Origin of the sequence: Streptomyces thermodiastaticus, assembly GCF_014656135.1 — a bacterium.
Taxonomy (GTDB): domain Bacteria; phylum Actinomycetota; class Actinomycetes; order Streptomycetales; family Streptomycetaceae; genus Streptomyces; species Streptomyces thermodiastaticus.
In genome coordinates this window covers 1-56,971 of the sequence record NZ_BNBV01000017.1, presented here as the reverse complement: position 1 = coordinate 56,971, position 56,971 = coordinate 1, and the positions used below count along the sequence as shown (strand labels likewise).

The 56,971-nt window shown below is 72.2% G+C and carries 50 protein-coding genes and 1 pseudogene (1 of these 51 cut by a window edge); 29 read left to right on the top strand and 22 right to left on the bottom strand.

Annotated features, from left to right (window positions below; translation table 11 throughout):
- Positions 1–669, top strand: a pseudogene (locus tag IE286_RS27915) (alpha/beta hydrolase); it begins 129 nt to the left of the window's first position.
- Between the two features lie 611 nt (positions 670–1,280).
- Here the strand turns inward: IE286_RS27915 and IE286_RS16705 are convergent.
- Entirely contained in the window at positions 1,281–2,135 is an 855-nt protein-coding gene (locus IE286_RS16705; protein ID WP_189797542.1) for an alpha/beta fold hydrolase, read from the bottom strand.
- A gap of 257 nt (positions 2,136–2,392) precedes the next feature.
- Between IE286_RS16705 and IE286_RS27910 the strand changes: the two genes are divergently transcribed.
- Complete coding sequence (locus IE286_RS27910; RefSeq protein ID WP_372462559.1) at positions 2,393–3,106, top strand: hemerythrin domain-containing protein; 714 nt, start codon at positions 2,393–2,395, stop codon at positions 3,104–3,106.
- Here IE286_RS27910 and IE286_RS16695 read toward each other — a convergent pair.
- Positions 3,082–4,197 (bottom strand): sialidase family protein, encoded by a 1,116-nt coding sequence (locus tag IE286_RS16695; RefSeq protein WP_229862952.1) that lies wholly within the window; start codon positions 4,195–4,197, stop codon positions 3,082–3,084. The two genes, IE286_RS27910 and IE286_RS16695, sit on opposite strands and share 25 nt — an antisense overlap.
- Positions 4,198–4,884: 687 nt before the next feature.
- Here IE286_RS16695 and IE286_RS16690 point away from each other — a divergent pair.
- The 4 genes from IE286_RS16690 to secY all read left to right on the top strand — a co-directional run bounded on the left by IE286_RS16690 (position 4,885) and on the right by secY (position 10,744).
- Positions 4,885–6,420 (top strand): MDR family MFS transporter, encoded by a 1,536-nt coding sequence (locus tag IE286_RS16690; RefSeq protein WP_372462561.1) that lies wholly within the window; start codon positions 4,885–4,887, stop codon positions 6,418–6,420.
- A gap of 462 nt (positions 6,421–6,882) precedes the next feature.
- The gene (locus tag IE286_RS16685) at positions 6,883–8,256 is read left to right on the top strand and encodes an FAD-binding oxidoreductase (RefSeq protein WP_189797538.1); all 1,374 of its coding nucleotides are present in this window, start codon (positions 6,883–6,885) and stop codon (positions 8,254–8,256) included.
- Between the two features lie 44 nt (positions 8,257–8,300).
- Positions 8,301–8,945, top strand: coding sequence for a chorismate mutase (locus IE286_RS16680; RefSeq protein WP_229862947.1), 645 nt, complete (start codon positions 8,301–8,303; stop codon positions 8,943–8,945).
- 497 nt (positions 8,946–9,442) lie between these two features.
- Positions 9,443–10,744: a preprotein translocase subunit SecY gene (secY, locus tag IE286_RS16675; protein ID WP_189797618.1), complete on the top strand. Its 1,302-nt coding sequence runs from the start codon at positions 9,443–9,445 to the stop codon at positions 10,742–10,744.
- Here secY and IE286_RS16670 read toward each other — a convergent pair.
- Together IE286_RS16670 and IE286_RS16665 are read right to left on the bottom strand one after the other, a co-directional pair.
- Complete coding sequence (locus IE286_RS16670; RefSeq protein ID WP_372462558.1) at positions 10,723–10,839, bottom strand: hypothetical protein; 117 nt, start codon at positions 10,837–10,839, stop codon at positions 10,723–10,725. The genes secY and IE286_RS16670 overlap by 22 nt on opposite strands.
- A 434-nt stretch (positions 10,840–11,273) precedes the next feature.
- Complete coding sequence (locus IE286_RS16665) at positions 11,274–12,587, bottom strand: SGNH/GDSL hydrolase family protein (RefSeq protein ID WP_229862935.1); 1,314 nt, start codon at positions 12,585–12,587, stop codon at positions 11,274–11,276.
- A 537-nt stretch (positions 12,588–13,124) separates the two neighbouring features.
- Here IE286_RS16665 and IE286_RS16660 point away from each other — a divergent pair.
- Positions 13,125–14,357 carry an FAD-dependent oxidoreductase gene (locus IE286_RS16660; protein WP_189797536.1) on the top strand — a complete coding sequence of 411 codons (1,233 nt, stop codon included), beginning with the start codon at positions 13,125–13,127 and terminating at the stop codon, positions 14,355–14,357.
- Between the two features lie 180 nt (positions 14,358–14,537).
- Here IE286_RS16660 and IE286_RS16655 read toward each other — a convergent pair whose 3' ends face one another.
- The 3 genes from IE286_RS16655 to IE286_RS16645 are packed head-to-tail and all read right to left on the bottom strand — an operon-like array spanning position 14,538 to position 17,385.
- Entirely contained in the window at positions 14,538–15,173 is a 636-nt protein-coding gene (locus IE286_RS16655) for a LutC/YkgG family protein (RefSeq protein ID WP_189797535.1), read from the bottom strand.
- A complete protein-coding gene (locus IE286_RS16650) occupies positions 15,170–16,609 on the bottom strand; it encodes a LutB/LldF family L-lactate oxidation iron-sulfur protein (RefSeq protein ID WP_189797534.1) in 1,440 nt (479 codons plus the stop codon). Before IE286_RS16650 ends, IE286_RS16655 begins: the two co-directional genes overlap by 4 nt.
- Positions 16,606–17,385 carry a (Fe-S)-binding protein gene (locus tag IE286_RS16645; protein ID WP_189797533.1) on the bottom strand — a complete coding sequence of 260 codons (780 nt, stop codon included), beginning with the start codon at positions 17,383–17,385 and terminating at the stop codon, positions 16,606–16,608. Before IE286_RS16645 ends, IE286_RS16650 begins: the two co-directional genes overlap by 4 nt.
- A gap of 164 nt (positions 17,386–17,549) precedes the next feature.
- Here IE286_RS16645 and IE286_RS16640 point away from each other — a divergent pair, with 164 nt between their 5' ends.
- Positions 17,550–18,230 (top strand): GntR family transcriptional regulator, encoded by a 681-nt coding sequence (locus IE286_RS16640; protein ID WP_189797532.1) that lies wholly within the window; start codon positions 17,550–17,552, stop codon positions 18,228–18,230.
- A gap of 639 nt (positions 18,231–18,869) precedes the next feature.
- Here the strand turns inward: IE286_RS16640 and IE286_RS16635 are convergent.
- Both IE286_RS16635 and IE286_RS16630 read right to left on the bottom strand, forming a co-directional pair.
- Positions 18,870–20,843, bottom strand: coding sequence for a lamin tail domain-containing protein (locus tag IE286_RS16635; RefSeq protein ID WP_229862933.1), 1,974 nt, complete (start codon positions 20,841–20,843; stop codon positions 18,870–18,872).
- 675 nt (positions 20,844–21,518) lie between these two features.
- Positions 21,519–22,097, bottom strand: coding sequence for a TetR/AcrR family transcriptional regulator (locus IE286_RS16630; RefSeq protein WP_189797531.1), 579 nt, complete (start codon positions 22,095–22,097; stop codon positions 21,519–21,521).
- Between the two features lie 302 nt (positions 22,098–22,399).
- On the opposite strand from IE286_RS16630, the gene IE286_RS16625 reads away from it, so the two are divergent.
- From IE286_RS16625 to IE286_RS16580, 10 genes are all read left to right on the top strand, one after another.
- Positions 22,400–23,839, top strand: coding sequence for an MFS transporter (locus tag IE286_RS16625; RefSeq protein ID WP_189797530.1), 1,440 nt, complete (start codon positions 22,400–22,402; stop codon positions 23,837–23,839).
- Between the two features lie 140 nt (positions 23,840–23,979).
- Positions 23,980–24,687, top strand: coding sequence for a B3/B4 domain-containing protein (locus IE286_RS16620; RefSeq protein WP_189797529.1), 708 nt, complete (start codon positions 23,980–23,982; stop codon positions 24,685–24,687).
- Between the two features lie 108 nt (positions 24,688–24,795).
- The gene (locus tag IE286_RS16615) at positions 24,796–25,905 is read left to right on the top strand and encodes a substrate-binding domain-containing protein (RefSeq protein ID WP_189797528.1); all 1,110 of its coding nucleotides are present in this window, start codon (positions 24,796–24,798) and stop codon (positions 25,903–25,905) included.
- Between the two features lie 131 nt (positions 25,906–26,036).
- Positions 26,037–27,389, top strand: a complete 1,353-nt coding sequence (locus IE286_RS16610; protein ID WP_189797527.1) for an ABC transporter substrate-binding protein — start codon at positions 26,037–26,039, stop codon at positions 27,387–27,389.
- A 31-nt stretch (positions 27,390–27,420) separates the two neighbouring features.
- Complete coding sequence (locus tag IE286_RS16605) at positions 27,421–28,404, top strand: carbohydrate ABC transporter permease (protein WP_189797526.1); 984 nt, start codon at positions 27,421–27,423, stop codon at positions 28,402–28,404.
- On the top strand, positions 28,401–29,264 hold the full coding sequence (locus tag IE286_RS16600; protein WP_189797525.1) for a carbohydrate ABC transporter permease: 864 nt from the start codon (positions 28,401–28,403) through the stop codon (positions 29,262–29,264). The genes IE286_RS16605 and IE286_RS16600 overlap by 4 nt, the downstream gene beginning before the upstream one ends.
- Positions 29,265–29,287: 23 nt before the next feature.
- Entirely contained in the window at positions 29,288–30,268 is a 981-nt protein-coding gene (locus IE286_RS16595) for a hydroxyacid dehydrogenase (RefSeq protein ID WP_189797524.1), read from the top strand.
- Positions 30,265–32,160: a DUF2264 domain-containing protein gene (locus tag IE286_RS16590; RefSeq protein WP_189797523.1), complete on the top strand. Its 1,896-nt coding sequence runs from the start codon at positions 30,265–30,267 to the stop codon at positions 32,158–32,160. The genes IE286_RS16595 and IE286_RS16590 overlap by 4 nt, the downstream gene beginning before the upstream one ends.
- 244 nt (positions 32,161–32,404) lie before the next feature.
- Positions 32,405–32,947 (top strand): hypothetical protein, encoded by a 543-nt coding sequence (locus IE286_RS16585; protein ID WP_189797522.1) that lies wholly within the window; start codon positions 32,405–32,407, stop codon positions 32,945–32,947.
- A gap of 113 nt (positions 32,948–33,060) precedes the next feature.
- The gene (locus IE286_RS16580; protein ID WP_189797521.1) at positions 33,061–34,005 is read left to right on the top strand and encodes an NAD-dependent protein deacetylase; all 945 of its coding nucleotides are present in this window, start codon (positions 33,061–33,063) and stop codon (positions 34,003–34,005) included.
- Between the two features lie 72 nt (positions 34,006–34,077).
- On the opposite strand, the gene rpsN is transcribed toward IE286_RS16580, so the two are convergent.
- Positions 34,078–34,383 (bottom strand): 30S ribosomal protein S14, encoded by a 306-nt coding sequence (gene rpsN / locus IE286_RS16575; RefSeq protein WP_189797520.1) that lies wholly within the window; start codon positions 34,381–34,383, stop codon positions 34,078–34,080.
- Positions 34,383–34,619, bottom strand: a complete 237-nt coding sequence (rpmB, locus tag IE286_RS16570; protein ID WP_189797519.1) for a 50S ribosomal protein L28 — start codon at positions 34,617–34,619, stop codon at positions 34,383–34,385. The genes rpsN and rpmB overlap by 1 nt, the downstream gene beginning before the upstream one ends.
- Positions 34,620–34,692: 73 nt before the next feature.
- Here rpmB and rpmG point away from each other — a divergent pair, with 73 nt between their 5' ends.
- The 5 genes from rpmG to IE286_RS16545 all read left to right on the top strand — a co-directional run bounded on the left by rpmG (position 34,693) and on the right by IE286_RS16545 (position 37,612).
- Positions 34,693–34,857 carry a 50S ribosomal protein L33 gene (rpmG, locus tag IE286_RS16565; protein WP_125500810.1) on the top strand — a complete coding sequence of 55 codons (165 nt, stop codon included), beginning with the start codon at positions 34,693–34,695 and terminating at the stop codon, positions 34,855–34,857.
- Positions 34,858–34,862: 5 nt separating this feature from the next.
- Positions 34,863–35,120, top strand: a complete 258-nt coding sequence (locus tag IE286_RS16560) for a type B 50S ribosomal protein L31 (protein WP_189797518.1) — start codon at positions 34,863–34,865, stop codon at positions 35,118–35,120.
- Entirely contained in the window at positions 35,117–36,271 is a 1,155-nt protein-coding gene (locus IE286_RS16555; protein WP_189797517.1) for a GTP-binding protein, read from the top strand. The genes IE286_RS16560 and IE286_RS16555 overlap by 4 nt, the downstream gene beginning before the upstream one ends.
- A gap of 71 nt (positions 36,272–36,342) precedes the next feature.
- The gene (gene rpsR, locus IE286_RS16550; RefSeq protein ID WP_189797516.1) at positions 36,343–36,585 is read left to right on the top strand and encodes a 30S ribosomal protein S18; all 243 of its coding nucleotides are present in this window, start codon (positions 36,343–36,345) and stop codon (positions 36,583–36,585) included.
- Between the two features lie 214 nt (positions 36,586–36,799).
- Positions 36,800–37,612, top strand: coding sequence for an alpha/beta fold hydrolase (locus tag IE286_RS16545; RefSeq protein WP_189797515.1), 813 nt, complete (start codon positions 36,800–36,802; stop codon positions 37,610–37,612).
- A gap of 30 nt (positions 37,613–37,642) precedes the next feature.
- Here the strand turns inward: IE286_RS16545 and IE286_RS16540 are convergent, their stop codons facing one another.
- The gene (locus IE286_RS16540; RefSeq protein WP_189797514.1) at positions 37,643–37,918 is read right to left on the bottom strand and encodes a hypothetical protein; all 276 of its coding nucleotides are present in this window, start codon (positions 37,916–37,918) and stop codon (positions 37,643–37,645) included.
- A 308-nt stretch (positions 37,919–38,226) separates the two neighbouring features.
- Positions 38,227–40,344: an ATP-binding SpoIIE family protein phosphatase gene (locus tag IE286_RS16535; RefSeq protein ID WP_189797513.1), complete on the bottom strand. Its 2,118-nt coding sequence runs from the start codon at positions 40,342–40,344 to the stop codon at positions 38,227–38,229.
- Between the two features lie 241 nt (positions 40,345–40,585).
- On the opposite strand from IE286_RS16535, the gene IE286_RS16530 reads away from it, so the two are divergent.
- Both IE286_RS16530 and IE286_RS16525 read left to right on the top strand, forming a co-directional pair.
- Positions 40,586–41,992, top strand: a complete 1,407-nt coding sequence (locus IE286_RS16530; RefSeq protein ID WP_189797512.1) for an FAD-binding oxidoreductase — start codon at positions 40,586–40,588, stop codon at positions 41,990–41,992.
- A gap of 244 nt (positions 41,993–42,236) precedes the next feature.
- A complete protein-coding gene (locus tag IE286_RS16525) occupies positions 42,237–42,881 on the top strand; it encodes a carbonic anhydrase (protein WP_189797511.1) in 645 nt (214 codons plus the stop codon).
- Between the two features lie 146 nt (positions 42,882–43,027).
- Here the strand turns inward: IE286_RS16525 and IE286_RS16520 are convergent, their stop codons facing one another.
- Positions 43,028–43,168, bottom strand: coding sequence for a hypothetical protein (locus tag IE286_RS16520; protein WP_189797510.1), 141 nt, complete (start codon positions 43,166–43,168; stop codon positions 43,028–43,030).
- A 118-nt stretch (positions 43,169–43,286) separates the two neighbouring features.
- Here IE286_RS16520 and IE286_RS16515 point away from each other — a divergent pair, with 118 nt between their 5' ends.
- Positions 43,287–43,997, top strand: coding sequence for a methyltransferase domain-containing protein (locus tag IE286_RS16515; RefSeq protein ID WP_189797616.1), 711 nt, complete (start codon positions 43,287–43,289; stop codon positions 43,995–43,997).
- A 166-nt stretch (positions 43,998–44,163) separates the two neighbouring features.
- Here the strand turns inward: IE286_RS16515 and IE286_RS16510 are convergent, their stop codons facing one another.
- A complete protein-coding gene (locus tag IE286_RS16510) occupies positions 44,164–45,444 on the bottom strand; it encodes a YeeE/YedE family protein (protein WP_189797509.1) in 1,281 nt (426 codons plus the stop codon).
- 598 nt (positions 45,445–46,042) lie between these two features.
- Between IE286_RS16510 and IE286_RS16505 the strand changes: the two genes are divergently transcribed.
- The gene (locus tag IE286_RS16505; protein ID WP_229862912.1) at positions 46,043–46,360 is read left to right on the top strand and encodes an alpha-amylase inhibitor; all 318 of its coding nucleotides are present in this window, start codon (positions 46,043–46,045) and stop codon (positions 46,358–46,360) included.
- 112 nt (positions 46,361–46,472) lie between these two features.
- Here the strand turns inward: IE286_RS16505 and gap are convergent, their stop codons facing one another.
- On the bottom strand, positions 46,473–47,477 hold the full coding sequence (gene gap, locus IE286_RS16500; protein ID WP_189797507.1) for a type I glyceraldehyde-3-phosphate dehydrogenase: 1,005 nt from the start codon (positions 47,475–47,477) through the stop codon (positions 46,473–46,475).
- Between the two features lie 166 nt (positions 47,478–47,643).
- Positions 47,644–48,603, bottom strand: coding sequence for a GlxA family transcriptional regulator (locus IE286_RS16495; protein WP_189797506.1), 960 nt, complete (start codon positions 48,601–48,603; stop codon positions 47,644–47,646).
- Between the two features lie 190 nt (positions 48,604–48,793).
- Between IE286_RS16495 and IE286_RS16490 the strand changes: the two genes are divergently transcribed.
- Positions 48,794–49,177, top strand: a complete 384-nt coding sequence (locus IE286_RS16490) for a DUF488 domain-containing protein (protein ID WP_189797505.1) — start codon at positions 48,794–48,796, stop codon at positions 49,175–49,177.
- A gap of 152 nt (positions 49,178–49,329) precedes the next feature.
- Here IE286_RS16490 and IE286_RS16485 read toward each other — a convergent pair whose 3' ends face one another.
- The 4 genes from IE286_RS16485 to IE286_RS16470 all read right to left on the bottom strand — a co-directional run bounded on the left by IE286_RS16485 (position 49,330) and on the right by IE286_RS16470 (position 54,242).
- The gene (locus IE286_RS16485; RefSeq protein WP_189797504.1) at positions 49,330–51,654 is read right to left on the bottom strand and encodes an FdhF/YdeP family oxidoreductase; all 2,325 of its coding nucleotides are present in this window, start codon (positions 51,652–51,654) and stop codon (positions 49,330–49,332) included.
- A 20-nt stretch (positions 51,655–51,674) separates the two neighbouring features.
- The gene (locus IE286_RS16480) at positions 51,675–52,196 is read right to left on the bottom strand and encodes an SRPBCC family protein (RefSeq protein ID WP_189797503.1); all 522 of its coding nucleotides are present in this window, start codon (positions 52,194–52,196) and stop codon (positions 51,675–51,677) included.
- A gap of 253 nt (positions 52,197–52,449) precedes the next feature.
- A complete protein-coding gene (locus IE286_RS16475; RefSeq protein WP_189797502.1) occupies positions 52,450–52,950 on the bottom strand; it encodes a transglycosylase SLT domain-containing protein in 501 nt (166 codons plus the stop codon).
- A gap of 437 nt (positions 52,951–53,387) precedes the next feature.
- Positions 53,388–54,242, bottom strand: a complete 855-nt coding sequence (locus IE286_RS16470) for a DMT family transporter (RefSeq protein ID WP_189797501.1) — start codon at positions 54,240–54,242, stop codon at positions 53,388–53,390.
- 155 nt (positions 54,243–54,397) lie between these two features.
- Here IE286_RS16470 and IE286_RS16465 point away from each other — a divergent pair, with 155 nt between their 5' ends.
- The gene (locus tag IE286_RS16465; RefSeq protein WP_189797500.1) at positions 54,398–55,876 is read left to right on the top strand and encodes a glutamate-cysteine ligase family protein; all 1,479 of its coding nucleotides are present in this window, start codon (positions 54,398–54,400) and stop codon (positions 55,874–55,876) included.
- Positions 55,877–55,924: 48 nt separating this feature from the next.
- Here IE286_RS16465 and IE286_RS16460 read toward each other — a convergent pair whose 3' ends face one another.
- Positions 55,925–56,644 carry a TetR/AcrR family transcriptional regulator gene (locus tag IE286_RS16460; RefSeq protein ID WP_189797499.1) on the bottom strand — a complete coding sequence of 240 codons (720 nt, stop codon included), beginning with the start codon at positions 56,642–56,644 and terminating at the stop codon, positions 55,925–55,927.
- Between the last annotated feature and the right edge of the window lie 327 nt (positions 56,645–56,971).

Below are 56,971 nucleotides of genomic sequence, written 5' to 3'. Positions count from 1 at the left end.
CTCGTCCACGGGGCATGGGCGGATTCCTCCAGCTGGTCGTCGGTGATGGAGCGCCTGCGCACGGACGGCTATCCGGTCCGCGCCATCGCCAACCCGCTCCAGGGGCTCACCAGCGACACCGCCTACGTCTCCAGCTACCTGTCCAGCATCCACGGCCCGGTGGTGCTCGTGGGACACTCCTACGGCGGTGCCGTGATCACCAACACCGCGGCTTCCGACCCCGACGTCAAGGCGCTGGTCTAGGTCGCGGGCTTCATCCCCGCCAAGGGTGAGTCGGTGGGCGACCTGGCCGCGCAGTCCACGCCGCCCATCCCGCTCGTCTCCACCCAGGTTCCGGGCGGTACGGAGGTCTCCATCGACCCGGACCACTTCCGGGAGACCTTCGCCGGTGACGTCGACAAGACCACGGCCGCCGACATGGCGGCGGCGCAGCGGCCCGCCAACACCAAGGCGGTGTCCGACGCCAGCGTCGAGGAGGCCTACCGCACCATCCCGTCCTGGAGCCTGATCACCCGTCAGGATCACGCGATCGCTCCCGCGCTGCAGCTCTCGATGTCCAAGCGGGCCCACGCACACATCGAGGAGGTCGACTCCTCGCACGCCGTGATGGTCAGCCACCCCGGTGCGGTGACGAAGGTGATCGAGGACGCCGCCTGCGGCACGCGTTGACGAACCGGTCCGGCTCCGCCGCGGCGCGGGGCCGGACCGTGTCACACCCCGGGAGCCTGGGCGATGCGGTCCACGCTCCCGTCGTCGCGTCGGCGCGCGTGGGCGTGGCCGTATGGGGCAGCGGTGAGTTGCGTGGATGTACGGAGCGCGGTGAGTCGTACCACTCGCCGCACGCCGGCGGCCGAGTACGACGTGGCGACCGCGCACGCCGTCACGCCCCCGGCCCGCACGAACAGGCCGTTCCTCCCGCGACCGCGAAGGCACCTGGAGGAACGGCCTGTTGGCGCATCACATGGCCGGCCACTGGGGGCACTGGGACTCGCCGTCCGCCGGCACACCGGCGTCAGGGCGGCGCGGTGTGCCGACGGACGACAGCGAGACGCCCGCGACACCTCGGCGAGACACCCGCAAAACACCCGCTGCAGGCGGGCTCGGGCCCCGGCCGACTGGAGGCCCGCGCGGGGACACGGAGGCGACAGCATGCCGCGCCGGGGTGCTGACACCTCGGCGCGGCATGCTGTCGTCCGCGCGTTCGCTCGCCCGGCCGACTCCGGTCCCGGCGACGGATCCCGAACCGGACCCGTGGTCAGCCGTCGGCGGTCAGGGGCGGGTCAGCCGTTCTCGCGGGCGGCTTCCTCGATCAGACGGGTGACCGCTCCGGGGTGGCTGACCATGACGGCGTGCGAGGAATGGATCTCCTCGGCGTGCGCCTTGGCCGGCTTCGCGAAGCAGCGCTCCTTCTCCGGCTCGATGATCTGGTCCTTCGCGGCGGTCAGGTAGTAGCTCGGAATGTCGTGCCAGGCGGCGGCGGTGGTCGTACTCTGATTCGCACGGGCGTCGAGCGGCCGCTGCGTGACCGCCATCGCCGCGGCGGTCACCGGGTCGACGCAGGCGGCGAACCGCTTCGCGAACTGCTCCTGCTTGATGCAGGTGTCCACACTCTTGGTGCCGTCCGCGGCCACGGTCGTGACCTGGGCGCCCGGCAGCGGCGGCAGCGGGTGCTCGACGGGGATGTCGGACGGGCCGGACGCGGGCTCGCCCTTGTCGGGGACCAGTGCCGCCAGGTACACGAGTGCCTTGACGTCGGGGTTACCGGCCGCCGCCTCGGTGGCGACCGCTCCGCCGCAGGAGTGGCCCACCAGCACGATGGGGCCGTCGATGCTGCGCAGCACGTCCTTGGCGGCGGCCGCGTCGGTGGGCAGACCTCGCAGGGGGTTCGCCACCGCGCGCACCGGATAGCCGTCGTGCGTGAGCCGCTTGATCACTCCGTTCCAGCTGGAGGAGTCGGCGAGCGCTCCATGCACCAGCACCACGGTCGGCTTCTCCTGGTGCGTCTGCCCGACATGCGTCGTGACCGCGCCGGCGGACGGGTTCGGAGCAGCCGCGGCCGGAACGGCAACCGCGGCACCGGCTGCGACCAGCGCAGCCGCACCGACGGAGAGCAGGCCCTTCGATGGACGGGACATGGGGAACGACCTCCAGGTGTAATGAACGTCCTGTCTCGTGAACCCTCGGCCACGACTCGCGCACACCTCGCTCCCGCACTCGCATCCGGCAGACGACACCCACGACAGGAGTACCGAACGTTCTCCCTCGTACGGTAGCGTGTGAGGCGATGGGTGCGCCCGCCTTCATGCGGCACGTCACGCCGCGCGCGCCGGAAAGACACCCCGGGGTCTCGCCGCTCTAGCCGACTGCTCGTGGGTGGCCCCTTGCCGAGGAGATGCTCATGTCCGAGACCGCAAGAAGAGCGGACAGCAGGGAGATGATCGCTGTCCACGACATGTTCCGCCGCGAGTTCTCCGCCATGCCGGACCTCGCGGAGAACGTGACGCCGGGGGATGCGCACCACGCGACCATGGTTGCCGAACACGTCGGTTTCGTCGCCGGGCTGCTGCACGCTCACCACGCAGCCGAGGACGCGCTGCTGTGGCCGATACTGCGGGAACGAGCCGCCGGCGATGTCGCCCCGCTGCTCGGCACCATGCAGTCCCAGCACGACGAGATCGACAGGCGGTCGTCCCCCGCCTGCGCGGTCACGGCACGACCCGGTTTCTCCCGGTCGAGACGCTCCGCAACGGCCGGCAGGCGGCGCTCGCGCTCGGCATCGTCCGACAGCAGTCGCCCACGAGGTGGGTCCACAACTCCCGCACGCAGCAAACCAGTTGATGCTGCATGTCGCGTCGTGTACGTGGGCCCCCACCCGTGCGACGGTGGTTCCGTCGCGGCGGGTGAGGGCCCACGCGAGGTGTCGTCCCCGAGTCAGGGGCTTCGGAGGTTTCGGGGTGTGAGGTGGAGCGGGGCGTGGCGCGCGGCCTGCCGTCGGCGCCCTCCTCCGCCCCACCACGCCCCGCTCGGGCCGGCCGGGGACATGCGTCTCTCAGCCGGCTCGATCCGGATGCCGGATGCGGCCTACGGCAGCGGGCCCGTCGCGTAGTACGTCCGGCACACCGAGCCGTCGAAGTCGGTGGCCAGTTCGAGGACCTGCGTGCCGTCCTCCGACGGCAGGAGAGGCGAGCTGTAGTTCTGGCAGTAGTTCACGTCGGGGTTCGGCACGTTGACCGGTGCGTCGATCGCGGTCCACGGTCCCTCACCGTTGTTCGAGTTGGTGAGGATGGTGCGGCCGCTGCCGTCGGCGACCGAGCCGTCCCGGTTGAGCAGGCGCTGGCCGATCAGCAGGATGCGGCCGTTCGGCCCGCCGCCCGGCGCCCAGGCGATGGTGGGCGTGGCGCGGAAGTACCGTCCGTCGGCCGTCTCGGGCCGGATGCCGAGGTAGGTGGGGTCACCCCAGTTCCAGCCGTCGGGGGAGGTCCGGTAGTGCACGACGCACTGGTACTGCCCGCCCGGGTTGCAGATCTCGTAGGTCATGAAGTACGTGCCGTTCGGCAGCCGGCGCACCACCGGCATGCCGGGGCGGTCGGGCTGCCAGCTGCTGGCCACGACGTCGTGACGGTCCTGCCAGTGGATCCCGTCGTACGAGCGCACCGCGACGAGCTTCTGGCTGTGCGCGGGGTCCGTCTCGTCGGAGTATTGGCAGACCAGGGCGCCGTCGGCGGCCACGGAGAACTCCGGTTCCCACAGGCCACCGGTGTTTTCCGCGACGGCACACGACGACAGGTAGGACCAGGTGCGGCCCACGTCGTTGCTCCGCCAGATGCGCAGCGCCATGCGGCGGTCCTGCTCGTCCTGGCCCGCGGAGGAGGCCCACAGCAGGGTGCCCGCCGGCATGTCGCCGACCTGGCGGGGCAGCTCGAACAGGGTGGTGCAGCACAGCCCCTGGCCGGCCGCGGACTCGGGGTCGGCGATGGTGCCGACCCGGTGGAAGGTCGCTCCGCCGTCGGTGCTCTCGTGGATCGCACCGATGCCGTTGTTGCCGTCGAAGGTGACGACGCTGGCCAGGATGCGCCCGTTGGAATCCCCGTTGTGCGCAAGGCGGATGACCCGTGGGTACAGGGCCGTTCCGTCCTGCAACGGTGTGCCGGTGGCCGCGGCGGCGGTGGTGCTGGAGGCCGCCGTTTCAGTGATCAAGGGGGATGTCGCGGCTGGGGTGGTCGCAAGCAGTCCCAGGGCGCCGCTCAGTGCGAGCACGAGAAGCGGACGCCGTCTCAGGGCATGCCGAACTCGCCGGATCACCATAGGTGTTCCTTCCGATTGGTGGGACGCGCGCAAGGCTAGAGCCGAATGCACATCGATGTAAACGCGTCTTGCTCCAGTACCCCGCGATGCGTCGAATGTGCGTGATCTGCGGTTTGCGAGAAGCGGGGTTCCGTCCGCTGCGGTCGCCTGCGAAGACAGGCAGTGGGGTACCGAACGTTCTATCTCATCCTCTGGTGACCTGACTGACTGAGGCCCACTTCGCGTCCCGGTCGCGGCCTCGCAGCACCCCCCCCTGTCCGTCACCATCAACCGCACCACCGGGCGCGCCGGAGGCCGCGGGAAGTCCGACTGCTCCGGGTGTCGCCGAGCAACGCACCGCTGCAGATGCGACGAGGAACGTGTGCCGGCCGGTCACGACGCCCGCCCCTGTCGCGCGCCTGCTTCTGCCACCGACCGTGCAGTTCACGGGCGGTCGTCGAGGCACCTGTCCCCTGACCTTTCGTCACCACCGAGACACCTGTCACCACGAAGACAAAGGAAACGTCGTCCATGACCACCACACCCAGTGCCGGTGCGGCATCGCCCACCGTGCCGGCAGAGGGGACGGCCCCCACCGCGATGACCCATGCCCAGGTCATGCGTGCCCTGTCGGGGCTGCTGCTCGGGTTCTTCTGCGCCGTCCTGTCCTCGACCGTCGTCACCAACGCGCTGCCACGGATCATCGGCGAACTCGGCGGCGGCCAGAGCGCCTACACCTGGGTCGTCACCTCGGCGCTCCTCACGGTGACCGCCTCGACACCCCTGTGGGGCAAACTCGCCGACCAGTTCAGCAAGAAGCTCCTGGTCCAGGCGGCACTGGTGATCTTCGTCGCCGGTTCTCTGCTGGCCGGTCTCGCGCAGAACCCCGCCACGCTGATCACCGCACGGGTCGTGCAGGGACTCGGCGGCGGCGGACTGTCCGCGCTGGGACAGATCGTGCTCGCCGCGATGATCTCCCCGCGTGAACGCGGCCGTTACTCCGGCTACCTGGGCGCCACGTTCGCGGTCGCCACGGTCGGCGGCCCCCTGCTCGGCGGTGTCATCACCGACACCAGCTGGCTCGGCTGGCGCTGGTGCCTGTTCGTGGGCATCCCCTTCGCCGTCGTCGCGCTGGTCGTGCTGCAGCGCACGCTGAACCTGCCGCCGGCCAAGCGTCAGGTGAAGGTCGACTGGGCCGGTGCCTTCTTCGTCACCGCCGCCGTGTGCACGCTGCTGATCTGGGTCACCTTCGCCGGCGACAAGTACGCCTGGCTGTCCTGGCAGACCGGCACGCTGATCGGCGTCGCCGTCGTCCTGACGCTGGCCTTCCTCTTCGCCGAGACGAAGGCCGACGAACCGGTCATCCCGCTGCGGCTGTTCCGCAATCCCACCATCACCCTGGCGTCCGCCGCCTCCCTCTTCGTGGGCACCGCCCTGTTCGCCGGGACCGTGTTCTTCAGCCAGTACTTCCAGGTGGCGCGCGGCGCGTCCCCCACCAGGTCGGGCATCCTGACGATTCCGCTGATCATCGGCCTGTTCGTGTCCTCCACGGTCTCCGGCCGCATCATCACCCGCACCGGCAAGTGGAAGGGCTGGCTGGTGACCGGCGCCGCGCTGATGGCCGCAGGGCTGGGCCTGCTCGGCACGCTCCGCCACGACACCCCGTATGCACTCATCGCCGCCTTCATGGCACTGGTGGGACTCGGTGTCGGCATGACCCTGCAGAACCTCGTGCTGTGCACGCAGAACCAGGTCTCTCCCGACGACCTCGGGGCCGCGTCCTCCACCGTGACCTTCTTCCGCTCGCTCGGCGGCGCGGTGGGCGTCTCGGTCCTCGGCTCGGTCCTCACCGGCCGCATCAGCCATCACGCCCGTGCGACGATCGCCCAGCTCACCCCCGAGGACCAGGTCACCGCCGCCAAGGCGTCCGGTGGCCGGCTGCCCGACGTCGCGACTCTGCCGGCCGGTGTGCGCACCTGGCTCGAGGGCGCCTACGGCCACGGCTTCGGCGACATCTTCCTGTACGCCGCCCCGCTCGCCCTGGTCGCCTTCCTGATCACCTTGTTCATCAAGGAAGTCCCGCTGCGCTCCACCAGCGGCCTGGCCCAGGCCGCGGAGGCGGACCCGGCGTCCTGACGGCACCGCCCGCCCGGCCGTGGAACCCGTTGCCGGACCGGTGCGCCGGGCAGGCGGAGAACGGTCTGTCTTGACAGCTGCGAACGGAGCTTGCCAGGATGCTCACGGCAGAACGGTCGTTCCACCACGAGTGGTGTCCGTCCGAGGACATGTGCGCCGGCACCGGCGGCGAGACCACCGTCGCACCATCGGTGCACAGCACTGCGGTCCGCAGCGCGTCGTGGCGCTCCCCTTCCCCGCACGGACGCCTGGCCTGCTGCCACACGTATGTGACGACCGTCAGGACAACGGGGATCGCCGAGCGAGGACGCCGCTCGCACCACCGGGTGCCGCGTTTCCTCACGCAACCACGGCGTCGCGGGGCTTCCCGAGCGGATCTCCCCGAGGGCCGCCCCGAGGCGAGAGCTCAGCAGCCCGCGCTCCTTGTTCCCTCAGCGTTTCCTCAGCAGAGAAAGAGGCCCCATGTCCCCCACCGCCCCACAGCGACTTTCCCGCCTCACCGACACCCTGCGACGGACCATGCGGGCGGAACGGGTGGTCACCACCGGACCGGACTACGACGCCGGCCGGACCATCTGGAACGGCGCCGTGTCCGCCCGGCCCGGTGTCGTCGTCCGATGCGCCGGCCCGGCCGACGTCCAGGCCGCCGTACGGGCCGCGCGTACGCACGACGTGCCGTTGACGGTCCGTGCGGGCGGCCACGACTGGGCCGGGAGGGCGCTGAGCGACGGCGGGCTGACCATCGATCTGTCCGGCATGCGCCAGGTGACGGTCGACCCCGTGGCCCAGATCGCCGAGGTGTCCGGGGGCGCCACCGCCGCCGATGTGGTGGCCGGCGCCCAGCTCCACGGTCTGACGGCGGCGACGGGTTCGGCGGGTTCCGTGGGCATGGCGGGCCTGACCCTGGGCAGGGGATACGGACCGCTCAGCGGCCGCTTCAAACTCGCCGTGGACAACCTGCTGTCCGCCGACGTGGTCCTCGCCGACGGGTCGGTCGTCACCACCGACCACGAACGGGAACCGGAGCTGTTCTGGGCCCTGCGCGGTGCCGGCGGGAACTTCGGGGTGGTCACCTCGATGCGGGTGCGCCTGCACCGGGTGCCCGCGCTGCTGTCCGGGCTGCTGCTGTTCCCGTGGGAGCAGGCGCAGACCGTGCTGACCGGGCTGGCGGACCTCCTGGACGAGAGTCCGGACGAGCTGACCGTCCAGTACGGTGTCCTGCCCGGCCCCGACGGCACACCCGCGGTGTTCCTCTCTCCCACCTGGAGCGGCGACGACCGCGCGGCGGGAGAACGCGCGCTGGCACGCCTCGGCACTCTCGGTGCCCCTGCCGTTTCCCAGGTGGGTCCCACCACCACCTCCGACATGCTGGCCGGCATCGACGCGCTCTTCCCCTTCGGACGGCACGTCGAGATCCGCACGCGCTCCGTGCCGTCGCTGACGCCGGGTGTGCGCACGGCGCTCGGCCTCGCGGGTGACGCGCTGACCTCGCCCTACTCGGCGGTCTCGGTGCACAGCCTGCACGGTGCCGCGGCGCGCGTGCCCGCCACGGACACGGCGTTCGCCCACCGCGTCCCGCACCTGATGACCGAGATCATCGCCCTGTGGGACCCGGACGACACCCGCGCCGCAGACCATCGCGCCTGGGCCGACACGGTGGCCCAGGCCCTGGACGCCGAGGCTCTGCCGGGCGGGTACGCCAACCTGCTGGGACCGGACGAGACCGCCCGGATCGCGCACGCCTACGGGCCCAACACCGCGCGGCTGCTCGAAGTCAAACGCCGCTTCGACCCTGACCACGTCTTCCAGGCCATCCCCCTGCCGCCCGCCTCCTGAGAAGCCGGGCGACCATCCACCAGAGAACGAAACGAGGACGATCCTTGACTCTCCGACACCGGACGACCCGCTGCGCGGCGACCCTCGGCCTGCTGCTGGCCACCTCGGCGCTGACGGTTCCTCAGGCCATGGCCGCGGACACGCAGGTGCCCACCGGATCCGTGACCGGTACGACGGTCGAGCCGCTCGGCAAGCTCGGCCCGCTCGCGAGCCTCATCATCGAGCGCCTCCAGGTGAGCGACGACGTGGCGGCGTCCAAGTTCGGCACCGACTCACCCATCGAGGACCCGGCCCGCGAGCAGCAGGTGCTGGACTCGGTCCGTGAGCAGGCCGAGGCCGCCGGGATCGACGCGGACGCGGCCGTGGCGTTCTTCCGGGACCAGATCACGGCGAGCAAGATCGTGCAGCAGGGGCTGTTCGACCGCTGGACCGCTCACCCCGAGCAGGCCCCGACGACGCGCCCCGATCTCGGCGAGATCCGCACCAGGCTCGACCAGCTGACCACGGCTCTGCTCGCCGAGCTCAAGAACACGGAGCACGTGCGCGACGAGCCCGTCGCCTGTCGGGTGCAGCTCGCGCTCGCCGGTGTGTCCGGCGCGGTGGTGGAACACCTGGACGCTCTCCACCGGCAGGCCTTCCGGGCGGCGACCGGCTCCGTGTGCCGCTCCGCCGAACCGGCCGGCCGGTAACGACGGAGGCGGAAGCAGCGCCGCACGGCACTGCAGGGGCCGTTGAGGGAGGTCGATCCCGCGGCGCGCGTGCCGTCGGCCTGCATGCGGCGCGAGGGCCGCCATCGGGGCGCACTACCGGTGGCAGCCCTCGCGCAGATCCCGAAGTGCCTTGTCCTGAAGTGCTCTTCAAGGCTCTATGAGGCACCCCGTCTCGCACGAATGAGCAGCGACCGGCGACCACCACCCCTGAAGGAGAACGTTCGGTCTTGACAGTGCCGACGGGGTGGCGCACGATGATGCGAGACAGAACGGTTGGTCGCACGGAGGGTCCCGCGCTCACCACCCCCCCACGGCCAGGTCCAGGCATGCAGCGAGGAGCGCCGTCACCGCCTCCGTATGACTGGTTCCGGCACCGAGGCGGCAGTCCCCACCGAGGTGCCGTCGTCCATCGACAGGCACTGACCCCCCACGACGGCGCCGCTCGGAGGGTCGTGGGAGGCACCGTGTTCGTGGCGATGGCCCACGCGTTCAAGACGCCCGACCTGCGCAGGAAACTGCTCTTCACGCTCGGCGTCATCGTGGTGTACCGGATCGGCACCCACATCCCGCTCCCCGGCGTGAGCTACCGGGCGATCCAGGAGTGTGTCGACCAGTCCTCCGGCAGCCAGGGGTTGTTCGGGCTGGTCAACCTCTTCAGCGGAGGCGCCCTGCTGCAGGTCACCGTGTTCGCGCTCGGCATCCTCCCCTACATCACCGCGAGCATCATCCTGCAGCTGCTGACCGTGGTGGTGCCGCGTCTGGAAGCGCTCAAGCACGAGGGGCAGTCGGGCACGACGACGATCACCCAGTACACCCGGTATCTGACCGTGGGACTCGCCGTCCTCCAGGGCACCGGCCTGGTGGCCACCGCCCGCAGCGGCGCCCTCTTCACCGGCTGCACCGTCGCCTCGAGCATCGTTCCGGACAAGTCGGTCCTGACCACCGCGACGATGGTCGTCACCATGACCGCCGGCACCTGCCTGGTGATGTGGCTCGGCGAACTGATCACCGACCGCGGCATCGGCAACGGCATGTCGATCCTGATGTTCGTCTCGATCGCCGCCACGGTTCCGTCCGCCCTGTGGGCGATCAAGAAGCAGGGGCACCTCGCCCGCGGGTGGATCGAGTTCGGCGGTGTGCTGCTCGTCGCCCTGGCCATCGTCGGCCTCGTGGTGTTCATGGAGCAGGCCCAGCGCCGCATTCCGGTGCAGTACGCCAAGCGCATGGCGGGCCGCCGCTCCTACGGCGGCACGTCCACCTACATTCCGCTGAAGCTGAATCAGGCGGGCGTGATCCCCGTCATCTTCGCCTCGTCGCTGCTGGCCATTCCGACGCTGATCGCGCAGTTCTCCGACACCGACGCGGGCTGGACGACGTGGATCGGCCAGAATTTCACCCGAAGCGACCACCCGGTCTACATCGCCGCCTACTCCGTGCTGATCGTGTTCTTCGCGTTCTTCTACGTGTCGATCACCGTCAACGCGGACGACATCGCGGAGAACATGAGACAGTTCGGGGGCTTCATCCCGGGCATCCGCGCCGGGCGGCCGACCGCCGAGTATCTGCGTTACGTGCTCAACCGCATCACCTGGCCCGGCGCGCTGTACCTGGGGCTGATCGCGCTCTTCCCCACCATCGTGCTGGCCGTGACCGGAGCCGGCCAGAACATCCCGTTCGGCGGGACCAGCATCCTCATCATCGTCGGTGTGGGCCTGGAGACCGTGCGGCAGATCGAGAGCCAGCTGCAGCAGCGGCACTACGAAGGTTTCCTGCGCTGAGAGGCACCCCGCGCCCTCAGGTTCGCCACCGCGATGTGGGCCGCCGTGTCCCGGTCGGCGTAGAACTCCTGCGCATACGGGTCGAGGAAGATCATCCGCAGCAGGTTGTCAAGATCCGTCCGGTGCCTTCCGGCGTGGATGCGGTGCACCCACCCGCGTACCCGCGCGCCCGGCGCCCCATGCCGCATCCGGTCAGGCGGACGTCCGGTGCCCGGCGTGCAGCGGGAAGAAACGGGCGACGGTCTCGACGGTGTCGAAGGTCATGTCGGCGCGGCCCATGAAGAACGGTGCCTTCCGGGTCCGGGGAATCGTGTGGCAACCGCCGTCGACGGTGTACAGGCAGCGATCCGGGGCCGGCCGCCCTGTGACCGGGCGCCGCCGGTGCCCGGGCCGGCGCCGGGGCCAGGCGCGGTGTGCCCCGGTGCGGCCCGGGGTCCGCGGCGGCCGGGGGCTGTCGCGGGCGGCGGACAGCACACAGGAGGCGCTCGAAGGAGAGCGCCTCCTGTGCGTTGCGATGCCGCGGGTCAGATCAGACGGTCGGGGTCCACCGCTGGGCGTCCGCGCCGTTGCAGTCCCAGATCTGCAGCTGCGTGCCGTCCTGGGTGGTGCTCGCCGGGTCGTCCAGGCAGCGGCCGGACTGCGGGTTCACGAGCGAGCCGTTGGGGCCCGGCACCCACAGCTGCGCGCCGCCGCCGTTGCACGGCCAGAGCTGGACCTTGGACCCGTTGGCGGTGCCGTTGGCGGTCACGTCGAGGCACTTGCCGAAGGCCCGCAGCGTGCCGCCCGCGTCCGGAACGTACGTCCACCGCTGGGCGTCCGTGCCGTTGCAGGTCCACAGCTGCACGATCGTGCCGTCGGCGGTTCCGGAGTTCCTTACATCGATGCACTTGCCCTCGATGGCCGAACGGAAGGTCGCCGTCCGGGTCTCACCGGCAGCCGCGAGAGCGGACTCCACCAGGTCGGCCGCCGCTCTCATCCCCGCCTCGTTGGGGTGGTAGGTGGCACGGCCCGCCGGCGGGCGGTACGACTCCACCCAGGGGCTGGCGGAGCACGCGTCGTGGCCGCGGCTGGCGCCGGCCAGGTCGACCAGCGTCGCACCCGTGGAGGACGCCGCGGCCGCGGTGGCGCCGGCCAGGCGCGAGGCGATGCTGCGCTCGTACGAGGCCTGCTCGTCGGTCAGCGGCACGTTCGGGCACACCCCGGCGTCCGGCAGGATGGTGAAGTAGCTGACCAGGTAGACGTGCGCCTGCGGCGCCCGCTGGTGCACGGCGTTGACGACGTTCGCGATGCGGCCCTGCAGTTCCGTGAAGGCCTGCTCGATCTTGTTGCGGTCCACCGAGCCGCAGTTGGTGCCGCCGCTGGTCTGGCAGGAGTAGACGTTGATGCTGCCCAGGTAGTTGACGTCGTTGCCGCCGATGGTGACGGTGACCGTGCGGGTGTCCGGGCCCACGGCCTCCACCTGCGGCGGCAGGCCCGCCTGGCTGGTCGTCAGCACGTTGGCGGTGGTGGCGCCGCTGCACGTGACGTCCGTCAGATTGGCCCCGAGGTCACGGGCGACGATGCTCGGGTAGTTGTTGACCGACCGCGAGCACGCCGAGGCGCCGGGGCTGGTCTGCACCGGCGGGATGCCCGGGCCTGCCGCGAAGGAGCTGCCCATCGCGACGTAGTTGAGCCCACCGCCGGCGGCCTGCACACGGGGCTGAGCCTGCTTCTGCGCCGGTTCTGCCGCCGCGGCGTTCGCCGCCGTGCCGGCGGCGGCCGCGACGAACGCCACGGCTACGGCACACGCCGCGCGGACGGCCAGCCGCGCGCGTGGGCGCTTCGTGGAGTTCGGAGTTGTCACGGATTCTTCCTTCCCAGGGGCCGGGAGCACGGCAGTGCCTCGTGCTCGCATCCGGCCAAGCAACACTGGTTGGTCTGGACCTTAGCGGGTGTGCGGACCACGGCCAAGCCCGCAGGAACACCTTCCACAAATGCCTTACGGCACTCAAGTGTTGTTGCCCCGGCAACCTTTGATCCGCAGCAAATGGCTTGAAAACAAAGGACAGTTGACGGATCCGGCCCCGGTTGCTTCGCAGATGCGACCGTATGCGAGGGCGGCAGGACCGTCGGTGTGCGCGGCGATCGGGCGACGCGTCGGCACGGCGGAGTGCGTCGTCCGGCAGGCGAACACGTGCCCGCTCGTGCCGGTCACATGTCCCACCTGCGCCGGGGCGACGACGACCGGCACATGTCGTGCGGCGCCCGCCGCGGCCGGTGCCCGCCACGGCGGTGCCGTCCCGCCGGCGGTGCGGCGCACGAACCGCCTGTTTCGGGCATCGTTGTGGTGTGCACATGCACAGGACGGGTGCGGGTGTGCCGTGCGAGAGAAGGGGTGGTCATGGAGCGGACGACATGCTGTGTGGTGGGTGGCGGGCCGGCCGGGATGGTGCTCGGGCTGCTGCTCGCCCGGGCCGGCGTCGAGGTGACGGTGCTGGAGAAGCACGGTGACTTCCTGCGCGACTTCCGGGGCGACACCGTGCACCCCTCCACGCTGGCGCTGCTGGACGACCTGGGCCTGGCGGAGCGGTTCGCACGCCTGCCGCAGCGCCGGGTCACCTCCGTGCAGCTCCCGCTCGGACCGGACGGGTCCCTGGTCACCGTCTCCGATCTCGGCACGCTGCCCGGGCCGTACAACTACGTGGCGATGGTGCCGCAGTGGGATCTGCTGGATCTGCTGGCCGACGAGGCATGCCGGGAGTCCGCCTTCTCCTTGCGGATGAACACCGAGGCGACGTCGTTCGTGATCGAGCACGGTCGGGTCACCGGGGTGCGCTACCGCACCTCGGACGGGCGCACCGGCGAGCTGCGGGCCACGCTCACGGTGGCCTGCGACGGCCGGGGCTCCCTGGCCCGGTCCCGGCCCGAGCTGGGGCTGCGGGAGTTCGCCTGCCCCATGGACGCCTGGTGGTTCCGGCTGCCCCGGCGGGAGAGCGACCCGCAGGGGCTGGTGGGAGGTGCCGGCGACGGACTCCTCGCGGCCCTGATCGACCGCGGGGAGTACTGGCAGTGCGCCGCGCTGATCCCCAAGGGCACGGACGCCGAGCGCCGCGCCGCCGGCCTCGACCGGTTCCGGGGCCGATTCGCGTCCGCCGTCCCCTGGCTGGCGGACCGGGTGGACACGCTGCGGTCCTGGGACGAGGTGAGGATGCTGGACGTACGGCTGGACCGGCTGCGGCGCTGGCACCGCCCGGGGCTGCTGTGCATCGGGGACGCGGCGCACGCGATGTCACCGGTGTTCGGCATCGGCATCAACCTTGCCGTCCAGGACGCGGTGGCGGCCGCCCGGTATCTCGTCGAGCCGCTGCGCGGGGGACGTGTCGGGCTGGGCGACGTGCGGGCCGTCCAGCTGCGGCGGTGGCCGACGGCGGCGGGGGCGCAGGCGCTGCAGCGGATCGCGCACGCCCGGCTCATCGGGCCCGTGCTGGCCGGCCGGACGCCGCTCGGCGGGCCTCGGCGGGTGCAGCGGATGAGCGAGCTGCTGACCAGCGCGCCCTGGCTCGCACGTGTACCGGCCCGCTTCATCGGCTACGGTGCGCTGCGTGAGCACCCGCCGGAGCGCTCGTTGCGCTGAGGGCCGAGGGCGACCGTTCGGCGAGCGGCATCCCGTCGCCCCCGCGGGACACCTCCGCCGGCTGTGATCGCCGGCCCCGAAGCCGGCGGCAGCCCGGGCCCGGCCCTCCCACCGGGCGGCGGGCCCCGGGTCAGCCCGTCCCGGCGCCGGGGCCGCCGGGACGGGCGTACGCAGGTGGTTTCAGTGTGTGACGAGGACGGTCAGCCTGCGCGGCCCGTGGACGCCCTGGACACGGATCATCTCAATGTCCGCGGTGGCCGAGGGGCCGCTGATCCAGGTGATGGGCCGCCGCGGGTCGAGCCTGCCGATCACCTCGGGCAGGGCGGAGCCGATCTGCTCCTCGCGCACGACGCACACGTGGACGTCCGGGACCAGGCTGAGGGCGCGGCGCCCCTGTCCGGGGCCGGCGTCCAGCACGATCGTGCCGGAGTCGGCGACGGCCGCCGCGCAGGCGCTGACCACGGCGTCGGTCGCGTCGAGCTGCGCCGTGGACAGCGCGGGCACGTCACGGCGCACCTGTCCCTTCCATGCGGCCGTCCACGCCGGGTCGAGACCGTCGGGGACGACCGCTGTGCGTGCGGCCCGTTCGTCGAGGGCCGCGGCCACCGCGGTGGGCAGGTCCGCCTCCGGCACCCGGCGCACCGTCGCCCCGTACTCCGTCACGCGGGTGACGAACAGCTCGACGGTGGCCTCGCGGTCGCCTGGGGTGATGCCGGGGGCGCCGCGCAGGTAGGCGCGGGGCACCTCGACGGGGTCGTCGGGCAGGTCGGCGACGGCCGCGCGGATGCGGCCCAGGATGGCCTCGCGGGCGCTCACCGGGTACCTCCTTCGGTCCGCTTCCACCAGGTGCGGAAGGACTGCGCGGGGATCTCGGGGATGGTCCTGCTGTCGGTCCAGCCGTGCAGCGGGCCGGGCAGGTTCATGTCCGTGGGCAGCACCGCCCCGGCCCGGCCGGCCGACTTCACGGCGGCGTTCCACAGCGGGTTGTGCCGCATGACGCCCGCCACGGCCTTCAGGGCAGCCTTCTCGGCGGGGTGCTTGACCTCGGCGTCGCCCTCGGCCACGTCCGACCGCAGCTTGAGCAGGACGTCGGTGAAGCGGATGCAGACCGGGCACACCTCGTTGCAGGCGCCGCAGAGGGTGGAGGCGTAGGGCAGGGACGCGGTCTGGGTGTCGTCGGGCCCCTTGAGCAGGGGGTTGAGGATGGCGCCGATGGGGCCGGGGTAGACCGAGCCGTAGGCGTGGCCTCCGGTGCGCTCGTAGACGGGGCAGATGTTCATGCAGGCTCCGCAGCGGATGCAGCGCAGTGCCTGCCGGCCCACCGGGTCGGCCAGGGCGCGGGTGCGGCCGTTGTCGACCAGGACCAGGTGGAAGGTGCGCGGCCCGTCGCCGTCCGTGGTCCCGGTCCAGCTGGAGGTGTAGGGCGCCATCCGCTCACCGGTGGCGTTGCGGGCCAGCAGCTGCAGGAAGATCTCCAGGTCGCGCCAGGTGGGCAGGACCTTCTCGATGCCGACCACCGAGATCAGGGTCTCGGGCAGGGTCAGGCACATGCGCCCGTTGCCCTCCGACTCCACGATCACCAGGGTTCCGGTCTCGGCGATCATGAAGTTGGCCCCGGAGACGGCGACCTTCGCTCTCAGGAACTTGTCCCGCATGTGCAGGCGTGCCGCCTCGGCCAGTTCCTCGGGGTCGTCGCCGAGGTCGTCGGGTGCCGGCCGGCCGTGCCTGCCCATCTCCCGCCGGAAGATGTCGCGGATCTCCGTGCGGTTGCGGTGCAGGGCCGGGACCACGACGTGGGAGGGCAGGTCGTCGCCGAGCTGCACGATGGCGGCGGCCAGGTCCGTCTCACGGGCGCTGATGCCGGCCTGCTCCAGTGCAGCGTCGAGGCCGATCTCCTCGGTCAGCATGGACTTGACCTTGACGATCTCCGTCTCTCCGGTCTCCTGGACCAGGCCGGTGACGATCCGGTTGGCCTCCTCGGCGTCCTGCGCCCAGTGCACGACACCGCCGGCCTCGCGGACCTTCGTCTCCAGCTGTTCGAGGTAGGTGTCGAGGTGGCGCAGGACCTCGTCCTTCACCGCGGCCGCGCTGTCGCGCAGGTCCTGCCAGTCGGGGCGTTCCGCCGCCAGCGCCCCCCGCTTGGCGCGGATCGTGTGGGTGGCCCGGCGCACGTTGGCGCGCAACTGCTCGTCCTTGGTGGCGCGTTCGGCCGCCGTGGGGAACGCCGGCCAGTCGAGGAACACCTTGCTCATCGCACCCTCTCCCCTTCCGTGACCGGCACGCCGTCCAGCGGACCGTCCTTCTCGGTCCTGGCCAGGATCTCCACCAGGTGCATCGTGCGTACCGGGTGGCCGTCCTTGGCGAGGCGGCCGCCGATGTTCATCAGACACGAGTTGTCCACCGCCGCCAGGACGTGCGCCCCGGTCTCCCGCACGTGCCGGGCCTTGTCGCCGTTCATGGCCCCGGAGACGGCCCCGTTCTTCACCGAGAAGGTGCCGCCGAAGCCGCAGCACTCCTCCTGCGCGGGCAGCTCGACGAAGTCGATCCCGCGCACCGCCCGCAGCAGCCGGTAGGGCCGGTCGCCGAGCGCCGAGGCACGCAGGCTGTGGCAGGTGGGGTGGTAGGTGACGCGGTGCGGGAAGTACGCGCCGACCTCCTCCACGCCGAGCGTGTCGGTCAGAAAGCTCGTCAGTTCGTGCACCCGCGGCGCGATCCGGCGGACGTCGCGCAGCAGGCCGTCGTCCCCGACGGACTCGGCGGCGATCGCGTACGCCTCCGCGGGCATCCCGCCGCACGAGGCGGAGGGGACGATGATCCGGTCGTAGTCGCCGAAGACCTCGACGAAGTGGCGGGCCAGCTTCGCGGTCTCGGCCCGGTAGCCGGTGTTGTAGTGCATCTGGCCGCAACAGCTCTGCGCGGCGGGGAACTCGACCTCGACGCCGAGCCGCCGCAGCAGCTCGACCGCGGCCTGCCCCGTTCGCGGGAACAGAGTGTCGTTGAGGCATGTGACGAACAGCGCGGTGCGCATGGCCTCGCCCTTTCTCGCTGACGGTCGCCGGCGGACTGCGGACACGCCCCCAGCGGCGATGGGGACGCCACCGACGATATGCATACGACCATAGACGTCAACTTGTATGCAAGCAAGTGCACCAGCTGGCGGACATCCTGTGCGGCATGCGGCACAATGCCTGCATGACCATCCAGCCCAAGGCCGCGGACCGCGCCTACGCGCACATCCGGGACAGCCTGCTCGACGGCGTGTACACCAGCGGGGACCTGCTCTCGGAGGGCACCGTCGCGGCCGATCTCGGGATCTCCCGCACCCCCGTGCGGGAGGCGTTCCAGCGTCTGCAGAACGAGGGCTTCCTGCGGGTGTACCCCAAGCGCGGGGCGGTCGTCGTCCCGGTGGGTCCCGAGGACGCCCACGGGGTGCTGCAGGCACGCCTGCTGCTGGAGCTGTTCGCCCTGGACGCGCTGGCCGCCCGGGGCGCGGAGGCGGTGCGCGAGACCGGGGAGGCACTGCTGAGGGACTGCGAGCAGGAGCAGCAGGGCACCACACCGGCCGGCGCGCGGGAGCTGGGCCGCACCTTCCACTGCCGGCTGGTCGGCTCCGCCGGCAATCAGGTCGTCGCCGGTCTGTACGAGACGCTGTGGAACCAGCAGGAGCGGATCTCCGCCGCGGCCACTGCCGGTCCCGCGCACGCCGCCGAGGACGTGGCGGAACACGCCGCGATCGCCACGGCCCTGCACGAACAGCGTCCGGCCGAGGCCCGGCGGCTGCTCGCCGACCACCTCGCGGCGGTGCTCCACCGCTCGGGGTTCAGCGGGCGGCCCGGCCTGCCGCCGGAGGCGGGCACGTCGGCCTCCGCATAGCCGAGGGGCCTGTGCCGCCCGTCCTGCCCGAGGGGACGCCGGGTGACCGTGACCCGCCTTGCCCGAGGAGATGCCGGGTCACCGCGACACCGCGGTACGCGATGGCGGTGTGCCGGCGCTTCCCCACCCCTGCCTCCCTGCCCCGCTGTGCCGCGGAGGCGGGCGACCCGCGGTCCGGCCGACCGTGGAACCGGTCGCGCGCGCCCCTGCGTTGCGCGTCGCCGGCGTCGGGCAGCCTGGACGCAGAGGGCGGTCCCAGCCCAGGGCGCTGCGTGCGGGGACCGCCCTGACCCTGCGTCCTGTCACCGCAGGCACTTCGACAGTAAGGCCCGGCCGCGCGGCGCGCGCGTTCGAAGCGTCGGACGGGTGAGGGAGCCGCTTCGCGCAGGTCGGCCGGCGGGCGACGCCTCGTCAGGGCGGACAGGGGCGACCACCCGTCGGGGCGCACGGTCCCGCTCCGGCCTGGATGCGGACCTGTTCGGCTTCGGTACGGCGCCGGCGCGGCGGCCCCGGCTCTGCAGGACCACGGCGAACCTGGCCTGAGCGCCCGTGATGGCGGTGCACCGGGTTGATCCGTCGCTCCACACCGGCATCGCCGGGCGGCGGACCCGTACGTGAGCCGTCCCCTGCGGTCACGGGTCAGCAGGGGAAAGTGCCGCTGTACAGGGCGTGTCCGTCGGAGGAGCTCGCGGAGCCGAAGCCGTAGATGCCGTCGTCGCTCCAGACCGCTTCGCGGAAGCCGTTGACGCAGGTCGACGTGGGCGCGATGGCGAAGCCCTCCAGGTTGTCGACCGGCATGACGGCCGGGTTCGTGTAGGTCACGTCCGGCACGACGGTGCCGGCGGCGTCGATCTTCAGGAAGGTGTGCGTCTCGCCGCAGGTGTTGTCACAGGTCGCGACGATGCGCTGCGTCCCGGCGTCGAACATGACGTCCATCACGGATGCCTTGCCGGTGGCGATCGTGCCGAACGTGGTGAACGAGCCGTCGGAGTTCAGGCCGTAGACGTGCAGCGTGCCGTCCCACTCCAGGCCGGCGAAGAACAGGCCGGATCCGTGCAGCGGGTAGTTCGCCGGGTTGTAGGCGGCATGGGTGAGCGGGTCGATCCAGCCGTTCGCGGTCAGCCAGCTGTCGGGCACATAGCCGACGCCCTCGAACCCGAGGTTGGCGTCGTCCTTGCTGCCGGTGTCGAGCTGGGGGAACTGCGAGGTCACATCCCACTGGTGGACCGGAGTCAGCGTCGATCCGGTCGCGGCCGGGTCGAACTCCATGATCGTGTCCTTGGGGACCGCATTGTCGGCGTTGTCTCGCTCGGACGTCACGTAGATGTGGCCGTTGCCGCCGACCGTCACACCCTCGGAGTCCGGCCGGCCGGTCCCGCCGGCGAAGCGGATCTGCTTACCGGTCGCGCTCCACGACGGGTCCGGGATCCACTTGCCGTTGTTCTTGACCAGCTTGAACAGCCAGTTCTTGTTCTTGACCGCCCACAGCACCGACGGGTTCGCCGGGTCGAACGCCAGCCCGCTCACGTCGCGGCCCTCCGGGCCGGTGGGCGTGGTGAACGCGCAGACGTCGTCGGTGATCGTGACGTCCGGCCCGCCCGGCCACGCCGACGTGCCCGCCGGGGCCGAGCCCGTGCCGGATGGTGCCTCAGGGGTGCAGCCGCTGGTCAGTGAGCCGCCGCCGCCGAGCAGATGACCGGTCTGACCGCCTCCGCCACCACCGCCGGAGCAGGAGTTGGCGCTGCCGAGCGTCGCGGTCGTGGAGGTCTGGAACCACCCGGTGCCGTTGGCACAGCGTTCATCGGACGGCTTGGCGCCGTCGTCGGCCCAGGTCACGGAGTCGATGGAGGTGCCGTCGCCGTCGAAGAGGAAGAGCGAGTCGTTGTCGCCCAGGCCGATGGTGGAGTCGAAGGTGAGGTAGCCGCCCGCAGGGATGCTCGTTGCGCTCGGGGAGGAGGACGAGATCGAGACCGGGGAGTGGCCGGTGTCGTTGTCGACGTACTTCCACGACCCGATGCTGACCGCGCTCGTACCATCGTTGTACAGCTCCACGGTGTCCGAGCCGTCGGAGGCGACCTCGTTGATCCGCACCTGGCTCGCCGACGGGACCGCCGACGGGCAGCCCGCGGAGTTCGCGGCGCCGAACGTGGTCGCCTTGACCGTAGTCACCCACGCGCCGGTGCCGTCACCGCCGCAGCGGGCCATCGCCGGCTTGGCCTTGTCGGTGGCCCACTCCACGCGGTCGACCACCGCGCCGCCGGCGGTGTAGATCACCAGCTTGTCCGAGTCACCGAGGCCCTTGGGCGAGTCGAAGGTGATGAAGCCGCCGGCAGCGATCGTGGTGGCGGACGGGGTGAACGACCGGGGCGAGAAGCTGTCGTCGGACATCTTCCAGCCGCTGATGTCCACCGCGGTGGAGCCCGCGTTGTACAGCTCCACGGTGTCGTTGTCCGAGGAGGTGACCTCATTGATGCGAACGTTCTGGTAGCCGGCCGGGTCAGCGGCGGCCGCAGGCTGAGCGGCGAACAGCCCCGTGGCAAGGAGTACCGAGAACGTCAAAGCCGCGGCGCTCACCGAGGCGACGCCGACGCGTGAGTGTGAAGAAACAGGCACGAGGCGGGACTCTGATGCAACCACGTTGCAACGACGTGTACGTCGGCTGAATGCCATCTGTTGGCCACCAGAACGCCAGGCGCGCATCGGTGTCGCGGCGTGCGCGGCCCGTCCCGCCAGGCCGAGCCGGTCCGCAGCGTTCACGCGATCCCGTCCAGCACCATCCAGTCGTCCGACCGGGCCGTCGTGCAAGCCCAGGGACCACCGCGGCCTGACAGTACACCTCATTCGGCATCCGACCGCTCATGACGGACGAGCCTCGATTCGACACCTCCTTGACGGGCCATCAGTTCCAAGGACCTCCCTGCGTGCCCGGTCGCGGTCGGGCCGTCGTACGCCGTCGTCTTCGACGAGCGTTCCGGCGCGGCGGGCGAACGCGGCCTCGGTCACCGGGGTGGCGATTGTGTCGACCGGCCCTCGGCAGCCGACGATGGCCGTGAGCATCTGCTGCAGCGCCGCGATCGTCTCGGAATCGACGATCGCGTGGATGGGCCCGTTGCACACCGAACGCCTGCAGCTCACGTCGCAGCGCCATCCAGCCGCCCTCTGTCCGGTGGTCCTCGTCGATGCCGCGGCGCGGGCTCAAGGGCCCGGCCGAGGCGGCCGGAACGTCGTTCCTGCTCTGCGCAAGATCCGTTCGACGACGGACCCAGGCAGCACGGTCCGCATGGGCACTCAGCGGCTCGCGCGGACCCCGTCCAGGGCGATGGACAGCACCCGGCGGCGCTGGTCCTCGTCGTCGAAGGCGGTCGCGGTGATCCCGGCGATCATCCTCAGCAGTTCGCTGAAGGTCATGTCCCGGCGGACCTGGCCGGCCTGCTGGGCCCGTTCGAACAGCGGACCGCCCGCCGCCTCCATCGATTCCCGGCAGGCCTGGAAGATCTCCGAGTCACCGTCGAGGGCCTCACGGACGGCACGCTTGGTGACCATGTAGCCGGTGAACCGGTCCAGCCAGGCCGTCAGCGCCTCCCACGGCTCCAGGACGGCCACCTCCTCGGCGACCAGGCACAGCTCGTTCACCTCGTCCGCGTAGACGCTTTCGAACAGATCGCGGCGGGTGGGGAAGTTGCGGTACAGGGTGCCGATGCCGACGCCCGCGCGGCGGGCGATGTCCTCCAGGGAGGCCTCCGCACCGTGCTCGGCGAAGGCCTCGCGTGCCGCGGCCAGGAGGGCGTCGAAGTTGCGGGCGGCGTCCTTCCGGTGCGGCCGCCGGGACGCCACGATCTCGCGGACAGGGAACGGCTGGGGCGTCACTGCTGCCTCCCGGGGCGGGCTCGATTGAACCGGAGGAATACCTCCGCTACAGTGGAGGAGTACCTCCACTTTACCAGTGCAGGGGTGCTGCCGTGCCGTGGGCGCATGCGGCCGCGCGCACCGGAACACGACGGCACCCTCCTGAGACCTGATTCACGGGCCCGCGCCGCGCGCGCCGCCCGGCCCCCCGACACCTTCCTGGCGACCGATCGCCGCTGTCCCCGCATGTCGGTGCTGCCCAGCACACCGCACTCGGGCGACCGCGACGGCCGCACGGTCGCCCCTGCCCCGAGAGGCCCTTCATGCCCCGCACGTCCACGCGCCTCACCTTCGCGGTCCTCGCGACCGGTGCCGGCGTGTTCTCCATGCTGCAGTCGCTGATCGCTCCGGCCTTGCCGACCGTCCAGCACGCACTGCACACCTCCCCGTCCACCGCGCCCTGGGTGATGACGGCGTATCTGCTGTCCGCCTCGGTCTTCACCCCCATTCTCGGCCGGGTCGGCGACCTGACCGGGAAGAAACGCACCCTCGTCGCCGTCCTGCTGACGGTGCTCGCCGGGTGTCTGCTCGCCGCGCTCGCGCCGAGCATCGGCGTACTGATCGTCGCCCGGGTCGTCCAGGGCGTCGGCGGCGCGTTGTTCCCGCTGTCCTTCGGGATCGTCCGGGACGAGTTCGCGCCGGCCGAGGTGCCCGGCAGGATCGGCAGCCTGTCCGCCGTGATCGCGGCGGGCGGCGGCGTGGGCATGGTGGCGGCCGGCCCCATCGTGTCCGCCCTGGACTACCACTGGCTGTTCTGGATCCCGGTCGCCGTCGTCGCCCTCACCGCGCTGACCGCCCTGCGGTGCGTGCCGGAGTCCCGCAACCGGGCCGAGGGCAGCATCAGCTGGCTCGGCGCCGGGCTGCTGTCGGCCTGGCTGGTGGCCCTGCTGCTGCCGCTGAGTCAGGCCGGCACCTGGGGGTGGACCTCGCTCCGGGTGCTCGGCCTGTTCGCCGCGGCGGTCGTGCTGTTCGCGCTGTGGCTGTACGCCGAGGCCCGCTCCCGCAGCCCGCTGGTCGACCTGCGGGTGATGCGGCTGCCCGCCGTGTGGACCACCAACACGGCAGCGCTGCTCTTCGGCGCCGGCATGTACGCCATCTGGTCCTTCCTGCCCGGCTTCGTGCAGACGCCGAGGCAGGCGGGATACGGCTTCGGCTCGAGTGTGACCGACGCCGGGCTCCTCATGCTGCCGATGCTGGTGGCGATGTTCTGCTCGGGTGTGCTCAGCGGTCGTCTGCAGCATGTGGTCGGTGCGAAGGCGCAGCTGACCGCCGGTGCCGCACTGGGCGCGCTGGCCTGCGGCTTCCTCGCCGCGTGGCACGACCAGCAGTGGCAGGTGGCCCTCGTCGCCGGGGTGTTCGGTTTCGGTATCGGCCTGGCCTTCGCCTCGATGGCCAATGTGATCGTCGGCAGTGTCCCGGCGGACCGGACCGGCGCCGCGACCGGCATGAACGCCAACATCCGCACCATCGGCGGCTCCCTCGGCACCTCGGTGACCAGTGTGCTGGTCACCGGTCGTCTCCAGCCGTCGGGCCTGCCCCAGGCCTCCGGTTACGTCCACGGCTTCGCCGTGCTGGCCGTGCTGTGTCTGGGGGCGGCGCTCGCGGCACTGCTGGTGCCGGCGCCCCGCGCAGGTGGCCGTGTCCGCTCGGCGGCGGCCGTCCCCACCGGTACGGACCGGCGGGTTCCGTCCCGCCGGGCGTGATGCGGGCGCCGCGCCCCGGGCTCGGCCGCCGGTGCGCCGGTCGGCGGCGTCGCGTCGGCCGGGGCGGCCGCCCGGCGTCGGCCCGTCGCAGGCGAGAATGCGCCCATCTGGCCCGTTCCCGCAGAGAAGAGGCACACCCCGTGACCGTGTTCCGCATCCACCCCGCCGTCGCGGACGCCTTCCCCGACACCCGGATCGCCCTGGTCGCCGTCACCGGCCTGCGCGGCCACGAGCCCTGGCCGGCGACGGCCGCGGCCCTGGACGACCTGGAGCAGCGGCTGGCCGACGGCAGCTGGCGGCCCGCCGGGGAGAACGACCCGCTCATCGAGTCCTGGCACACCGCCTACCGCTCCTTCGGCACCAACCCGCGGCGCATCCGCCCCAGCGTCGACGCACTCGGCCGGCGCATGGCCAAGAAGGGCAGCCTGCCGCGCATCCATGCGGCCGTCGACTCCTACAACGCCGTCTCCGTCCGTCACGGCCTGCCCGCCGGTGCCTTCGACCTCGAGAAGGTCCTCGGTGATGTGGAGATCCGGTACGCCGACGGATCCGAGGAGTTCACCCCGCTCGGGGAGCCCGGCACCGTGGAGCAGCCGAAGCCCGGCGAAGTGGTCTACGCGGACGAGGGCGGGATCCTCACACGTCACTGGAACCACCGCGATGCGCACCGTACACGCGTCACCGAGGACTCCGCCCGTGTCGTCTTCGTCCTGGAGACCGTGCACGCCACCCGCGACGGCGGTGTCCTCAAGGCCGCGGTCGACGAACTGCGGGACCTGCTCGCGCCGCACGCGGAGCAGACACATGTGCACCACCTCGATGCCGCCCGCCCCAGCGCCGACGTCTGATCCCGGGTGTGCGCTCCGGCGCCGGGGCGGCGGCTGGATATGCTGCCCCGGCGAAGCGCACAGCGCATTCGGTCAAACGAACAGCGGGTTGTGAGGGGAACCAGCAGCATGCGCGAACCGGTCGGGCTCAGGCGGCAGCGGATACTCGCGGCCGTGCAGTCCCGGGGTGCCATCCGGGTCAGTGATCTCGCCGCGGAGCTGGAGGTGTCGGTGGTCACCGTGCGCCGCGACGTGGAGCACCTGGCCCGCGAGGGCAAGCTGCGCCGCGGGCACGGCGTTGCCCGGCCGGTGCTGGCGGAGGCCGAGCAGAGCACCGAGCAGCAGCCCGCGGCCGACGGCCGCGGTCCGGTCGCCGTGGTCGTGCCCGAGCGTCACGCGTATCTGTACGAGGCGCTGCACGGTGCGCGCAGTGTCCTGGAGGAGGCCGGGGCGCGTATCGCGCTGCACATCGCGCCGACCGTTCCGGGGGCCGAACGCCCGCTGGTCGAGCGGGCGTTGGCGGACGGTGCGCGCGGCGTGCTGATCGCTCCGCGGTGGCGGGCGCTCGCCACGGAGGAGGCGGACTACGCCTGGCTGTCGGAGCTGGACGTGCCCGCCGTGCTCATGGAGCGCAGGCCGCGCCGCGGCAGCGCGCTGCACGCCCTGGACAGCGTGTGCACGGACCACTGGTACGGCGTGCATCTCGCCGTCGAGCACCTGACGCGGCTGGGCCATCGCCGCATCGTGCTCGCCGCCCGTGACGACAGTCCGACCGCGCGCACCGTCCGTGCCGCGTTCACCGAGATCGCCGAGGCTCACCCGGACGTCGACGAGTGGGCGGTGACGCTCAGCTCGCCCGCCGCGACGCCCGATCCGGCGGACGAGGGCACGGCGGAGCCGGTCGCGCTGCACACCCTGATGGCCGGGACGGGGGCCACGGCGGCCGTGCTGCACGGTGATGTGGACGCCCTGATGCTGGTGCAGTCGCTGCGCGACAACGGGGTGCGCATCCCGGAGGACTGTTCCGTGGTCGCGTACGACGACGTGGTCGCGGCGCTGGGCAGCACCCCGCTGACCGCCGTGTCCCCGCCGAAGGCGGAGGTCGGCCGGGCGGCGGCGGAACTGCTGCTGCGCCGGCTCGACGCGGGCATGTCCCGGGCGGCCGGCGCGCCGGTGCAGCGGGTGGAGCTGCTGCCGACGCTGAAGGTCCGCGGTTCGACGGCACCTCGTCAGGGGTGACCGGGATCGAACACACCCCACATAATGAGCGTTTGACCGTTTGAAGTTTCTCCTGATCGATCTATTGACCTGACCGGGGCAGCCGATCAGTATTCCCGTGACTCGACACGCAGGAGCCGCGGGAGGCGCCCATGCCTGGTCGACACAGTCGTCGATCCGTGCTCGCCGCGATCACCGCGCTGCCGCTGACGGGCGCTCTGAGCGCCTGTTCCGGGAACGGCAGCGCGTCCACCGGATCGGGGAGCGGCGAAACATCCGGCACCAAGGGCAGAACCACCATCACCTTCTGGTCCGCATTGCGCGGCAGTCAGGAGGTGGTGGATGCCTTCAACGCAACACACGATCACATCCGGGTCGACTTCGAGCAGATACCCGCCGGCGGTCAGGGCGGGTATCTGAAGCTGAGCAACGCGGCGCGGGCGGGCAACGCCCCCGACGTCGCCACCATCGAGTATCCCCAGTTGCCCGGCTTCGTGATCGACGGCGTCGTCCGGGACATCACCGCTCTGGTGGGCGACGAGCTGCGGGCGAAGCTGCTGCCCCAGTCGCTGGATCAGACGACCTTCGACGGGCGCACCTACAGCGTGCCGCTCGACGTCGAGCCGATGGTGCTGCACTACCGCGAGGACCTGTTCGACGAGTTCGGCCTGGACGTGCCCACCACCTGGGACGAGTTCGCCGAGGTGGCCCGCGCGGTGCGCCGCACGGGCGCGGGCCGCAGGATCACCGTCTTCCCCACCGACGGCATGACGCTGATGGCCGCCCTGTGCTGGCAGGCCGGGGCGCAGTGGTTCGACATCTCCCGCGGTGCCTGGAACGTGTCCATGGCGGACGCGCCCACCCGCACGGTGGCCGCCTACTGGCAGCGGCTCATCGACGAGGACCTCGTCCACTGCAACGCCACCGGCTCGCGCCTGTACGACGCGCAGGTGGGCAACGGCCTGATCCTGACGCGGCTGAGCGGTGCCTGGGAGGCGGGCGCGCAGATGAACGCGCACCCTGAGCAGAAGGGCACGTGGCGCATCGCCCCGCTGCCCCAGTGGGACTCCGCCCGGCCGGCGCTCGGCATGCACGGCGGCTCGACCTTCGCGGTCACCAAGGACAGCAGGCACCCGGAGGCCGCCATGGAGTTCATCGCCTGGCAGGTGTCGCATCCCGACGCGCTCAAGGCCCGGCTGTCCAGCGGCACGAGCAGCATGTATCCGGCGGCGACCGGGCTGGTGCCCGTGGGCCGTGCCGCTTTCGACCGCACCTACTACGGGGGGCAGGACATCTACGGGCTGTTCGAGCAGGAGGCGCGCAAGATCAGCGACGGCTGGGTGTGGGGGCCGCGCATGACCGCCACCGGCTACATCATGCAGGACGCGTTCGCCCGGGCCGGCGCCGGTTCCGGCACCCTGCTGTCCGCGATGCGCGACGCACAGGCCGGCACCATGCCCGACCTGAAGGCGCTCGGCCTGGCCACCACCCAGCACTCGACGTGAACCCCCCGCACGCTGACAGGCAGGTGACCCCATGACCGCGACCACCCACGCGGCGCCGCCGCGCACCGCGCCGCCCCGCGCGGCGGACGCCGTCCGACGCGCGGCACAGCGCTCGGCCCGGCGCCGCCGCAACGCCGCCGCCGGCGTGCTGATGACGCCGTTCTTCCTCCTTCTCGTCCTCGTCTTCCTGGTGCCCCTGGGCACGGCGGTGTGGCTGAGCCTGTTCAGCGCCGACGAACCCGGCCTCGGGTTCGGCCCGGAGCGCACCGTGTTCGTCGGGCTGCGGTCGTACGCCGCCGTGCTGACCGACCCGACGTTCCTGTCCGGGATCGGCACGGTCGCGCTGTACTGCGTGATCTACATTCCGCTGATGGTGCTCGGGTCCCTGGCGCTCGCCCTGCTGCTGGACTCCGGTGTCGTCCGGATGCGTTCGTGGGCGCAGCTGGGGTTGTTCCTGCCGCACGCGGTGCCCGGCATCATCGCCGCCCTGATCTGGCTGTATCTGTACACGCCCGGCATCAGCCCGGTCGTCGCGGCGCTCGCGAAGGCCGACATCACCGTGGACTTCCTCGGCCTGCACACCACGCTGCCGTCGATCGTGAACATCGCCCTGTGGAGCAACCTCGGCTACAACATGGTCGTCTTCTACGCGGCCCTGCAGGCGATCCCCCGGGAGGTGCTGGAGGCGTCCGTGGTCGACGGCGCCGGGCCGGTGCGCACCGCGGTGCGGGTCAAGGCGCCGCTGGTGCGGTCCTCGATCGTCATGGTGGCGATGTTCACGCTGATCTGGGCCCTGCAGCTGTTCACCGAGCCGATGCTGCTTCATCAGGCCTCACCTATGGTCAGCACCCGGTTCTCGCCCAGCATGTACATCTACGACGCGGCCTTCAGCCGCACCAACTACTCGCTCGCGGCTGCCGCGTCGGTGATCCTGCTCGTGGTCACCATCGCCGTCTCCTACGCGGTCACCCGCTGGACCAACCGGGTCGACTCCGCGAAGGAGACCGCTCGATGAGCCTCGCACACCCCGACCCGATGCGCCCGCGCCTGCTGGGCCGTGCCACCGTCAACGTCGTCGTCGCGCTCAGTGTGCTGTACACGCTGCTGCCGGTGCTGTGGCTGGTGCTCGCGGCGGCGAAGTCCCGTGACGCCGTGTTCACCAGCAGCATCCTGTCGTTCCACGACTTCTCCCTGGTGAGCAACGTCAAGGACCTGCTGACGATGGACGGCGGGCTGTACGGGCGCTGGTACGGCAACAGCCTGCTGTACGCCGTGCTGGGCGCGGCGCTCGGCGCGATGATCAGCGTCGCCTGCGGATACGCCTTCGACAAGTACCGTTTCCGGCACAAGGAGAAGCTGTTCGGCCTGGTGCTGGCGGCCGTGATGGTGCCGCAGACGGTGCTCGCGCTGCCGCTGTACCTCATCGCGTCCGAGACGGGTGTGGTGAACACCTTCTGGTCGGTGTTCGTCCCCGTGCTGTTCAATCCCTTCGGGGTGTACCTGGGCCGGATCTTCGCGCAGGGATATGTGCCCGACGAGGTGCTGGAGGCGGCACGGGTGGACGGCGCCGGCGAGTTGACCACGTATCTGAGAGTGTCGCTGCGGATGCTGGGACCGGGGCTGGTCACGGTCTTTCTCTTCCAGCTGACAGCGATCTGGAACAACTTCTTCCTGCCGATGGTGATGTTGTCGAATCAGCACCTGTATCCGTTGAGTCTTGGGCTCTACCAGTGGAACAGCCAGGCGACCGTCTCCCCCGAGTACTACCCGGTGGTGATCACCGGCTCGCTGCTCGCGGTGCTGCCCCTCATCCTCGCGTTCATCCTGCTCCAGCGGTTCTGGCGGTCCGGTCTGACGGCGGGGGCGGTCAAGTGAGGACGCCGCGTACGGCTCTCGCCATGTCTCCACAGGCGGCCGCCGCCGTCTTCCCGCCGAAGGCGCTGACCGCGCTCGGGAAGGTGTGCGACCTGGCCCCGCTGCCGGTCCTCGACGATCTGACCACCGTACGTGCGAAGGAGATCCTCGCCGAGGCCGAGGTGCTCGTCACCGGCTGGGGGTGTCCGCGGCTGGACGCAGGCGTCCTCGCCTCCGCACCGCGCCTCGAGGCGGTCGTGCACGCGGCCGGTTCGGTGCGCGGGCATGTCACCGACGCCTGCTGGGAGCGCGGCATCGAGGTGTCGTCGGCGGCCGCGGCCAACGCCCTGCCGGTCGCCGAGTACACCCTCGGCATGATCCTGCTGTACGCCAAGCAGGTGCTGGAGCGGGCCCGTGCCTACCGGATCGCCCGCCGGCGCGACGACTGGCTGAGCCTCCCGCGGACCGTGGGCAACTACCGCAGCACGGTGGGCATCCTGTCCGCCTCCCTGATCGGCCGGCGCGTCATGGAGCTGCTGCGCCCCTTCGACCACGAGGTGCTGCTGTACGACCCGTACGTGGGCGAGGCCGACGCCGCCGAGCTGGGCGCGAAATGGGTCGATCTGCCCACGCTCTTCGCCCGCAGCGACCTGGTGAGCATCCACACGCCGCTGCTGCCCGCCACTCGCGGGCTGGTCGGCCGCGACCTGCTGGACGCGATGCGGCCGGGCGCCACGCTCATCAACACCTCGCGCGGCGCGGTCGTCGACCAGGACGCGCTGACCGACGTGGTGCGCGCGGGCCGCATCCGTGCGGTGCTCGACGTGACGGACCCGGAGGTGCTGCCCGCCGGTCATCCGCTGTGGGACTGCCCGAACGTACTGATCACCCCGCATCTCGCCGGTTCCCAGGGCAACGAGTGGGAGCGGCTCGCCGAGACCGCCGTCGCCGAGGTGGCCCGGTGGGCCGCGGGCGACGGCTTCGCCCATCCCGTACGACGCGAAAGGCTGGCGTTCCTGGCATGAGCGTTCCTGGTACGAGCATCCCCTTCGGTCTTCCCGCCGAGGACCGTGCGCGCAGCCCGTACACCGGCTATGTGCGGGCGCACTGGGAGGCGGTCGCGGACGGACTGCTCGGCGCCGCCTGGCGCTGGGCCACACCCGGTGGTGCCCTGATCGATCTGCCGGGCCGCCCGTCCCGGTCCGGTGTCCGCTCCGACGGCCTGGAGGGCTACGCCCGGACGTTCCTGGCGGCCGGTTTCCGGGTGGCGGGCGCCGGCGGCAAGGACCCGCACGGCTGGCTGGAGCGGTACGCGTCCGGGCTGGCCGCGGGCACCCGCACCCCGGGCCGGGACGACACCGAGTCCTGGCCGCTGATCCTCGACCACGATGTGCAGGGCCAGCCGATGGTGGAGTCCGCGTCGGTGGCGCTGGGTCTGCTGCTGACCAGGCCCTGGCTGTGGGACCGGCTCGACGAGGAGGTGCGGGACCGGGCCGAGGCCTGGCTGCGCGGCGCCCTGACGCACACGCCCGCCCCCAACAACTGGTACCTCTTCCCCTTCACGGTCGCCGCGTTCCTCGCCTCGGTGGGCCGCGGTGACGAGGCGACCGAGCGGGCCAGGCAGCGGGCGCTGGGGCTGATGGAGACGTGGTACCGGGGCGACGGCTGGTACGCGGACGGTGACGGGCGGGCGTTCGACCACTACAACGGGTGGGCGCTGCACCTGTATCCGGTGCTGATCGCTCATCTGTGCGGTGACGAGGCGCTCATGGACCGCTTCGGGCCGCGGCTGCGCACGCACCTGGAGAGCTTCTCGCTCCTGTTCGGCGCCGACGGGGCGCCGGTCCACTTCGGACGCTCGCTGACCTACCGGTTCGCGGCCTCCGCGGCGGTCGGCCTGGGCGCCGTCACCGGGCACACCCCGCTGTCCCCGGGCACCTCGCGCCGCCTGATCAGCGGCAGCCTGCGCTACTTCCTCGACCGGGGCGCCGTCACCGGCGACGGGCTGCTCAGCCTGGGCTGGCACGGCCCGCACGCCCCCACGCTCCAGCCCTACTCGGGTCCGGCGTCCCCGTACTGGGCGTCGAAGGCGTTCGTGGCTCTGCTCGCCCCGGAGGACGATCCGCTGTGGACGGCGACCGAGGAACCGGCGCCCAGCGAGGGCCCCGACCGGGTGAAGGCCCTGCCCGCGCCCGGGCTGCTGGTGCAGTCCACCGGGGCCGACGGGATCGTGCGCCTGCACAACCACGGCAGCGATCATGTGCGGCCGCACGAGGGCGAGTCCGCGGCCGAGGACGATCCGCTGTACGGGCGGCAGGCGTACTCCACGCACACCGGTCCCACCTCGCGGGCGAACGTCGCCGACAACCATCTGTCGGTGGAGGTCTCCGGCGTGCCCAGTGTGCGGCGCCGCATCCGTCCGCTGGGCGCGGGCGAAGGAGAGGGCTGGGGCTGGGCGGCCTCCTGGCATCGTCCGGTGTTCGTCTCCGGACCGCCGATGGTGCCGGGCCTGCGGGTGGAGAGCGTGACCGTGGCACGCGGGCGCCACGAGCTGCGGGTCCACCGCGTCGTCGGCGCCCCGCACGGGGCGCGGGTCACCCTCACCGGCTGGGCGACGGGAACGCTGCGGTCCGAGCTGGTCGGCCTGCACGGCTGGGGCGAGACCGAGCGGGTGCGCGCGCCCGAGGGCACGGCGTACGAACCGTGGGTGCGGGTGCCCCGGCTGTCCGCCGGCGTCGAGGGCACGGCGGTGTTCGTGGCGCTGGCCGCGCTGGGCGGGGACGCCGGTGCCGCACCGGCCGCCGAGGCCGTCGCCGGCGTGACCGTGGACGGCCCGGTGGTGCGCGTGCACTGGGCACGGGGCCCGGTGACCGTCGTGGCCTTCGATCCGGTGCGTGTCACGCGGGAACAGCCCTGACGCGAGGCGCGGTGGGCGGGGCGGGGCGGCCACCGCCCCGCTCCCCCGGCACCTTCCCCCGCCGTCGTCCGGGTCCGGGTGCGGAGCGGCTCAGGTCCGCGGGCCGTACCGGTGGTCCCGGGGCCGGCGGCGCTTCACACCGCCGTCCGTTCTTCTCCCGATTCACCGGACCGCCGGCGGCTTGCCGGTCTACGGTACGGAGCACACGGTGCTGCCCACCGCGGTCGCACGAGGGAGGAACCTGTTGTCGTCGCCCTGTGATCCCGAATACGCCCCCGCCGGTGATGTGGGCGCGGCCCTGCTGTTGATCGACTCCCGGCTCACGGCCGTGCGCGACGGCAGAACGCAGGCCGATCCCGTGCAGCAAAAGCTGGTCGGCCAGTTCGCCGCGTCCCTGGGGCCCGAGGGGGTCGACGGCGTACTGGACGGCGTCTGCACCCTCATCTTCATGTTCATGCAGTGGCTGCGGATGGCCTACGAGGACCACGACGAGGACGTCATCGCGGGTGTGGTGCCCAACCTCGTGGCGACGATGCGCATGATGCCCAAGAGCGTGCGGCCCGAGGTCATCCCCACCATGGCGGGTCTGGTCGTGGCCGCGGGGACGGGCCTGAGCCCGAGCCTGTGGCGCCATCAGTACGGGGACTGGACCGACGAGGAGCTGACCGCCCTGGAGGCCACTGCCTTCCTGCTCGCGGAGCACATCAACCGCATCACCGACGACCATGCCTTCGCCACCCGCATGATCGCCGATGCGCTGTCCCGGTCGGAGGAGGACCACGCATGACGCGGGCGGGCGCGGCGCGAGAGACACAGCCGGTGCACCCGGCACGGACCGCGGCCGGCCTGATCGACGACGCGGGCGACCACCGGCCACGGCCCGTTCCGTACCCTGGCGGCATGCGTATGCGGCCCACCCTGAGCTGGATCCCAGACGAGGACCTGCCTCCGGGCACCACGGATCTGCGACCGGTCGTCGAGGCACTGCGCGCCGGCGGCGTGCTCGTGCTCAGCGGGGCCGGCATGTCCACCGAGTCCGGCATCCCCGACTACCGGGGCGAGGGCGGGACCCTGAGCCGGCACACCCCGATGACCTACCAGGAGTTCGTCGCGGACCCGCAGGCCCGACGCCGCTACTGGGCGCGCAGCCACCTGGGGTGGCGCACCTTCGGCCGTGCCCGTCCCAACGCCGGGCACCGGGCCGTGGCCGCGTTCGAGCGGCACGGCCTTCTGTCGGGACTGATCACGCAGAACGTCGACGGCCTGCACCAGGCCGCCGGCAGCCGCAGCGTGGTGGAGCTGCACGGCAGCCTGGCGCGCGTGGTGTGCCTGTCCTGCGGTGCGGTCGGCTCCCGCGGCGAGCTGGCCCGGCGGCTGGAGGAGGCCAACACGGGCTTTTCTCCGGTGGCCGCCGGCATCAACCCGGACGGCGACGCCGACCTCACCGACGACCAGGTCGGCGACTTCCGGGTGGTGCCCTGCGCCCGGTGCGGGGGAGTCCTCAAACCCGACGTGGTGTTCTTCGGGGAGGCCGTTCCGCAGCACCGGGTCGAGCGCTGCCGTGCGCTGGTCCGCGAGGCGGCCTCGCTGCTGGTCCTCGGCTCCTCGCTGACCGTGATGTCCGGCCTGCGGTTCGTCCGCCAGGCCGCCCAGGAGGGCAAGCAGGTGCTCATCGTCAACCGGGACGTCACCCGGGGCGACCGCTACGCCGCCGCGCGGATCGCGCTGCCCCTGGGCACGGCCCTGACCGCCGTGGCCGGACTGCTGGGCATCCCCGGGCACGAGACCCTGCCCCACCAGGCGGCCGGGGTGCCGGCCCAGGGCCGCGGGACACCGGCGGGGTGACCCTCCCCGGCCCGCGTCCCGCGCAGGCCGGCCCGCGTTCCGCACCCCGGCACGCCGTGCGCGGGCGGCGGGTCACCAGCTGCTCCTGGTGACCCCGGGGAGTTGGCCCGCGTGCGCCATCTCCCGCACGCGGATGCGGGAGAGGCCGAACGCCCGCAGATGACCTCGGGGGCGGCCGTCCACGGCGTCGCGGTTGCGCACCCGGGTGGCGCTGGCGTCGCGGGGCTGCCTGCGCAGTTCCCGCTGGGCCGCGGCGCGTTCCTCCGCGGAGGCACGGGGCGAGGCGATGACCGCCTTCAGCTCGGCCCGGCGCGCGGCGTAGCGGGCCACGATGCGGCGTCGCTGCTCGTTCTTCGCGATCTTGCTTTTCTTCGCCATCAGATCCTCTCTCCTCGGGCGCGGATGCGGGCCACCGCGGCCTCGATGCCGATTGCGTCCACGGTCTTGATGCCCTTGGCCGAGAGGGTCAGCCGCACGGAGCGGCCTTCGCTCGGCAGCCAGTAGCGCCTGCGCTGGACGTTGGGGTCGAAGCGCCGCTTGCCGCGCCGGTGGGAGTGCGAGACGCGGTGCCCGAAGCCCGGGCTGCGGCCGGTGAGTTGGCAGTGGGCGGACATGTTCCTCCTCGAGTCGAGTGCCCGCACCCTAGCCCTAGATGAAAATGAAAATCAATCCTGTATGGTTCCTGGCATGGCCCGTGACCAACTCCGGCCGGTCGTCAGGCTGCGGTCCACCGCAGGCACCGGCTACACCTACGTGACCCGCAAGAACCGTCGTAACGACCCGGACCGGCTGACGCTGCGCAAGTACGACCCGGTCGTCCGACGCCACGTCGACTTCCGTGAGGAGCGCTGAGATCCGTGAAGCCCGGTATCCACCCCGCGTACCGGCCCGTCGTCTTCCGTGACCGGGCCGCCGGTTTCGCCTTCCTGACCCGTTCGACCGCCACCAGCGACAAGACCGTCGAATGGAAGGACGGCCGCACCTACCCTGTCATCGACGTCGAGATCTCCTCGGCGAGCCACCCCTTCTACACCGGCACCCGGCGGGTCGTGGACACCGCCGGACGCGTCGAGCGCTTCGCCAGGCGCTACGGCCGCGGACGGAGCGGGCGGTGAGCGGCGAGCACACGCGGCTGCCGGTCGCGCTCGTCGCCGGTCTGCACGCCGACGCACGCCGGGCCGCGGTCGAGGAGATCCTGCGCACGGTCCCCGGCTCGGTGGCCCTGCACCACGATCTGGCGCACGCCGCCGACGGCATGGTGCGCCGGACGGTCCGGGACGCCGGAGGACTGCTGGACAGCGGCTCCGCGCCCCTGGTCAACGACTGCGCGTGCTGTGCGCTGCGCGAGGATCTGGTCCCTGAGTTGGTACGGCTCGCCGAGGCCGGCCGGCACCGGCTGGCCGTCGTCGAACTGTGGGACTCCGTCGAACCCCAGGCCATGGCCTCGGTCGTCGCCGGGGCGGGCGCGCCGCTACGGCTCACCGGGGTCGCCACCGCCGTCGACCCGGCCCTGGTGCTGCCGTGTCTGTCCAACGGCGACGACCTCGCGGACGCCGGGCTGGCCGCCGCCCCGACCGATCAGCGGACGGTGTCCGACACCTTCGCCCGGCAGCTGGAGTACCCCACAGTGCTCGCTCTCGCCGAGGCCGGCGAGACCGCGGACAGCGATCACGAGCTGCTCGCCCAGCTCACGCCGGGCGCCGACACGGTGCGCGTGGGCAGCGGCCTGCTGGGGCCCGCGCTGCTGGCCGGGTTCGACGTGGCCACGGCCGCCGCCCGGGTGCATCCGGCGTGCGCGCTGCTGCCCCAGGAGTGCGACGCGCACGGTGTGAGCACCGTCGTCTGGCGGCGCGACCGCCCCCTGCACCCGCAGCGCCTGTACGCGGCGCTGGAGGATCTGGCGTGTGCCGCCGCCCGCAGCCGTGGCCGCTTCTGGCTGGCGGACCGCCCGGACGCCCTGCTGTCCTGGGACGCGGCGGGCGGCGCGCTGTGCCTGGAGTCGGCCGGTCCCTGGCTGGCCGCCCTGCCCGACGCCGCCTGGGACCTGGTGCCCGCCGAGCGCCGGCTCGCCGCGTCCCTGGACTGGCACCCCGAGCACGGCGACCGCTGCCAGTACCTCACCTTCACCTCGCCGGGCCTGGACCGGGACGGCCTTCTGCACCTGCTCGACTCCTGCCTGCTCACCGACGAGGAGTACGCCGGGGGACGGGACCGCTGGCAGGACCTCCCCCACGCCTTCGACGACCTGCTCGACTTCGCCGCCTGACGAAGACCCGTCACCCGACGAAAACCCGTCATATGCCGAAGACGTCACCTGACAGAGAGGACCGGCTCATCATGTCTCCCTCCACCGCCGCCCGGCGCAAGGCCGCCAAGCGCCGGCGGGTCAATCCGCTGGACGCGGCCGGCATCACCTACATCGATTACAAGGACACCGATCTGCTGCGGAAGTTCATCTCCGACCGCGGGAAGATCCGCAGCCGCCGGGTGACCGGCCTGACGCGCCAACAGCAGCGCCGCATGGCACAGGCCGTCAAGAACGCCCGGGAGATGGCGCTGCTGCCCCCGCCCACCCGGTGACCGGACCGGCCGCGCCCCGGCGCGGAGGCCGGCGGATCGCCGCGAGCCCGGCACCCGGCTCACGGCCACCCGGATCGCCGCGAGCCGGGTGGCCGTGACGCGTGCCCGGCCGCCCGGCTCGTCGTCTCGGCCCACCGGGCACCCGCCGGCCGTCATCATGTCCAGGCAGCCTCGCGGCTTCGACGAGCCGACCGAGCACAGGAGTGGACACGCGATGGCCTGGACGCAGCGCACCGTGGAACGCGACGGCATACGCCTCGTCTGCCGTGACTGGCCGGGTCAGGGACCCGATGTTCTCCTGCTCCACGGGCTGGCCGGGCACGCGGGCGAGTGGGACGGGATCGCCCGCGCCCTGAGCCCCTGGTATCACGTGGTCGCCGTCGACCAGCGCGGTCACGGCGACAGCGAACGCCACCCAGGCGACGTGAGCCGCGCCGCCTACGTCGCCGATGTCGTCACCGTGGCCGGACGGCTCGGCCTGCACCGGCCCGTGCTCGTCGGCCAGTCCCTGGGCGGGCACACCGCCCTGCTCACCACCGCCGCCCACCCGGGCCTGGCCCGTGCGCTGGTGTGCGTGGAGGCGGGGCCCGGCGGTCCCGATCCCGACGTCCCGTCCCGCATCGGTGGCTGGCTGGACACCTGGCCGGTGCCCTTCCCGTCGCGCGGTGCCGCGGCCGGGTTCTTCGGCGGCGGGGCCGTCGGTGAGGGCTGGGCGGCCGGGCTGGAACAGCGGGACGACGGATGGTGGCCGCGCTTCGACCGGGACGTCATGGTGGCGTCCCTGGCCGAGAACGCCCGGCGTTCCTCCTGGGAGGAGTGGAGCAGCATCAGCTGCCCCACGCTGGCCGTCTGGGCACAGCGCAGCATCATCGAGCCGCGGGAGGCCGACGAGATGTTCGTCCGGCAGCCCGGGCTGCGGGGCGTGAGCGTTCCCGGTGCCGGACACGACCTGCATCTGGAACGCCCCGGCCTGCTGAGCCGGGTGATCCGTGACTTCCTCGACGAGGTCACCGGGGCCTCGGCGTGATCGGGTGCGGCCGGGCGGCGGTGCCCGGGGTCAGAAGGGGCGGGCCGGCATCAGCGTCGGGCTGCCGTCGACGAAGGCGACGCAGCGGGGCGCACCGGGTCCGAGAGTGATGTCCACCCTGACCGGCACCGGAGGGTCGGTGGGCAGCTCGCCTCTGAGCAGCAGGGCGCGGGTGCCGTGGACCTCTGCGCGACCGGTCTCCTTGCCGTCGATGAGCAGCTCGGCCGTCCCGCGCCGGCCGCAGTCGAGGTTGACCGTGACCGAGTGCCCCCTGACGTCCAGGTGGAAGTGGTGGATCGGGCTCATCGCGTGTCCCTCCACAGCGGTCAGAAGGCTGCAGGCTTTCGCCGGACGTGCGTACGTGTGTCCATTGTCCGACGTCATTTCCGTCCGCGGAGCCGGCCGGCACCGGGGTCCGGCTCGGCGCGGGCCGGCTCGGTCCGGTCCGGGTCGGGCCGCCCAGCACCCCGGACACCGAAAACGCCGGACAGCGAAGGCGCCCGGACACGGGGGCGCCCGGACAGCGGGATGCTCCGGACAGCGGGGATGCTCCGGACACCGAGGGTGACCGGTTCACGCCGCCGCGCCGGGCGGGCCGTGCGTTCGCCCGGTGCCTACGGGCCGTCCATGATCGTGGCGGTCACCTCGAACCACACCGACTTGCCGCGGCCGCTGGGCGAGTTGCCCCAGGCCGATGCCATCGCCTCCACGATGACCAGTCCCCGGCCGTGCTCCGCGTCGATGTCGCCCTGCTCGGTGACCGTGATGGGAGCGGGCAGAGGCGGCCGGGGGTCGCAGTCGCGCACTTCGACACGGATGCGGTCGGGGTATTCGCGCAGCCGGACGTCGACGTCGCTGTCGGCGTGCACCAGGGCGTTGGTGACCAGCTCGGTGGCCAGCAGTTCCACCTCGTAGGAGACGGCCCTCCAGCCCCACAGACGCAGCTTCTCGTGCAGGAAGGCCCTCACCTCCCGCACGCCCTGCAGGTCGTGGCGCTGGACGGACATCCGGCTCACGCGACGGTGTGCGCCCGGCAGCGCCCCGTCGTAGCGGGCGAGCAGCAGGGCCGCGTCGTCCTCCCGCGTCCGGCCCGCCCCCTCTCCCGTGATGCCGAGCAGCCGGGTGGCGAGCTCCTCCAGGCGCAGCTCGTCGGCCTCGGCCAGCAGACGGCACAGGGCCTCGGTCCCCGCGACCAGATCGGTGTCGCGGGAGTGGATCAGGCCGTCGGTGTAGAGGGCGAGGACGGTGCCGGGAGGCAGGATCACTTCCTCGGAGTGGTACACCGCGTCCGGAACCACGCCGAGCGGCAGGCCCGGCTCCGGGGCCGCCACCTCGATGGTGCGGTCGGGCAGGCGCAGCAGCGGGCTCGGATGGCCGGCACGGGAGATCTCCGCGGTGCCGGCGGCCCGGTCGAGCCAGATGCAGGTGCAGGTGACGAACAGGTCCGTGCCCAGTTCGGCCAGCAGCCGGTTGGTCCGGCCGAGCACGTCGGCGGGTCCGTGCCCTTCGGTGGCGTAGGCACGCACGACGCTGCGGATCTGTCCCATGACCGCCGCGCCGGCCGGGCTGTGTCCCTCGACGTCGCCGATGACCAGGCCCACGTTTCCGTCGGGCAGGGTGAGGACGTCGTACCAGTCACCGCCCACATCGGTTCCCGGCGCCGGCACGTACCGGGCCGCGGTGTCCAGTTCCTCGAGGTGGGGAAGCATGTGGGGCAGCAGCCCCTGCTGCAGTCTGCGCACCACGCCGTGTTCGGTCTCGAAGTGCCGGGCGCGGTCGAGGGACTGGGCGAGCAGGCCGGTCATGGAGACCAGGACCGCCCGGTTCTCGGCGGTGAAGCGGCGCGGGTGGTCGAATCCCAGGACGAACGTGCCGGTGGTGCGGCGCTCGCTGATCAGCGGCAGCAGCGCGCAGGCCCGCAGGCCGTCGCCGAGGGCTCCGAGGTGTGCCGCCGCCAGGTCGGTCTCGTTCTCCAGGAACAGCGGCTCCGCCGGCGTGGGCACCGAGACGGAACGTGTGATCTCCGGTGGGTACCCGGTGTATCCGAGGATGCGCTGCCGGCCGTACTCCAGGACGCCGACCAGCATGCTCTGGGCGTCGAAGGGCGCCATGATGCGGTGCACCACGGTCTCGATGACGTCCTGCGGCCGCACCGCCCGCGTCAGCGCGGACGCCGTCTTCTGGAAGTCGTACAGGAACGACACATCGGTGCCGAGGGCGTCACCGGTCGCCGGGAGCAGGAAGCACGGCACCGAGGCCGGGCGAGCCCGGGCGTAGCGTTGCCGCGCGATGTCCAGGTCCTGCGCCATCTCCTGAGCCCATCCGCAGCACCGGCTCTTGTGCTCGGGGAGGAGCTGGCGGGGCCCCAGCGGCGGCACCCACAGCAGGGTCAGCACACCCACCATGTGCCCGGACGCCTGCGCCGGCGTCGAGGCGACCGTGTACGGGAAGGGCATCGTCACATCGGCGGCCGAGGGGGCCGACAGGGTTTCGGGGCTGGAGCCGATGATCTGCCGTCCGGTCCGGTACGCGATCGCCGGGGTGTACCGCTCGTGGTCCACGCGGATGCGTTCCAGCGCGGTGTAGAGGGAGACCGGCAGACCCACGATCGTCACCGCGGTGAGCAGACGCCCGTCGTCGGCGGGCACGTAGGCGATGCCGGTGCTGGCGTGCAGGTCCTGCACGGCGCGTCGCAGCGCCGCGGCCAGCCGGCTGTGATCGTTGTCGCTCACCACGGTGCTCCTGATGCGAGCGGAGGACGACCTGCGTCGTGCGGTCCAACCTCAAGGTAAGCACGTCCGGGCGGGCGGCGGCACGAGAAGACCCACCACGAGCGGTGCGGGAGCGGGCCGTGCACGGGGCCCGCCGGGAGGCCGGCCGGTCCGGGAGACCGGTGTGCGGTGCGTCACCCGGGCATGCCGGGGCGTCGGGGCCCTGTCCCGGTGGGTGGCACGCCGTCTAGCGTGAGCTGTCATGCGCGATGACTCGACGACCCGTGCCCTGACCGAGCGGCTGGACCGCGAGCTGCCGCCCGGGCGGCTGTCGACGGACCCGGCGGTGACCGCCGGCTACGCCCACGACGAGGCCGAGTGGGCGCCGTACGGCACGCCCCTCGCTCTCGTCCGTCCGCGGACGGCCGCGGAGGTGCAGCGCGTGGTGAGGGCCTGCCGGGACTTCCGGGTGCCGATCGTCACCCGGGGCGCGGGCACCGGCCTGTCCGGCGGTGCCAACGCGGTGGACGGCTGCGTCGTCCTGTCCACCGAGACGATGACGACCATCAAGAAGATCGACCCGCTGGAGCGGCTGGCGGTGGTGGAGCCGGGCGTGGTCAACGATCATCTGCGGGCCGCCTGCGCCGAGCAGGGACTGTGGTACCCGCCGGATCCCGCCAGCGCGCCCTGGTCGACGATCGGCGGCAACGTGGCGACCAACGCGGGCGGTCTGTGCTGTGTGAAGTACGGCGTCACCCGGGACTACGTGCTGGGCCTTGAGTTCGTCACCGCGGCCGGAGAGCTGGTCCAGGTCGGCCGCCGCACCGCCAAAGGTGTGGCCGGCTACGACCTGACCGCGCTGATGGTGGGCTCGGAGGGCACCCTGGGGGTGATCACCGAGGTGACGCTGCGGCTGCGGCCGCGCCGGCTGCCCGAGCACACCGTGGCCGGGTATTTCTCCTCGACGGTGGACGCCGGCCGTGCCGTGGCCGCGGTGGGCGCCGCGGGGCTGACCCCGTCGGCGCTGGAGCTGGTCGACCGGCACTGCCTCGCGGCGGTCGACGCGTGGAAGAACATGGGACTGTCGACCGAGGCCGACGTGGTGCTGCTGGGCCGCACGGACGCCCCGGGCCCCGCCGGGGAGGAAGAGGCGGAGGCCATGCGGCGCTGCTTCGCCGAGGCCGGTGCCACATACGCCGTCCGCTCCACCGACCAGCAGGAGGCCGACGCCCTGTTCGAGGCCCGCCGCCTGGCCTATCCGGCGCTGGAGCGGCTCGGTCCGGTGCTGACGGAGGACGTGTGCGTGCCCAAGGCGGCGGTGCCGGAGATGCTGGGGCGCATCGACGCGATCGCGGCCCGGCACGAGACGCTCATCGCGAACATCGCGCACGCCGGTGACGGCAATCTGCACCCGCTGCTGATCACCCCGCCCGGGGACGAAGAGGCCAGGAAGCGGGCACAGGCCGCGTTCCACGACATCATCGCCGAGGCCCTGGCGCTGGGCGGCACGGTCACCGGGGAGCACGGGGTGGGCCTGCTCAAGCGGGAGGGTCTGGCCGACGAGCTGGGCCCGGAGGTGATGGCGCTGAACCGGGCGATCAAGGACGCGCTGGACCCGGAGCACCTGTTCAACCCGGGCAAGGTGGTGGCCCTGCACACGGGGAGCTGACGCGTCGGACCGGATCTCGCCGCGGCTCCGCGGCGGGCGAGGTCCGGCCGTGTCCGCCGGGTCGGTGACGGCGGCGGACACGGCTGCGCGTGCCCGCGCCGGATCCGGGCGGCCGCCCGGCGCGCCGGGGGCGGGCGGTCCCGTGGGTGCGTTCACAGCGGGCGGCCGGACCTGCGCGGGCGACCGCAGGGACGGCGCCGGACGCACCGATGCGCGAGGTCACGGCGTTCCGTAGGCTTCGCTCATGACCTCGACGCCGCCCTCCCCGACGCCGCGCGAAGCCTTCGACCTGCTGATGGCCGGCAATCAGCGCTTCGTCACGGGCTCCCCCGAGCACCCCAACCAGGATGCCGCCCGCCGCACCGAGACAGCGCCGGTGCAGCATCCCTTCGCGGTGCTGTTCGGCTGTTCCGACTCCCGGCTCGCCGCCGAGATCATCTTCGACCGCGGCCTGGGCGACCTGTTCGTGGTGCGGACCGCGGGCCACGTCATGGGGCCGGAGGTGCTGGGCAGCATCGAGTACGGCGTGGAGGTGCTCGGCTGCCCGCTGGTGGTGGTGCTGGGGCACGACTCCTGCGGCGCGGTCGCGGCGACCCGGGCCGCCGTCATGAACGGCACGACCGCCGGCGGATATGTGCGGGACGTGATCGAGCGGGTCACTCCGAGCGTGCTGGTCTCCCGTGCCGCCGGTCACACCGAGGACGCCGACTTCATAGCGGAGCATGTGCGCCGGTCCGTGGATCTGCTGCTGGACCGCTCCCGTGCCCTGGCCGACGCGGTGGCGGCCGGCCGTGCCGCCGTGGTGGGCCTGTCCTACCGGCTGGTCGACGGCACCGCCCACCTGATCACCACCCGGGGTCTGGAGCCGGCCACCGACGCCGCGGTGTGAGACGGCCGGCGGCGCGTACCGGGCCCGGCACGCCGCTCCCCGCACGGCGTGTGCGCCGTCTCCCCGCACGACGCACGTGCCGTCGCCCGCTGTGACGTACGTGAGGCTCCGTCCTTGGACGGAGCCTCTCGCGCACAGCAGGGCTGTCACGGTTCGCCGGTGTGGTGGCCGTTCGTGTCCGTGTCCTCGTCGGCTGCGGAACGCGGGAAGAGAAGTTCCTCGAGTGCGGTCGTGCCGAAAAGAAGCGCCATCGCCAGGGCCGGGACGAGCAGGGCGAGCAGGATCACAGCACCTCCCCAAGGTCGGCCTGTGGGACCTGTCCGGGTCGCATTCAGGATGCCGCCGAATGGCGTACCTCGCATGTCGAGCGGGTCCCGCGGCCTGCTGGGACACGGCCCGCGGCACATGAAGGCCGCGCGGGAAGGGCAGGCACGAGGAGGAGCGGCAGGCAGGAAGCCGCGCGGGAGGAGCACCGTGACCGATCGGGACGCAGGATCGCAGGCGGCGGCCGTGTTCGACGCCCTGAGGATCCGGTACGAACAGGCCTTCGCGCATTCCGCGGCCCACCGCGCGTCGCTGGAGTGGCTGTCGGCGCACCTCGGCCCGCACAGCCGGGTCCTGGACGTGGGCAGCGGGACGGGGCGGCCCACCGCGGCCACGCTCGCCGCGGCGGGGCACGAGGTGCTGGGCGTCGATGTGTCACCGGTGATGGCCGAGCTGGCGGCACGGCAGGTGCCGCAGGCCTCCTTCCGGTGCGCCGACATCCGCGACCTGCCGCTCGCCGAGGGCTCCTTCGACGCGGTCTGCGTCTACTTCGCCCTGCTGCAGATGTCCCGCCGCGACCAGGAGGCCGTCGTGCGGCGTCTGGTGCGGGCCGTGCGGCCGTCCGGCATCGTGGTGCTGGCCACCGTCCCGCTCGACGTGGAAATGGCCGACGGGATCTTTCTGGGGCAGCCGGTGCGGGTGACCAGCTTCGACGAGGAGGGCTTCGTCCGTATGGCCACCGCCGCGGGGCTCACGGTGCTCTCGCGGCAGACCCACCTGTTCACCCCCGCGGCTCCCGGTGCGACGCCCGAGCCCCATCTGTTCCTGCACTGCCGGCGGACCACCGGCTGAGCGCAGGCGGGCCGAGGACCGCGCCGGCCGGCAGTACAGGACCGGCGGGCGTGCAGCGGGTGCCGTGCGGGCCGGCAAGCGTCGCCGACGCCGCCCCGGCCGCCTTCCCGCGGACAGCGAAAACGCCCGGCGTCCCAGGGGACGCCGGGCGCTTCGGCCGGTTCGTTCAGCAGACGCTGTCCGTCGGCTTGGGGTTGCCGAGGCCGAACAGCGGGCGCAGCCGCAAGCCCGCCCAGGTGCCGACGAGGGCGCAGGCACCCCAGATCCAGCCGTGCAGCGATCCGGAGGCGATGCCCGCCAGGTAGGCGCCGATGTTGCAGCCGCCGGCCATCCGAGCGCCGATGCCCATCAGGACGCCGCCCAGCACGGAGGCGACGGCGGTGCGCCACGGGATGGACCGGTGCAGCACCCATACACCGCCCGCCGACGCGGCGAGCGCGGCGCCGATGATGATGCCGATGTCGGTGAGGCTGGTCTTGTCCGCGAGCACCGGCCCGGACAGCTGCGCGGCACTGCCCGGCCGCTGCCAGAACTCCCACGTCTCCGGCGAGGCACCGAGATACCCGGCGATCTTGGATCCCCACAGCGCGAAAGCGCTGGTGATGCCCCAGGCACCACCGGAGACCAGCAGCACGCCGGCGCCCAGCACCGACAGGGCCACGGCGCCGACGGCGAGCGGCCAGGAACCGCGGACGGCGCGGGCCGGCGTTCCGCGTGCGGAGGGCGGGGCGGAGACCGGCGGCGGGTTGCGCCGGGCCTGCACCCGGCGGGTCACCCACCAGATCACGGCCAGCGCGGCCACCGTGACGAGCCACGAGCCGAACCAGCCGATGTGGTCGGACAGGACGTACGCGTCGAAGGCGGGAAGGTCGCCCCACAGGCCGTACTGCCAAGCCGCGAGGGTGGAGCCGGCGATGAAGCCGATGAGGGTGAGCAGCACCGCGCCGTGTCCGGAGCCGACGGAGAACAGGGTGCCGGAGGCGCAGGCACCACCGAGCTGCATGCCGACGGCGAAGACGAAGGAGCCGACGATCAGGCCGACGCCGAGCGCACCGCCGCTGGGCTGCGGCACCGATCCGAACAGGCCGGTGCCGGTGCCGATGATCAGGGCGAACAGCGTGGCGGTGGTGCCCAGCAGCAGGGTGTGGGCGCGCAGGCCGGTGCCGTTGCCGACGGCGATGAGCTGCCGCCAGGTTGAGGTGAAGCCGAAACGGGAGTGGAACAGGGCGAAGCCCAGCCCCAGGCCGAGCAGCAGCAGCACGCCGGGCCGGGCGCCGTGCTCGGCGAAGACGTACGCGGTCAGCGCCGCGCCGATCACGGCGGCGACGGCCAGCGGCACCCACCGGACGGCAGGGGCGGCCGGCGCCTGGGGCGCGGGACGGCTGGTGGGGGCGGGGGCGAGCAGGGCAGCGCGCGGGGGCGCGCCCGCAGGCGGGACGGTGGTCAACGGGGTTCTCCGGGAACGGACGACGGCGTCGGACGGTCGGGCGGCGGCGAAGACCTCCTGAGCAGGCGGTCCCGCATGCTCAGGGCAGGGCAGGACTGGCTCTGAGGCGGGGCCCGCGCGGGCCCCGGCTCGCATCAGCGGCGACAGAGGGCGTCGTCGACGCTCCAGCAGGTGGCTGCGAAGAGCACCATGACGAGGCCGCGGGCAGGTCCGAACATGTCCGGAAGCGTACGACGAGACGAGCATGCACCGTACAGACATCTCGAATGCTGAGAGATGCGTCTCATCAAGCGTTCCGGCCCAGCCGGGTCCGCCTCCGCCGCATGGCGCGGTGAGGCGCTGCGGTGCCCCAAGCCGAGGGTGCCGGCGCGCTGCTCTCCCCGTCCCGTCCCGTCGTCAGGGGCACCACCGTTCGTGCAGGTCAGCGCCCTGGTGTCCCTGCTGATCCCCACGTGCCCCCGCCTCCGCTCCCCGGGCGGCCGGCCGCGGGCAGGCTGATGCCGCGGGCAGTCGGCTGACGGCCCGCCGGGCGACGGCAACCGCCGTGGCTGCCGCCCCGGTGATCCGGACCACGACAGGACGAGGAGGAACCATGGGCATGCGTGCAGCAGGTGTCGCCGCGGTGACGGCGGCCGTTCTCACCGGTGCGCTCGTCGCGACCGCCCCGGCGGCGTCCGCGGCCCCCGCCGCGCCCGCGGCCGGCGGCACCGCACCGGCCTGCATCGGTCGGTACGTGACGAACACTCCCGAGGGATTCGACGTGCATCTGACCAACAACTGCGGCAAGACCATGCGGGTCCAGGTCGTCGTCAAGTACGCCGGCGACAGCCCTTGCTACAAGCTGGCGGCCGGAGCGAGCAAGCTCTACATCTACGAGGGGGTCCTCGGTCAGTACGACCGGACCGCCGTGTGCTGACGCTCGACCGGGCCGGCTGCTCCGGCGCGGCGCCCGGGCAGGCGCACAGGCCCGGGCGCCGCGCCGTCCGGCTCCGCGGGGAGGGTGCGGGCCGGGGCGGGCAGCGGTCGGGTCAGTTCGTGGACGACGCGAGGAGTTCCAGGGTGTCGATCACCCGGTGGGAGAAGCCCCACTCGTTGTCGTACCAGGCCACGACCTTCACATGCCGTCCGTCGACACGGGTGAGGGCGGAGTCGAAGACCGACGAGGCCGGGTTGCCCACGATGTCGGAGGAGACGAGCGGGTCCTCGGAGTATTCGAGGATGCCGGCGAGCGGCCCGTCGGCCGCCGCACGGTAGGCCCGCAGCACCTCCTCACGGCTCACGTCGCGGGCGACGGTGGTGTTGAGCTCGACGAGGGAGCCGACCGGGACGGGCACCCGGATCGAGTCGCCCGACAGCTTGCCGTCCAGGTTCGGCAGCACCAGGCCGATCGCCTTGGCCGCGCCGGTGGTGGTCGGCACGATGTTGACGGCGGCGGCGCGGGCGCGGCGGGCGTCGCGGTGCGGCCCGTCCTGCAGGTTCTGCTCCTGGGTGTAGGCGTGCACCGTCGTCATGAAGCCGTGCTCGATGCCGGCGAGGTCGTCGAGGACGGCGGCCAGCGGCGCGAGCGCGTTGGTGGTGCAGGAGGCGTTGGACACGACCGTGTGCAGCTGCGGGTCGTAGGCGTCGGTGTTGACGCCGTAGGCGATCGTGACGTCGGCGCCGTCCGACGGGGCACCGACCAGGACCCTCTTCGCACCCGCGTCCAGGTGGGCGCGGGCCGCCTCGGCGGCGGTGAAGCGGCCGGTGGCCTCCAGCACGATGCCGACGCCGAGCTCCGCCCAGGGCAGCCGGCCCGGCTCGCGCTCGGCGAGCACCCGGATGCGGCGGCCGTCGACGACGAGCGTGTCCCCGTCGGCCTCCACCGGGCGGCCGAGCCGGCCGGCGGTGGTGTCGAAGGAGAGCAGCCGCGCCAGCGTGACCGGGTCGGCGAGGTCGTTGACGGCAACGATCTCCAGCGTGCTGTTCCGCTCCAGCAGGGCGCGCAGCACAGTGCGGCCGATGCGGCCGAAGCCGTTGATGGCGATGCGGGTCATGTCCGTCCCTTCTGTTCTCGCCCACCAGGGTGGCGAGCGGGAACACGGCCAGACAGCGGCGCCATCGCCATCGTTCACAACGATCCCGCCAGGCCCTGCGGCGTGCGGCGAGCCGTGGCCGACGGGGGTCCGGGGGCAGTACCCAAGCGCTGCCGGGCGCCCTGCACTACCGGCCGCGGGTGAAGGTGCGGCGGTACTCGCTCGGCGTGGTGCCGAGGATGCGCTGGAAGTGCAGCCGCAGATTGGCGCCGGTGCCCAGGCCGACGTCAGAGGCGATCTGCTCGACGCTGCGCTGGGAACGCTCCAGCAGTTCACGGGCCACGTCGATCCGGGCCCGCAGCACCCACTGCATCGGCGTGCAGCCGGTGTCCTCGACGAAGCGCCGCGACAGGGTGCGCTCCGACACGCCCGCGTGGCGGGCGAGTTCCTCCAGGGTGAGGCGTTCGTGGAGCCGGTGCAGCGCCCACTCGCGGGTGGCGGCGAACCGCTCCCCCAGCGGCTCGGGCACGCTGCGCGGCACGTACTGCGCCTGGCCGCCGCTGCGGTAGGGGGCCGCGACCAGGCGCCGGGCGGCGTGGTGGGAGGCGGCCACGCCCAGGTCCGCGCGCACGATGTGCAGGCACAGGTCGATCCCGGAGGCGGCGCCGGCCGAGGTCAGCACACTGCCCTCGTCCACGAACAGCACGTTCTCGTCGACCCGGATCCGCGGGTGCTTCTCCGCGAGCGCCCGGGTGTAGTGCCAGTGGGTCGTGGCGCGCCGGCCGTCGAGCAGTCCCGTGGCCGCCAGGGCGAAGGCACCCGTGGAGATGGCCGCGAGACGGACGCCCCGGTCATGGGCGGCGAGCAGCGCCTCCACCACGGCCGGCGGCGGCTCCTCCCGGTCGGGGAAGCGGTAGCCGGGCACGAAGACGATCTCGGCCCACTCCAGCGCCTCCAGACCGTGGGCGACGGTGTACGACAGCCCGTCACCACCGGTGATCACGCCGGGCGCGGCGCCGCACACCCGGACCTCGTACGGCATGCTGGCCCGGGTGTTGAACACCTGGGCGGGGATGCCCACGTCGAGCGGTTTGGCGCCTTCGAGCACGAGGACAGCGACACGGGTCGGACGGCGGGAGGACGGCACGGGCACCAGGGTACGGACCGCCCGGTGACCGCGGTCCGTTCGCCGGGGCCCCGGGCGGGTGCGACCATGAGGGGATCGGCGCCCGGCGGGTCCGCACCGGCCGCGGGGACGGCGGGCCGGGGACGCCGGGCATGCGGCGACCGTGGGGTGGTGTCGCCGACTCGTTCGGCGAGCTGACGAAAGGGCTGCCATGGCAGGACCGATCACCTACCGCAGGATCTACGAGGGCGTCTCGCCCCAGGACGGCACACGGGTGCTCGTCGACCGGCTGTGGCCGCGCGGGGTGAGCAAGGAGGAGGCCCACGTGGACGAGTGGCTGCGCGACGTCGCGCCCTCCACCGAGCTGCGGCGCTGGTACGGCCACGACCCGGAGCGCTTCGCGGAGTTCCGCCGCCGCTACCTGGCCGAGCTGGACGATCCCGGGCACCGGCCGGCCGCCGCGCGCGTGTGCGACCTGGCGGCCCGCGGAAAGGTCACGCTGCTGACGGCCACCAAGGACGTCGACCGCAGTGGGGCGGCCGTCCTCGCCGAGTGGCTGAACCACGCGGTACGCCGGCGTCGGCAGCACGCCTGAGCCGGTGCCGTCGGCGCGGCGGCAGCCCACGGCACGTCCGCCGCGCCCCGGTGCGTGCAGGCCCCGGCACGTCCGCCGCGCCCCGGTGCGTGCAGGCCCCGGCACGTCCGCCGCGCCCCGGTGCTGGATGTCACCGGCGGCGCACCCGCGCCTCACGCCGAAGCCGGCACGCCCTGCCCCGCGGTCGCCCGAGCGGCCGTGGGTTCCAGGCGGACCACGACGGCCTTGGACGTGGGCTGGTTGCTGATGTCGGCCACGCTGTCGAGGGGCACCAGGACCTGGGTCTCCGGGTAGTAGGCGGCGGCGCAGCCCCGGCTCGTCGGGTAGGGCACCACCGTGAAGTCGTCCGCGCGGCGTTCGGTGCCGTCGGTCCACACGCCGACGAGGTCGACGTGCTGTCCCTCGGTCAGCCCCAGGTCCTTCAGGTCGTCGGGGTTGACGAGCACCACGCGGCGGCTGCCGTGGATGCCGCGGTAGCGGTCGTCGGGTGTGTAGGGGATGGTGTTCCACTGGTCGTGGGAGCGCAGCGTCTGCAGCAGCAGGTGACCGTCGGGCACGTGCGGCGCCTCGGGGGTGTTGCAGGTGAACAGCGCCTTGCCGACGGCGGTGCGGAACACGCCCTCGTTGACCGGGTTGGGCAGCTGGATGCCGCCGGGCCGGACCACCCTGCGGTTGAAGTCGTGCAGGCCGGGCACGATGCGGCCGATCCGCTCACGGATCGTGCCGTAGTCGGCCTCGAACCGCTCCCAGGGGATGTCCGCCTTGCCGCCGAGGGTGCGCCGGGCCAGCCGGCACAGGATGGCGACTTCGCTGAGCAGCAGCGGGGAGGCCGGCTTGAGCCGCCCGCGAGAGGTGTGCACCTCGCTCATCGAGTTCTCCACGGTGACGAACTGCTCCCCGCAGGCCTGGACGTCCCGCTCGGTGCGGCCCAGGGTCGGCAGGATCAGCGCGGTTTGCCCGCAGACGAGGTGCGACCTGTTCAGTTTGGTGGAGATGTGCGCGGTCAGGCGGCAGGTGCGCACGGCGGCCTCGGTGACGCTGGTGTCGGGTGCGGCCCGGACGAAGTTTCCTGCCAGCCCGAGGAACACCTTGACGCGGCCCTCGCGCATCGCGCGGATCGCGTTCACCGAGTCCAGCCCGTGGGCGCGCGGCGGGTCGAAGCCGAACTCGCGCTGCAGCGCGTCCAGGAAGGAGTCGGGCATGCGCTCCCAGATGCCCATGGTGCGGTCGCCCTGCACGTTGCTGTGGCCGCGCACCGGGCAGGCCCCGGTTCCCGCCCGGCCGACGTTGCCCCGCAGCAACAGGAAGTTGACGATCTCCCGGATGGTGGCCACGCCGTTCTTGTGCTGGGTGATACCCATGGCCCAGCACACGACGATGCGCCGGCTGCGCAGGACGTCGTCGCGGACCTGCTCGATCTCCGTGCGGGTCAGTCCGGTCGCGGCGAGCACGTCGTCCCAGGACAGGTTACGTGCATGGGCGGCGAACTCCTCGAAGCCGCTGGTGTTGGCGCGGATGAACTCGTGGTCGAGCACCTGCCCGGGCCGGGCGTCCTCGGCCTGGAGCAGCAGCAGGTTCAGTGCCTGGAACAGCGCCAGGTCGCCGCCGACGCGGATGTGCAGGAACCGGTCGGCGATCTGCACACCGCGGCCGATCACCCCACGTGGCTTCTGCGGGTTCTTGAACCTCAGCAGGCCGGCTTCGGGCAGCGGGTTGACCGCGATGATGCGGGCGCCGTTGCGTTTGGCCTGCTCCAGCGCGGACAACTGCCGCGGATGGTTGGTCCCGGGGTTCTGCCCCACCAGGAAGATCAGGTCGGCGTGATGGATGTCGTGCAGGCTGACCGTTCCCTTGCCGGTTCCCAGCGTCTCGTGCAGGGCGAATCCGCTGGACTCGTGGCACATGTTGGAACAGTCGGGCAGGTTGTTGGTGCCGAAGGCACGGGCGAACAGCTGCAGCACGAACGCGGCCTCGTTGCTGGCCCGGCCCGAGGTGTAGAACACGGCCTCGTCGGGCGAGTCCAGCGCGTTCAGCTCGGTGGCAAGCAGGCCGAAGGCGTCGTTCCAGCTGATCGGCTCGTAGTGGTCGGAGTCCGGCCGTTTCACCATGGGGCGGGTGAGCCGGCCCTGCTGGTTCAGCCACATGTCGGAGCGCCGGCTCAGCTCGGAGACGGAGTGCTCACGGAAGAAATCGGCGGTGATCCGGCGTGTGGTGGCCTCGTCGTTGATGTGTTTGGCGCCGTTCTCGCAGTACTCGTTGCGGTGCCGGTGGCCCGGCGACGGGTCGGCCCAGGCGCAGCCGGGGCAGTCGATGCCGTCGACCTGATTCATGGTCAGCAGATCCACCCCGGCCTTGAGCGGGGAGGTCTGCCGCAGCGAGTACTCCAGGGCGTGCACCACGGCGGGGACTCCGACGGCCCAGGTGCGGGGCGGAGTCACACTGAGCTGGTCCTGCGGCTCGTCATCCGGTTTCTTCATCGGTGCTGCCTCACGTGTGCTCAGCCGACCGGCCAGCCGGCCACTCGGCTCCTCGGCGGTTCCGCCTGCCTCGCGTGGACGTGTCCACCGCGGATGGTCTCCCGCCAGGAGCCGCCCGCCTGCCCCATGCCCTCGATGTACTCCGTGAAGCGCTTCAGTTCCGCCCGCACGACGCGCCGGGTCAGCCAGGGTACGGCGGCAAGCGCACCGGCGGCGCCGCGCGGCCGCAGGTCCAGCCGCACCTCGACCGTCGTCCCGCCGCCGTCCGCGGTGGGCCGGAACGTCACCTGTCCCTCATGAGAAGGAGTGCATCCGAGGCTGCGCCAGGAGACATGGGAGTCGGGCTGCTGCTCGACGATCTCCGCCTCGAACTCGCGGCACACCGGCCCCTTGCCGACGACCCACGTGGTGATGTTGGGTTTGACCTGATCGACCCGCTTCACCATGGTCATGAACCGCGGAAAGCTCTTGAACTGCGTCCACTGGTCGTACACGGTCCGCACCGGGACGGCGATGTCGATCGTTTCCTCGATGGTGATCATGGTTCACCCGCTTTCGGGGCCCGCCGTCTCCCAGTGTCACCGCCCGGACCTGGGGCCGCCACACGGACACCGCCGCTGGTCGTACACGCGGGTGTCTCCACCGGCCGGCGGCAAGGCAGCGAGAGGGCGCCGGACCGAGCGGCGACGGCACGGTCGCGTGACCGGACAGGCGGCCGGACAGCGAGCCGCGCCCGCTCCTCGGCCCCCGGAGGGGGAGACGGAGCGGGCGCGGCTGGTGGCGTGCGAGGCCGGATCAGTAGGCCGAGTTGACGTTGTCGATCGAACCGTAGCGGTGGGCCGCGTAGTTGGCGGCGGCGGTGATGTTCGCGACCGGGTCGGTGATGTTCTGCGAGGTGCCCGGCACGTGGTACGCGTTGAAGGTGGGCTGGATCACCTGCAGCAGCCCCTTGGAGGGGATGCCCTTCTTGGCGTTGATGTCCCAGTTGTTCTGGGCGTTGGGGTTGCCGGAGGACTCCCGCATGATGTTGCGGTGCAGGCCCTCGTAGCTGCCGGGGATGCCCTTGGCCTTCATGATGGCGAGGGACTGCTTGATCCAGCCGTCGAGGTTGTTCGCGTACCCGCCCTTGCCGGTCGCGGTCTGGACGTCGTGCGCGGCGGTGGCCTTGACGGGCTCGGCGGCCTGGGCGGTGGCCGGGGTGAGGGTCAGGGCGGCGGCCGCGGCGCCGGTGGTGGCCAGACCGGTCAGAGCGAGGGTGCGCAGGCGGGCGAGGCGGGTACGGGTGCGGATCGTCATGCGGGAAAGATCTCCGGTGGTGGGGGTCGTCGTCGTGGCACCTGCCGTGGTGCGGCGGGTGTCGGGGCGGCGGTGCCCCGGTGCTGCGATCCGGGCGCTCGGTGCGGCCGCTGTGAGCGGTGAGCCCGTCCGGTGCTCGGCGCAACGACAGTCATCCTGGGAAGTGCCGCGGGACGGAGGCAAGAGTGTGACGTACTACCCGCTTACGGAGATACGTCCGGTATGCGCATTTCAATTGGCGTATGCGCTGTTCAGGCGCTTCGTCTCCCTACGACCGGGCATAGGACGTGATCTGCCTCCTATGGGTGGCATCACATCCTGACCCCCGTGAACCCCCGGAGACAGGCCCTCGGATCACCCGGAAGGGACCCGTCCGCGCGCCGTGATCGCGTGGTCCGCCGGCGCCGCACCGGCCGCGGCGGCGGGCCGCCGAACGGCTACCCGGTACCGGACTCGGTGCGTGCCAGCGCGGAGACCCCCACGCAGACCAGTCCGACGCCCGCCAGCATCGGCAGCAGCCACCAGCCGGCCCGCACATGCTCCTCGTAGACGAGCACCCCGAGCAGGAAGCTCACCACGGCGTCCCCCAGGGTCAGGGCGGGCTGGGAGGCGACGAGCGGGCCGCCCTGCAGGGCGTGCTCCAGCAGGAGCATGGCGCACACCCCGCACGCACCGAAGCCGTACGTCTGCCACGACGTGAGGAACGCGCCGAGGCCGCCCTCGGCCAGGATGTGCACGGCGGTCTTCATCAGCCCGGCCGTCAGGGCGAAGAAGATCGCGGTGGCCGTGCCGAGACAGGCGGCCCGCGTCCGGCCCTGCGGCCTGCTCAGCCCTACCGCGCTGAGCGCGACCGCAGTGCCCACGCCGACGGCCAGAACGGGCATCCAGCGGTCCAGCGGCACATGCGTACGGTTGCCGCTGGGGGCGGCGGACAGCAGCGCCAGGCCCAGCCCGGCGACCACGACGAACAGCTTCAGCAGCAGCGCGGCGGACGGCCGGTGGTGCTGCCAGAGCGCGGCGATCAGCAGCGCCAGCGGCAGCTCCAGCACGAACAGCGGCTGGACGAGGGAGAGCGGGCCGGTCGCCAGCGCGAGCGCCTGCCACACACCGGCGGCGACCACGGTCAGCACACCGGCCACCCACACGGGACGGCGCAGCAGACGGAGCAGCAGCCCGGGGTCGAAACCCCGGGACTGCGGCACGGTCAGCGCGGCACGGCGCTGCAACACGGTGGCCAGTGCATTGCTCAGGGCGGCCAGCAGGGCGAACAAGGTCGGCAGGACGAATTCCATGGCCCCATCCTTGGCCCGGCGGCCCGCGGGTCCGGCGGGCGACACGACGGGGGCCGCCGTCCGTCTCGTCTGGTCCACTGCGCCCGCTGATGCGACGCTGGTAGTGCACCGGTGCCGGATGCACAGGTGCCGAAGGACGGTGACCGGGAGGGCCGATGGGACGGGACGTCCCGGCGCTGGTCTTCACCCGCGAGGACCGCCGCCGGTACCGGATCAAGATGCAGAGGTGCCTCGACGCCTTCGCCCAGATGCTGCGCACGTCCCGGTTCGAGTCCGAGCGGCCCCAGGTGGGGCTGGAGATCGAACTCAACCTCGGCGACGACCGGGCGGAGCCGGCGATGCGCAATCTCGACGTGCTGGAGGCGATCGCGGATCCCGCCTGGTCCACGGAGCTCGGGCGGTTCAATCTGGAGATCAACATCCCGCCCCGCCGTCTGACGGCCGGCGGTCCCGACGCCTGGGAGGCCGAGATCCGTGCCGCGCTGAACCACGCGGAGGACCGCGCGGCGGCGACCGGCGCCCACCTGATCATGATCGGCATCCTGCCGACCCTGCGCCAGGAGGACGTCGGCGAGGGGGCGCTGTCGGAGAATCCGCGCTATCAGCTGCTCAACGATCAGGTGTTCGCCGCCCGCGGGGAGGACCTGCGCATCGACATCGACGGCACCGACCGGCTGCGCACCTGGGCGGACACCATCACACCGGAGGCCGCGTGCACCAGCACCCAGTTCCATCTGCAGGTCTCCCCGGAGGAGTTCGCCGGCTACTGGAACGCGGCGCAGGCGATCGCCGGGGTGCAGGTGGCGCTGGCGGCCAACTCGCCGTTCCAGTTCGGCAAGGAGCTGTGGGACGAGACCCGCATCCCGCTGTTCGAACAGTCCACCGACACCCGGCCGCAGGAGATCAAGGTGCAGGGGGTGCGGCCCCGGGTGTGGTTCGGCGAACGGTGGATCAACAGCGTCTTCGACCTGTTCGAGGAGAACCTGCGCTATTTCCCCGCGCTGCTGCCGCTGTGCGACGCGGAGGACCCCGAGGAGACGCTGGACAGCGGTGACATTCCCCAGCTGGGCGAACTGACCCTGCACAACGGCACCATCTACCGCTGGAACCGGCCGGTGTACGCCGTCGCCCAGGACAAGCCGCATCTGCGGGTGGAGAACCGGGTCCTGCCCGCCGGCCCCACCGTCGCCGACACCCTCGCCAACGGCGCCTTCTACTACGGCCTGACCCGCGCCCTGGTGGAGGAGGACCGGCCGGTGTGGTCGCGGATGTCCTTCCAGGCCGCCGAGGACAACCTGCACACGGCGGCCCGGCACGGCATCGACGCGCAGCTGTACTGGCCCGGGATGGGCGAGGTGCCGGTGCAGGAGTTGGTCCTGCGCCGCCTGCTGCCGCTGGCGCACCGGGGCCTGGAACGCTCGGGCATGGACGCGGCCTGGCGCGAGCCGCTGCTCGGCGTCATCGAACAGCGGTGCGTCACCGGGCGCAACGGGGCGGTGTGGCAGAAGGAGATGTTCCACCACCTCGACTCGGCCACCCGGGCGAGCCGCCACGAGGTACTGCGGCGCATGACGGAACTGTACGTGGAGTACATGCATCTCAACGCGCCGGTCCACACCTGGCCGGTCGACTGACCGGTACGGCCGGGCGCAGGCCTGCCCGCCCCGCGCCGGGCAGGCCGGTCAGGACGCGCCGTGCCGCTGCCCTGCCGTTCCCGCGGACGCCTCGGTGCCGCCTTCGACGAGCCGCCGCAGCGCGGGCAGCAGCGTGTCGAGGTCCTGGCCGGTGCGGAAGGCGACCACGGTGGTGCCGCCCCGGCCGCTGTCCTCCCCGGCGGGTGCGGAAAACAGCGACAGCACCTCGGACATGGCCTCGTCCACTTCGGCCACCGGGTCCGCGGACTCGCCGCGCAGCCAGCGGCGCAGCACATGGTTGTGGGCGGCAACCACGGAAGCCGCCATGATCTCGGCCCGCAGCGACGCCGCCTCGGTGGGGTCGCCCATCCACTCCGCGATGAACTCGCGGAACAGCCGCTGGTACCGGGCCACGCTGGCGATCTCCCGGTCCCGCAGGGCGGACACCCTGCTGGTGAGCGCGTACCGCCGGCGGGCGAGGTCGCCTTCCTCGATGTAGTGCATCAGCACCAGCCGGACCGCGTCGGAGACGGCGACCAGGGCGGTGCGGTGGCTGGACGTGGCCAGCCGGTCCCGGATCAGTTCGAGCAGCCGGTCGTGGTCGGGAAAGATGACCGCTTCCTTGGACCGGAAGTGCCGGAAGAAGGTCGTGCGCCCCACGCCGGCCCGTTCAGCGATGTCGTCGATGGTCGTCTGCTCGTACCCGCGCTCGTCGAAGAGGGCGAAGGCCGCGTCCGCGAGCCTGATCCGTGCCGGTGGCTTGCTCATGGGCCCTCATCTTTCCCTGTCACGGTGGCCGGAGACCACTTGCCCAGCCTGCTGGTACTGAGTACCGTTGCATCGATATCTAGTACCAGCAAGGGTGCCGTGCGTCCCAGGGCGTGCGCGTCGGCCGCGCCACAGAGGGCGGGACGGGCGCCACACCCCTGGTCCGACCGTCGACCCGCGGGTGGAGCGAGCAGTGAACGACGACATCGATGTCCGTACGACCGCGGGCAAGCTCGCGGATCTTCGGCGGCGGATCCAGGAGGCGACCCATGCCGGCTCCCAGCGTGCGGTGGAGAAGCAGCACGCCAAGGGGAAGCTGACCGCGCG

Coding starts and splice junctions, on each gene's coding strand:
- IE286_RS16705 (WP_189797542.1), bottom strand. CDS start 2,135: ATGTCCCGTCCATCGAAGGGCCTGCTCTCCGTCGGTGCGGCTGCGCTG.
- IE286_RS27910 (WP_372462559.1), top strand. CDS start 2,393: ATGCTCATGTCCGAGACCGCAAGAAGAGCGGACAGCAGGGAGATGATC.
- IE286_RS16690 (WP_372462561.1), top strand. CDS start 4,885: ATGACCCATGCCCAGGTCATGCGTGCCCTGTCGGGGCTGCTGCTCGGG.
- IE286_RS16685 (WP_189797538.1), top strand. CDS start 6,883: ATGTCCCCCACCGCCCCACAGCGACTTTCCCGCCTCACCGACACCCTG.
- secY (WP_189797618.1), top strand. CDS start 9,443: ATGGCCCACGCGTTCAAGACGCCCGACCTGCGCAGGAAACTGCTCTTC.
- IE286_RS16670 (WP_372462558.1), bottom strand. CDS start 10,839: ATGATCTTCCTCGACCCGTATGCGCAGGAGTTCTACGCCGACCGGGAC.
- IE286_RS16660 (WP_189797536.1), top strand. CDS start 13,125: ATGGAGCGGACGACATGCTGTGTGGTGGGTGGCGGGCCGGCCGGGATG.
- IE286_RS16650 (WP_189797534.1), bottom strand. CDS start 16,609: ATGAGCAAGGTGTTCCTCGACTGGCCGGCGTTCCCCACGGCGGCCGAA.
- IE286_RS16645 (WP_189797533.1), bottom strand. CDS start 17,385: ATGCGCACCGCGCTGTTCGTCACATGCCTCAACGACACTCTGTTCCCG.
- IE286_RS16640 (WP_189797532.1), top strand. CDS start 17,550: ATGACCATCCAGCCCAAGGCCGCGGACCGCGCCTACGCGCACATCCGG.
- IE286_RS16625 (WP_189797530.1), top strand. CDS start 22,400: ATGCCCCGCACGTCCACGCGCCTCACCTTCGCGGTCCTCGCGACCGGT.
- IE286_RS16615 (WP_189797528.1), top strand. CDS start 24,796: ATGCGCGAACCGGTCGGGCTCAGGCGGCAGCGGATACTCGCGGCCGTG.
- IE286_RS16610 (WP_189797527.1), top strand. CDS start 26,037: ATGCCTGGTCGACACAGTCGTCGATCCGTGCTCGCCGCGATCACCGCG.
- IE286_RS16605 (WP_189797526.1), top strand. CDS start 27,421: ATGACCGCGACCACCCACGCGGCGCCGCCGCGCACCGCGCCGCCCCGC.
- IE286_RS16600 (WP_189797525.1), top strand. CDS start 28,401: ATGAGCCTCGCACACCCCGACCCGATGCGCCCGCGCCTGCTGGGCCGT.
- IE286_RS16595 (WP_189797524.1), top strand. CDS start 29,288: ATGTCTCCACAGGCGGCCGCCGCCGTCTTCCCGCCGAAGGCGCTGACC.
- IE286_RS16590 (WP_189797523.1), top strand. CDS start 30,265: ATGAGCGTTCCTGGTACGAGCATCCCCTTCGGTCTTCCCGCCGAGGAC.
- IE286_RS16580 (WP_189797521.1), top strand. CDS start 33,061: ATGCGTATGCGGCCCACCCTGAGCTGGATCCCAGACGAGGACCTGCCT.
- rpsN (WP_189797520.1), bottom strand. CDS start 34,383: ATGGCGAAGAAAAGCAAGATCGCGAAGAACGAGCAGCGACGCCGCATC.
- rpmB (WP_189797519.1), bottom strand. CDS start 34,619: ATGTCCGCCCACTGCCAACTCACCGGCCGCAGCCCGGGCTTCGGGCAC.
- rpmG (WP_125500810.1), top strand. CDS start 34,693: ATGGCCCGTGACCAACTCCGGCCGGTCGTCAGGCTGCGGTCCACCGCA.
- rpsR (WP_189797516.1), top strand. CDS start 36,343: ATGTCTCCCTCCACCGCCGCCCGGCGCAAGGCCGCCAAGCGCCGGCGG.
- IE286_RS16545 (WP_189797515.1), top strand. CDS start 36,800: ATGGCCTGGACGCAGCGCACCGTGGAACGCGACGGCATACGCCTCGTC.
- IE286_RS16540 (WP_189797514.1), bottom strand. CDS start 37,918: ATGAGCCCGATCCACCACTTCCACCTGGACGTCAGGGGGCACTCGGTC.
- IE286_RS16530 (WP_189797512.1), top strand. CDS start 40,586: ATGCGCGATGACTCGACGACCCGTGCCCTGACCGAGCGGCTGGACCGC.
- IE286_RS16525 (WP_189797511.1), top strand. CDS start 42,237: ATGACCTCGACGCCGCCCTCCCCGACGCCGCGCGAAGCCTTCGACCTG.
- IE286_RS16515 (WP_189797616.1), top strand. CDS start 43,287: ATGAAGGCCGCGCGGGAAGGGCAGGCACGAGGAGGAGCGGCAGGCAGG.
- IE286_RS16505 (WP_229862912.1), top strand. CDS start 46,043: ATGCGTGCAGCAGGTGTCGCCGCGGTGACGGCGGCCGTTCTCACCGGT.
- gap (WP_189797507.1), bottom strand. CDS start 47,477: ATGACCCGCATCGCCATCAACGGCTTCGGCCGCATCGGCCGCACTGTG.
- IE286_RS16490 (WP_189797505.1), top strand. CDS start 48,794: ATGGCAGGACCGATCACCTACCGCAGGATCTACGAGGGCGTCTCGCCC.
- IE286_RS16485 (WP_189797504.1), bottom strand. CDS start 51,654: ATGAAGAAACCGGATGACGAGCCGCAGGACCAGCTCAGTGTGACTCCG.
- IE286_RS16480 (WP_189797503.1), bottom strand. CDS start 52,196: ATGATCACCATCGAGGAAACGATCGACATCGCCGTCCCGGTGCGGACC.
- IE286_RS16475 (WP_189797502.1), bottom strand. CDS start 52,950: ATGACGATCCGCACCCGTACCCGCCTCGCCCGCCTGCGCACCCTCGCT.
- IE286_RS16470 (WP_189797501.1), bottom strand. CDS start 54,242: ATGGAATTCGTCCTGCCGACCTTGTTCGCCCTGCTGGCCGCCCTGAGC.
- IE286_RS16465 (WP_189797500.1), top strand. CDS start 54,398: ATGGGACGGGACGTCCCGGCGCTGGTCTTCACCCGCGAGGACCGCCGC.
- IE286_RS16460 (WP_189797499.1), bottom strand. CDS start 56,644: ATGAGCAAGCCACCGGCACGGATCAGGCTCGCGGACGCGGCCTTCGCC.